49 protein-coding genes and 1 tRNA gene (2 of these 50 running past the window's edge) are annotated in these 57,671 nt (G+C 60.2%); 31 read left to right on the top strand and 19 right to left on the bottom strand.

The window, feature by feature from the left end; all coding sequences use genetic code 11:
- The 5 genes from eprS to PMI25_RS16700 form a co-directional block, all read left to right on the top strand.
- Positions 1 to 1,042, top strand: partial view of an autotransporter serine peptidase EprS gene (gene eprS, locus PMI25_RS16720; RefSeq protein ID WP_007963522.1) — the final stretch only. The gene continues 1,910 nt to the left of window position 1, outside the view; 1,042 of the gene's 2,952 nt are visible here — the last part of the coding sequence; the start codon falls outside the window, past its left edge; the stop codon is at positions 1,040 to 1,042.
- Between the two features lie 223 nt (positions 1,043 to 1,265).
- The gene (locus PMI25_RS16715) at positions 1,266 to 4,352 is read left to right on the top strand and encodes an autotransporter serine protease (RefSeq protein ID WP_024164472.1); all 3,087 of its coding nucleotides are present in this window, start codon (positions 1,266 to 1,268) and stop codon (positions 4,350 to 4,352) included.
- A gap of 56 nt (positions 4,353 to 4,408) precedes the next feature.
- Positions 4,409 to 6,097 (top strand): polyurethane esterase, encoded by a 1,689-nt coding sequence (locus PMI25_RS16710; protein ID WP_007966999.1) that lies wholly within the window; start codon positions 4,409 to 4,411, stop codon positions 6,095 to 6,097.
- Between the two features lie 197 nt (positions 6,098 to 6,294).
- A complete protein-coding gene (locus tag PMI25_RS16705) occupies positions 6,295 to 8,148 on the top strand; it encodes a polyurethane esterase (RefSeq protein ID WP_007967001.1) in 1,854 nt (617 codons plus the stop codon).
- Between the two features lie 238 nt (positions 8,149 to 8,386).
- The gene (locus PMI25_RS16700; protein WP_007967003.1) at positions 8,387 to 8,761 is read left to right on the top strand and encodes a hypothetical protein; all 375 of its coding nucleotides are present in this window, start codon (positions 8,387 to 8,389) and stop codon (positions 8,759 to 8,761) included.
- 106 nt (positions 8,762 to 8,867) lie between these two features.
- Here the strand turns inward: PMI25_RS16700 and PMI25_RS16695 are convergent, their stop codons facing one another.
- Positions 8,868 to 9,092: a YgdI/YgdR family lipoprotein gene (locus tag PMI25_RS16695; RefSeq protein WP_007967004.1), complete on the bottom strand. Its 225-nt coding sequence runs from the start codon at positions 9,090 to 9,092 to the stop codon at positions 8,868 to 8,870.
- 205 nt (positions 9,093 to 9,297) lie between these two features.
- Here PMI25_RS16695 and PMI25_RS16690 point away from each other — a divergent pair, with 205 nt between their 5' ends.
- From PMI25_RS16690 to PMI25_RS16675, 4 genes are all read left to right on the top strand, one after another.
- Positions 9,298 to 10,950, top strand: coding sequence for a VRR-NUC domain-containing protein (locus tag PMI25_RS16690; RefSeq protein ID WP_007967005.1), 1,653 nt, complete (start codon positions 9,298 to 9,300; stop codon positions 10,948 to 10,950).
- A complete protein-coding gene (locus PMI25_RS16685; RefSeq protein ID WP_007967006.1) occupies positions 10,947 to 13,238 on the top strand; it encodes an ATP-dependent DNA helicase in 2,292 nt (763 codons plus the stop codon). Before PMI25_RS16690 ends, PMI25_RS16685 begins: the two co-directional genes overlap by 4 nt.
- Before the next feature lie 76 nt (positions 13,239 to 13,314).
- Entirely contained in the window at positions 13,315 to 15,237 is a 1,923-nt protein-coding gene (locus PMI25_RS16680; RefSeq protein ID WP_007967007.1) for a hybrid sensor histidine kinase/response regulator, read from the top strand.
- A gap of 66 nt (positions 15,238 to 15,303) precedes the next feature.
- Positions 15,304 to 15,840: a hypothetical protein gene (locus PMI25_RS16675; RefSeq protein ID WP_007967008.1), complete on the top strand. Its 537-nt coding sequence runs from the start codon at positions 15,304 to 15,306 to the stop codon at positions 15,838 to 15,840.
- Between the two features lie 54 nt (positions 15,841 to 15,894).
- Here the strand turns inward: PMI25_RS16675 and PMI25_RS16670 are convergent, their stop codons facing one another.
- From PMI25_RS16670 to PMI25_RS16650, 5 genes are all read right to left on the bottom strand, one after another.
- Positions 15,895 to 16,191, bottom strand: coding sequence for a hypothetical protein (locus PMI25_RS16670; RefSeq protein ID WP_007967009.1), 297 nt, complete (start codon positions 16,189 to 16,191; stop codon positions 15,895 to 15,897).
- Positions 16,192 to 16,376: 185 nt separating this feature from the next.
- Positions 16,377 to 17,720 carry a cation:proton antiporter gene (locus tag PMI25_RS16665; RefSeq protein ID WP_007967010.1) on the bottom strand — a complete coding sequence of 448 codons (1,344 nt, stop codon included), beginning with the start codon at positions 17,718 to 17,720 and terminating at the stop codon, positions 16,377 to 16,379.
- A 36-nt stretch (positions 17,721 to 17,756) separates the two neighbouring features.
- Positions 17,757 to 18,368, bottom strand: coding sequence for a Yip1 family protein (locus PMI25_RS16660; RefSeq protein ID WP_007967011.1), 612 nt, complete (start codon positions 18,366 to 18,368; stop codon positions 17,757 to 17,759).
- A gap of 87 nt (positions 18,369 to 18,455) precedes the next feature.
- The gene (locus PMI25_RS16655) at positions 18,456 to 19,313 is read right to left on the bottom strand and encodes a glucose 1-dehydrogenase (RefSeq protein ID WP_007967012.1); all 858 of its coding nucleotides are present in this window, start codon (positions 19,311 to 19,313) and stop codon (positions 18,456 to 18,458) included.
- Positions 19,314 to 19,510: 197 nt separating this feature from the next.
- Positions 19,511 to 20,665, bottom strand: coding sequence for a MalY/PatB family protein (locus PMI25_RS16650; protein ID WP_007967013.1), 1,155 nt, complete (start codon positions 20,663 to 20,665; stop codon positions 19,511 to 19,513).
- A gap of 320 nt (positions 20,666 to 20,985) precedes the next feature.
- On the opposite strand from PMI25_RS16650, the gene fdnG reads away from it, so the two are divergent.
- From fdnG to PMI25_RS16610, 7 genes are all read left to right on the top strand, one after another.
- Complete coding sequence (gene fdnG, locus PMI25_RS16640) at positions 20,986 to 24,051, top strand: formate dehydrogenase-N subunit alpha (protein ID WP_150113642.1); 3,066 nt, start codon at positions 20,986 to 20,988, stop codon at positions 24,049 to 24,051.
- The gene (fdxH, locus tag PMI25_RS16635) at positions 24,052 to 24,987 is read left to right on the top strand and encodes a formate dehydrogenase subunit beta (RefSeq protein ID WP_007967017.1); all 936 of its coding nucleotides are present in this window, start codon (positions 24,052 to 24,054) and stop codon (positions 24,985 to 24,987) included.
- Positions 24,984 to 25,649 (top strand): formate dehydrogenase subunit gamma, encoded by a 666-nt coding sequence (locus tag PMI25_RS16630; RefSeq protein WP_007967019.1) that lies wholly within the window; start codon positions 24,984 to 24,986, stop codon positions 25,647 to 25,649. Before fdxH ends, PMI25_RS16630 begins: the two co-directional genes overlap by 4 nt.
- Positions 25,650 to 25,652: 3 nt before the next feature.
- The gene (gene fdhE, locus PMI25_RS16625) at positions 25,653 to 26,579 is read left to right on the top strand and encodes a formate dehydrogenase accessory protein FdhE (protein ID WP_007967021.1); all 927 of its coding nucleotides are present in this window, start codon (positions 25,653 to 25,655) and stop codon (positions 26,577 to 26,579) included.
- A gap of 49 nt (positions 26,580 to 26,628) precedes the next feature.
- Positions 26,629 to 28,041, top strand: a complete 1,413-nt coding sequence (gene selA, locus PMI25_RS16620; protein WP_007967023.1) for an L-seryl-tRNA(Sec) selenium transferase — start codon at positions 26,629 to 26,631, stop codon at positions 28,039 to 28,041.
- Positions 28,038 to 29,954: a selenocysteine-specific translation elongation factor gene (gene selB, locus PMI25_RS16615; RefSeq protein ID WP_007967025.1), complete on the top strand. Its 1,917-nt coding sequence runs from the start codon at positions 28,038 to 28,040 to the stop codon at positions 29,952 to 29,954. The genes selA and selB overlap by 4 nt, the downstream gene beginning before the upstream one ends.
- 7 nt (positions 29,955 to 29,961) lie before the next feature.
- A tRNA-Sec gene (locus PMI25_RS16610) sits at positions 29,962 to 30,057 on the top strand.
- Positions 30,058 to 30,192: 135 nt separating this feature from the next.
- Here PMI25_RS16610 and PMI25_RS16605 read toward each other — a convergent pair.
- Positions 30,193 to 31,575 carry an aspartate aminotransferase family protein gene (locus PMI25_RS16605; RefSeq protein ID WP_007967028.1) on the bottom strand — a complete coding sequence of 461 codons (1,383 nt, stop codon included), beginning with the start codon at positions 31,573 to 31,575 and terminating at the stop codon, positions 30,193 to 30,195.
- A gap of 159 nt (positions 31,576 to 31,734) precedes the next feature.
- Here PMI25_RS16605 and PMI25_RS16600 point away from each other — a divergent pair, with 159 nt between their 5' ends.
- Positions 31,735 to 32,343 carry a TetR/AcrR family transcriptional regulator gene (locus PMI25_RS16600; protein ID WP_007967030.1) on the top strand — a complete coding sequence of 203 codons (609 nt, stop codon included), beginning with the start codon at positions 31,735 to 31,737 and terminating at the stop codon, positions 32,341 to 32,343.
- A 6-nt stretch (positions 32,344 to 32,349) separates the two neighbouring features.
- On the opposite strand, the gene PMI25_RS16595 is transcribed toward PMI25_RS16600, so the two are convergent.
- The 3 genes from PMI25_RS16595 to PMI25_RS16585 form a co-directional block, all read right to left on the bottom strand.
- Positions 32,350 to 32,943 carry a hypothetical protein gene (locus PMI25_RS16595; RefSeq protein ID WP_007967033.1) on the bottom strand — a complete coding sequence of 198 codons (594 nt, stop codon included), beginning with the start codon at positions 32,941 to 32,943 and terminating at the stop codon, positions 32,350 to 32,352.
- A gap of 312 nt (positions 32,944 to 33,255) precedes the next feature.
- Positions 33,256 to 33,927: a DUF3313 domain-containing protein gene (locus tag PMI25_RS16590; protein WP_007967035.1), complete on the bottom strand. Its 672-nt coding sequence runs from the start codon at positions 33,925 to 33,927 to the stop codon at positions 33,256 to 33,258.
- 35 nt (positions 33,928 to 33,962) lie between these two features.
- Entirely contained in the window at positions 33,963 to 34,286 is a 324-nt protein-coding gene (locus PMI25_RS16585; protein WP_007967036.1) for a hypothetical protein, read from the bottom strand.
- A gap of 166 nt (positions 34,287 to 34,452) precedes the next feature.
- On the opposite strand from PMI25_RS16585, the gene PMI25_RS16580 reads away from it, so the two are divergent.
- From PMI25_RS16580 to PMI25_RS16555, 6 genes are all read left to right on the top strand, one after another.
- Positions 34,453 to 35,163, top strand: a complete 711-nt coding sequence (locus tag PMI25_RS16580; RefSeq protein ID WP_045122085.1) for a response regulator — start codon at positions 34,453 to 34,455, stop codon at positions 35,161 to 35,163.
- Positions 35,160 to 36,488, top strand: coding sequence for an ATP-binding protein (locus tag PMI25_RS16575; RefSeq protein WP_007967038.1), 1,329 nt, complete (start codon positions 35,160 to 35,162; stop codon positions 36,486 to 36,488). Before PMI25_RS16580 ends, PMI25_RS16575 begins: the two co-directional genes overlap by 4 nt.
- A 62-nt stretch (positions 36,489 to 36,550) precedes the next feature.
- Entirely contained in the window at positions 36,551 to 37,735 is a 1,185-nt protein-coding gene (locus PMI25_RS16570; RefSeq protein WP_007967039.1) for a DUF2252 family protein, read from the top strand.
- Positions 37,736 to 37,828: 93 nt separating this feature from the next.
- Entirely contained in the window at positions 37,829 to 39,118 is a 1,290-nt protein-coding gene (locus tag PMI25_RS16565; RefSeq protein WP_007967040.1) for an NAD(P)/FAD-dependent oxidoreductase, read from the top strand.
- Between the two features lie 13 nt (positions 39,119 to 39,131).
- Positions 39,132 to 39,689, top strand: a complete 558-nt coding sequence (locus PMI25_RS16560; protein ID WP_007967041.1) for a helix-turn-helix domain-containing protein — start codon at positions 39,132 to 39,134, stop codon at positions 39,687 to 39,689.
- A gap of 21 nt (positions 39,690 to 39,710) precedes the next feature.
- Entirely contained in the window at positions 39,711 to 41,057 is a 1,347-nt protein-coding gene (locus PMI25_RS16555) for a glutamine synthetase family protein (protein ID WP_007967042.1), read from the top strand.
- A gap of 83 nt (positions 41,058 to 41,140) precedes the next feature.
- Here PMI25_RS16555 and PMI25_RS16550 read toward each other — a convergent pair whose 3' ends face one another.
- Positions 41,141 to 41,977 carry a PhzF family phenazine biosynthesis protein gene (locus PMI25_RS16550; RefSeq protein WP_007967043.1) on the bottom strand — a complete coding sequence of 279 codons (837 nt, stop codon included), beginning with the start codon at positions 41,975 to 41,977 and terminating at the stop codon, positions 41,141 to 41,143.
- A 207-nt stretch (positions 41,978 to 42,184) separates the two neighbouring features.
- Here PMI25_RS16550 and PMI25_RS16545 point away from each other — a divergent pair, with 207 nt between their 5' ends.
- From PMI25_RS16545 to PMI25_RS16535, 3 genes are all read left to right on the top strand, one after another.
- Positions 42,185 to 43,009, top strand: coding sequence for an AraC family transcriptional regulator (locus PMI25_RS16545; protein ID WP_007967044.1), 825 nt, complete (start codon positions 42,185 to 42,187; stop codon positions 43,007 to 43,009).
- 72 nt (positions 43,010 to 43,081) lie between these two features.
- Entirely contained in the window at positions 43,082 to 43,468 is a 387-nt protein-coding gene (locus PMI25_RS16540) for a cupin domain-containing protein (protein ID WP_007967046.1), read from the top strand.
- Positions 43,469 to 43,922: 454 nt separating this feature from the next.
- Complete coding sequence (locus PMI25_RS16535) at positions 43,923 to 44,906, top strand: LLM class oxidoreductase (protein ID WP_007967047.1); 984 nt, start codon at positions 43,923 to 43,925, stop codon at positions 44,904 to 44,906.
- A gap of 89 nt (positions 44,907 to 44,995) precedes the next feature.
- Here PMI25_RS16535 and PMI25_RS16530 read toward each other — a convergent pair whose 3' ends face one another.
- The 4 genes from PMI25_RS16530 to PMI25_RS16515 all read right to left on the bottom strand — a co-directional run bounded on the left by PMI25_RS16530 (position 44,996) and on the right by PMI25_RS16515 (position 47,817).
- The gene (locus PMI25_RS16530; protein ID WP_007967049.1) at positions 44,996 to 45,298 is read right to left on the bottom strand and encodes a putative quinol monooxygenase; all 303 of its coding nucleotides are present in this window, start codon (positions 45,296 to 45,298) and stop codon (positions 44,996 to 44,998) included.
- 226 nt (positions 45,299 to 45,524) lie between these two features.
- Positions 45,525 to 46,625: a low temperature requirement protein A gene (locus PMI25_RS16525; RefSeq protein ID WP_007967052.1), complete on the bottom strand. Its 1,101-nt coding sequence runs from the start codon at positions 46,623 to 46,625 to the stop codon at positions 45,525 to 45,527.
- 98 nt (positions 46,626 to 46,723) lie between these two features.
- Positions 46,724 to 47,263: a DsbA family protein gene (locus PMI25_RS16520; protein ID WP_007967054.1), complete on the bottom strand. Its 540-nt coding sequence runs from the start codon at positions 47,261 to 47,263 to the stop codon at positions 46,724 to 46,726.
- 11 nt (positions 47,264 to 47,274) lie between these two features.
- A complete protein-coding gene (locus tag PMI25_RS16515) occupies positions 47,275 to 47,817 on the bottom strand; it encodes a redoxin domain-containing protein (protein WP_007967055.1) in 543 nt (180 codons plus the stop codon).
- Between the two features lie 962 nt (positions 47,818 to 48,779).
- Between PMI25_RS16515 and PMI25_RS16505 the strand changes: the two genes are divergently transcribed.
- Complete coding sequence (locus PMI25_RS16505) at positions 48,780 to 49,316, top strand: hypothetical protein (protein ID WP_007967058.1); 537 nt, start codon at positions 48,780 to 48,782, stop codon at positions 49,314 to 49,316.
- Here PMI25_RS16505 and PMI25_RS16500 read toward each other — a convergent pair.
- Positions 49,293 to 50,207, bottom strand: a complete 915-nt coding sequence (locus PMI25_RS16500) for a LysR family transcriptional regulator (protein ID WP_045122084.1) — start codon at positions 50,205 to 50,207, stop codon at positions 49,293 to 49,295. The genes PMI25_RS16505 and PMI25_RS16500 overlap by 24 nt on opposite strands.
- A 179-nt stretch (positions 50,208 to 50,386) precedes the next feature.
- Here PMI25_RS16500 and PMI25_RS16495 point away from each other — a divergent pair, with 179 nt between their 5' ends.
- The gene (locus tag PMI25_RS16495; RefSeq protein ID WP_007967062.1) at positions 50,387 to 51,034 is read left to right on the top strand and encodes a hydrolase; all 648 of its coding nucleotides are present in this window, start codon (positions 50,387 to 50,389) and stop codon (positions 51,032 to 51,034) included.
- Positions 51,035 to 51,374: 340 nt separating this feature from the next.
- Positions 51,375 to 53,042, top strand: coding sequence for a GMC family oxidoreductase (locus tag PMI25_RS16490; RefSeq protein ID WP_007967064.1), 1,668 nt, complete (start codon positions 51,375 to 51,377; stop codon positions 53,040 to 53,042).
- 61 nt (positions 53,043 to 53,103) lie between these two features.
- Here the strand turns inward: PMI25_RS16490 and PMI25_RS16485 are convergent, their stop codons facing one another.
- Positions 53,104 to 54,342, bottom strand: coding sequence for an MFS transporter (locus PMI25_RS16485; RefSeq protein WP_007967067.1), 1,239 nt, complete (start codon positions 54,340 to 54,342; stop codon positions 53,104 to 53,106).
- A gap of 94 nt (positions 54,343 to 54,436) precedes the next feature.
- Positions 54,437 to 54,766 (bottom strand): Dabb family protein, encoded by a 330-nt coding sequence (locus PMI25_RS16480; RefSeq protein ID WP_007967069.1) that lies wholly within the window; start codon positions 54,764 to 54,766, stop codon positions 54,437 to 54,439.
- A gap of 350 nt (positions 54,767 to 55,116) precedes the next feature.
- Between PMI25_RS16480 and PMI25_RS16475 the strand changes: the two genes are divergently transcribed.
- Complete coding sequence (locus PMI25_RS16475) at positions 55,117 to 56,010, top strand: NAD(P)-dependent oxidoreductase (protein ID WP_007967071.1); 894 nt, start codon at positions 55,117 to 55,119, stop codon at positions 56,008 to 56,010.
- 32 nt (positions 56,011 to 56,042) lie between these two features.
- On the opposite strand, the gene PMI25_RS16470 is transcribed toward PMI25_RS16475, so the two are convergent.
- Positions 56,043 to 56,912: an intradiol ring-cleavage dioxygenase gene (locus tag PMI25_RS16470; RefSeq protein WP_007967073.1), complete on the bottom strand. Its 870-nt coding sequence runs from the start codon at positions 56,910 to 56,912 to the stop codon at positions 56,043 to 56,045.
- A gap of 179 nt (positions 56,913 to 57,091) precedes the next feature.
- Between PMI25_RS16470 and PMI25_RS16465 the strand changes: the two genes are divergently transcribed.
- Positions 57,092 to 57,671, top strand: the 5' portion of a protein-coding gene (locus PMI25_RS16465) for a LysR family transcriptional regulator (protein ID WP_007967075.1). Its footprint extends 335 nt past the window's final position; the window shows 580 of its 915 coding nt (coding positions 1-580); its start codon is at positions 57,092 to 57,094; its stop codon lies beyond the right edge, outside the window.

Genomic DNA, 57,671 nt, shown 5'->3' with positions numbered 1-57,671 from the left:
TCAGCGCGCGGTGGCGTCCGCCGTCGAAGGCCTCGGCGCCGGCAATTCGGTGTACGAAAGCCTGCTGCTGTCGGCAGATGCCACCTCGGCGCAACAGGCCTTCCAGCAATTGAGCGGGGAGATCTACCCGGCGCTCGGCTCGATGCTGATCAATGACAGCCGCCAGTTGCGCGACGCCGTCGGCGAACGTCTGCACGATGCCAACGCCACCCAAAGCAATGGCTGGATCAAGGCCCTCGGCGCCTGGGGTTCGACAAACTCCGGTAACGACACCTCGCGCTACAGCACCTCGATCGGCGGCTTGCTCGCCGGTGTCGACGGCGCGCTGGACGAGCAGACCCGCATCGGTCTGGTCACCGGTTACAGCGACAGCTCGCTGAACATGGGCTCGGACACGCACTCGTCGGCCAAGGTCGACAGCTATCACCTCGGCGCTTACGCCGGTCATGACATCGGCGCCTGGCGCCTGAGCACCGGCGCGGCCTACAGCTGGCACCGCGCCGATGTGAAGCGCGATCTGCAATACGGCGACGTCAGCGCCAAACAGAAAGCCAAGGTCGATGCGGCCACCACGCAGGTTTTCGGCGAAGCGGCTTATCGATTGAACCTGCAGCCGCTGGCACTGGAGCCATTCGCCAACCTCGCTTATGTGCATCTGGACACTGACGGCTTCACCGAAAAGGGCGACGCGGCGGCGCTGAAGAGCTCCGGCGAGCAGCGTGATGCAGTCCTCAGCACCCTCGGTGTACGGGCGGTCAAGCGCTTCAATCTGTCGACTCAACAGTCACTGGACGTCAGTGGTCATCTCGGCTGGCAGCACAGCCTGAGCGACATCGACGCCGAACAGCATCTGCGTTTCGCCAGTGGCAGCACACCGTATTCGGTCGAGAGTTCGGCACTGGTGCGTGATGCGGCGCTGGTCGGCGTACAAGCCAGCCTGGCGTTGAGCAAGGACGTGCGGGTCAACCTCGATTACAACGGACAACTGGCCAACCGCGAGAAGAGCCACGGCGTGGGGCTGAGCCTGAACTGGCAGTTCTGAACAAACCCCGCAGGTCAAGTGAACACACACTTGTGGCGAGGGGATTTATCCCCGATCGACTGCGCAGCAGTCGCTCACCCGGACAACTCGGTTACTGGAAATTGCTCGGGGTCGCTTCGCGCCCCATCGGGGATAAATCCCCTCGCCACAAGCGTTATTTCCCAGGCTCGGGTGTGGGCCTGGTACACGGATTTTTCGCAACAACACTAAGGAAGGTCGCTGGATGAATAACAACAATACCCCCGCGCAAACGGGCGGTCGCTTCGCCATGAAAACCCTCAATTGCGCGGTGCTCTGCGCACTGACCACCTGGGGCAGCGCGCACGCGGCGCCGTATGTGGAAAACGGCCGCAGCGGTGATCCCGCCAGTTGGCGCAGCGCCGAGTTCCAGGCGGAATGGGGCCTGGGCGCCATTGGCGCGGATTACGCCTACGCCGCCGGTTACACCGGCAAAGGTGTGAAACTGGGGATCTTCGACCAGCCGGTGTATGCCGCGCACCCGGAGTTTTCCGGCGCCAACAAAGTCATCACCCTGGTCACCAGCGGGATCCGCGAATACACCGACCCCTACATCCCGGTCAAAGCCGGCGATGCGTTCCGCTATGACGGTTCGCCTTCGGTCGGCTCCGACGGCAAGCTCGGCGCTCACGGCACCCACGTTGGTGGCATTGCCGCCGGCAGCCGCGACGGCGGGCCGATGCACGGGGTGGCGTTCGGTGCGCAGATCATCAGCGCCGACAACGGCGACCCGGGCCCGGAAGACGGCATCGTCCGTGGCAACGACGGCGCGGTGTACAAGGCCGGTTGGGATGCGCTGATCGCCAGTGGCGCGCGGATCATCAACAACAGCTGGGGCATCGGCATCACTGACCGTTTCGACCTCGGCGGCCGCGACCCGGCGTATCCGCACTTCACCGTCAACGACGCGCAATTGCAGTTCAACGAAATCCGCACGCTGCTCGGCACCAAGCCCGGCGGTGCCTACGACGGTGCCATCGCCGCCGCCCGCAGCGGTATCGTGACGATCTTCGCCGCCGGCAACGATTACAACCTGAACAACCCGGACGCCATCGCCGGCCTCGGCTACTTCGTGCCGGACATCGCGCCGAACTGGATCACCGTCGCCGCATTGCAAAGAAACCCGGACCAGGCCAGCGCCAATCCGTACATCATGAGTACGTTCTCCTCGCGTTGCGGTTACACCGCGAGCTTCTGCGTCTCGGCGCCGGGCACGCAGATCTACAGCTCGATCATCAGCGGCACCAACGCCGACAACCTGACCACCGGCTACAAAAACTACAACGGCACCTCGATGGCGGCGCCGCACGTGGCCGGCTCGATGGCGGTGCTGATGGAGCGCTTCCCGTACATGACTGGTGATCAGGTCGCCACGGTACTGCGCACCACCGCCACCGACCTCGGCGCACCGGGCATCGACGCCTTGTATGGCTGGGGCATGATCAACCTGCGCAAGGGCATCGACGGCCCGGCGATGTTCGTCACCGAGCAGGACATCCCGGAAGAATTCCGTATCCAGGGTGCCTACGGTTCCGGGCAATTCGTCGCGGACTTGCCGGGCATCGGCGCGATCATCGACAAGGGCAAACCCACCGAGCGCGTGTGCACCGACATCACTTGCGGCCTCGACACCTGGCGCAACGACATTTCCGGTCACGGCGGCCTGACCAAACAGGGCATCGGCACACTGGTGCTGACCGGCAACAACACCTACAGCGGCCCGACCCTGGTCAATCAAGGGCGTCTGGCGATCAATGGCTCGCTGGCTTCGGCGGTCACGGTCAACGACAGCGGCATCCTCGGCGGTAACGGCCACATCGGCGCACTGACCGCGAAAAGCGGCGGTACCGTCGCGCCGGGCAACTCGATCGGCACGCTGAACGTCGCCGGTGACGTGACCTTCGAGCGCAGTTCGACCTACGCGGTGGAAGTCTCGCCGACCAGCAGCGACAAGATCGTTGCCGGTGGCAAAGCGCTGATCGATGGCGCCACGGTGAGTCTGTCACTGGAAAACAGCCCGACCTTGCTCACCACCACCGAAGTGAAAAGCCTGCAGGGTGCTCAATTCAACATTCTTCAAGCGGCCGGTGGCATTCAAGGGCAGTTTGGGCAAGTGCTGCCGAACTACGCGTTCCTCGGCGGCACCCTGGCGTACTCGGCAAACGGCGTGCAACTGGACGTCGGGCGCAATGGTGCGTCGTTCGCCAGTGTCGGTCTGACGCCGAACCAGCGTGCAGTCGGCGTGGCTGCCGAGGGCCTGGGCGCGGGCAATGCGCTGTTCGAAACCCTGCTGTTGTCGCCGAACGCGGCGTCGGCGCAACAAGCCTTCCAGCAACTGTCCGGCGAAATTCACCCGGCCATCGATACGATGCTGATCAACGACAGCCGCTACCTGCGTGAAGCGGTGGGCGAGCGTCTGCGTGAGCGTGATCTGTTCAATGCCAACGCACCGACCGACGACCGCAGCAATGCCTGGGTCAAGGTGCTGGGTTCGTGGGGCAAGAGCGATGGCGGCCATGAAAACGCCGACTCCAACAGCTCCATTGGCGGGCTGCTGGCCGGTGTCGACGGTTTGATTGCTGAAGATACCCGTCTGGGTTTCGTTACCGGTTATAGCGACAGCTCGTTGAACATGGGCGGCGGCACGCATTCGTCGGCCTCGGTCGACAGCTACCACTTGGGTGCGTACCTCGGGCATCAGATCGATGCGCTGCGTCTGACCGCCGGTGCGGCGTATAGCTGGCATCGCGTGGACGTAAAGCGTGATCTGCAGTTCGCGGGCGTCAGCGGCAAAGAGAAAACCAAGCACGATGCGGCGACCACTCAAGTGTTCACCGAAGCGGCTTACGATCTGCGTCTGCAACCGATGAATCTGGAGCCATTCGCCAATCTGTCGTACGTGCATCTGAACACCGAGAGCTTCACCGAGAAGGGTGATGCCGCGGCGCTCAAGAGCGGCGAAGACAACCGCGACGTGGTGCTGTCGACCCTTGGCGTACGCGCCAAACGCAGCTTCGCGCTGTCGGACAAACATCAGCTGGAACTGGGCGCCACCCTCGGCTGGCAGCACAACCTGAGCAGTGTCGATGCTGACAGCCACCTGGCCTTCGCCAATGGCAACAGCGCGTTCACCGTGCAGAGTGTGTCGATGGATCGTGATGCGGCAGTGGTCGGTGTACGCGCCGGGCTGGCGCTCAATCGCGATGTCCGGGTCAACCTGGACTACAACGGACTGATCGGTAACAACGAGAAAGAACACGGTGTGGGTCTGACCCTCGACTGGCAGTTCTAAAGGAGTATCGGCAGCCCTTCACGGGCTGCCGGTTTTGAAGGAAGAGAGAGCACAACATGGGATTGTTCGATTACAAAAATGCCGATGGCAAAGCGCTGTACAGCGATGCCATCGCGCTGACGCTGTATGCCTACACGCCGACCGGCCAGCCGTTGCCGGCCACCGCCTGGAAACCGCTCAGCGCAACAGCGCTGGGTTATCAGGGCAAGGTCGGCGCGCAAGGCACGTTCTTCGGCGAGAAGGACGGCTTCACCAGCGCCGAGGCCGAAGTGCTCGGCAAGTACGACGCCGGCGGCAAGCTGATCGGCCTCGGCGTGGCCTTTCGCGGTACCGGCGGGCTGGGTTACAGCGACACCTTCGGCGACATGAAAAACAACCTGCTGGCCGCCATTGGGCCATCGGATTACGCGAGTAACTACGCGAAAAATGCCTTCGACAACCTGCTCAAGTCCGTTGCCGCGTTTGCCATGGCCAACGGCATCGCCGCCAAGGACGTGCTGTTCAGCGGCCACAGCCTCGGTGGTCTCGGGGTCAACAGCGTGGCCGAGTTGAGCGGCAACAATTGGGGTGGGTTCTTCAAGGACGCCAACTACATCGCGTTCGCTTCGCCGACCCAGAGCAGCACCGGCAACAACGTGCTGAATATCGGTTACGAAAACGATCCGGTGTTCCGTGCGCTGGACGGCACCACGTTCAGCAGCGGTTCGCTGGGCAAGCACGACGGGCCGCATGAGTCGACCACCGATAACATCGTCAACTTCACCGACAACTATGCGTCCACCGCGCAGAACCTGGTGCCGTTCAGCATCGTCAATCCGCTGAACTGGTCGGCCCACAGCTCGCTCGGGTATGCCGATGGCCTGAACCGGGTGATCGACTCGAAGTTCTACAACCTGACGCACAAGGACTCGACCCTCATCGTCTCCAACCTTGAGGAATCGTCCCGGGGCAAGACCTGGGTCGAGGATCTGGGGCGCAGCGGCGAGCCGCATACTGGCAGCACTTTCATCATCGGTACTCAGAGCAATGACTGGCTCAAGGGCGGGGCGGGTAACGATTTCCTCGAAGGCCTGGGCGGTGATGACCGCTTCCGCGATGACGGTGGTTTCAACATCCTCCTCGGTGGCCAGGGTCACAACACCTTTGAGCTGCAGAAACCGCTGCAGAACTTCAGCTTCGCCAACGACGGTGACGGCACGCTGTATGTGCGCGATGCCTACGGCGGCATCAGCATGACCCGCGACATCGGCGCGCTGGTGAGCAAGGAGTCGGGGTCGTGGTGGGGCAGCAAGGAAATCACCTGGGGCGTCACGGCCAAGGGTTTGACCAATGGCAATGAACTGACTCAGTACACCCATTCGCTCAACGGCGATGCCTACGGCAATGCGCTGCACGCCAGCGCCGACGGTGACTGGCTGTTCGGTCTGGGTGGCGATGACAAGCTGATCAGCGACAAGGGCCACGTGACCTTCGTCGGCGGCGCCGGCAACGACGTGATGACGGCGGTGGGTGGCAACAACACCTTCCTGTTCAGCGGCGCGTTCGGTTTTGATGCGATCAATGGTTACCAGGGCAGCGACAAACTGGTGTTCATGGGCGTCGAAGGCGCGGGGCAGGGCTACGACTACAAGCAGCATGCTGTGCAGTCGGGGGCCGATACCGTGCTGAAGATTGGTGAATATGCCGTGACCCTGGTCGGGGTGGGAGTGGCTAACCTGTCGGACTCGTCTTTCGTGTTCGCCTAGCTCTAATGTGGGAGCGAGCTTGCTCGCGAAAGCGGTGTGCCAGCCAAGCAAATGGCAGCTGACACTCCCTCTTCGCGAGCAAGCTCGCTCCCACAGATTTGATGTGTAAGTAGTGAAAATGCTCCGGGGCGTGCCCGTGAGGGGCGCCCTGGCTGTGAGCTATCTCTGACAATTCCAACAAAAGAGAGGCAATAGCAATGGGTGTGTATGACTACAAGAACTTCGGCACAGCCGATTCCAAGGCGCTGTTCAGCGATGCCATGGCGATCACGCTGTATTCCTATCACAACCTCGATAACGGCTTTGCCGCCGGTTATCAGCACAACGGCTTCGGCCTCGGCCTGCCCGCCACGCTGGTCACCGCGCTGCTCGGCGGTACTGATTCGCAAGGGGTGATTCCCGGTATTCCGTGGAACCCCGACTCGGAAAAACTCGCCCTCGACGCCGTGAAAAAGGCTGGCTGGACACCAATCACCGCCTCGCAACTGGGCTACGACGGCAAGACCGACGCGCGCGGGACCTTCTTCGGCGAGAAGGCCGGTTACACCACCGCCCAGGTGGAAATCCTCGGCAAGTACGACGCCCAGGGCCATCTCACGGAAATCGGCGTTGCCTTTCGCGGCACCAGCGGCCCGCGGGAAAACCTGATCCTCGACTCCATCGGCGACGTGATCAACGACCTGCTGGCCGCCTTCGGTCCCAAGGACTACGCCAAAAACTACGTCGGCGAAGCGTTTGGCAATCTGCTCAATGATGTGGTGGCGTTCGCCAAGGCCAATGGCCTTACCGGCAAGGACGTGCTGGTCAGCGGCCACAGCCTCGGCGGGCTGGCGGTCAACAGCATGGCTGACCTGAGTGGCGGCAAGTGGGGCGGATTTTTCGCCGACTCCAACTACATCGCCTACGCCTCGCCGACCCAGAGCAGCACCGACAAGGTGCTCAACGTCGGTTACGAAAACGATCCGGTGTTCCGCGCCCTCGACGGCTCGACCTTCACCGGCGCCTCGGTCGGCGTGCACGACGCGCCCAAGGAATCGGCCACCGACAACATCGTCAGCTTCAACGATCACTACGCCTCGACCGCGTGGAATCTGCTGCCGTTTTCGATTCTCAATATCCCGACCTGGATCTCGCACCTGCCGACCGCTTACGGCGACGGCATGAACCGGATCATCGAGTCGAAGTTCTACGACCTGACCAGCAAGGATTCCACGATCATCGTCGCCAACCTGTCGGACCCGGCGCGGGCCAACACGTGGGTGCAGGACCTCAACCGCAACGCCGAAACCCACAAGGGCAGTACCTTCATCATCGGCAGCGACAGCAACGACCTGATCCAGGGCGGCAGCGGCAACGACTACCTCGAAGGTCGCGCCGGCAACGACACCTTCCGCGACGCTGGCGGTTATAACGTGATCCTCGGCGGCGCCGGCAACAACACCCTCGAGTTGCAGAAATCGGTGAACAGCTTCGACTTCGCCAACGACGGCGTCGGCAACTTGTACATCCGCGACGCCAACGGCGGGATCAGCATCACCCGCGATATCGGCAGCATCGTCACCAAGGAGCCGGGCTTCCTCTGGGGGCTGTTCAAGGACGATGTGACCCACAGCGTCACGGCCAGCGGTTTGAAGGTCGGCAACAACGTCACCCAGTACGAGTCCAGCGTGAAGGGCACCAGCGGCGCCGATACGCTGAAGGCGCATGCCGGTGGTGACTGGCTGTTCGGTCTGGACGGCAATGACCATTTGATTGGTGGTGCCGGCAACGACGTGTTTGTCGGTGGCGCCGGCAATGACTTGATGGAGTCCGGAGGCGGGGCGGATACGTTCCTGTTCAACGGCGCGTTCGGTCAGGATCGGGTGGTGGGTTTTACATCGAACGACAAACTGGTGTTCCTTGGCGTGCAGGGTGTGTTGCCCAATGACGACTTCCGCGCGCATGCGACGGCGGTGGGGCAGGACACGGTGCTGAAGTTTGGCGCTGACTCGGTGACGCTGGTTGGGGTGGCGCTCAATAGCCTCAGTGCCGATGGAATTGTGATCGCCTGATGCATCCGTAACCTGTGGCGAGGGAGCTTGCTCCCGCTGGGTCGCGAAGCGGCCCTGAAGACTTTGTGAGCGCTACGCGCTCAAGCGGGAGCAAGCTCCCTCGCCACAACTCGGTATCGAAAGTGACTCGACAGCCACACCCTGACTCAAAAGCTCTGCAAACAGCAGAAGCGGCCTAAAGCCAGCACGTGCACACACGTTCTACAGCTAGCCGCCATTGAGTACAGGAGATGCACACGTGAGAAGGTTCAAGGGGTATGTCGGGATTTTCGGACTGGCGCTGTTATCGGCCAATGCCTGGGCCGATCTGCCTCAAACCTCGATTCTGAGCCGTTACGGGATCAGTACCGACCAACTGCCGAAAGCGCAAAAGACCGAAGCGGTCGAGCCGGTCGAAGAGAAAAGCCTGTTTCAGATCCAGCCCGAACAGCCGTTCGTCACGTTCCGCCGCGGTGACGACAAACAGGCACAAGCCACCGGCAACCTGAGCATCGACCGCATGACCCAGCAGGATCTGGAGCGTTGCCGACGTCTGCAAGCCGAGCTGGCGCGGCGGGGTGAACAGTATTTCAGCTGTGATCACAGCATTGTGGGACTGCCGGCTTTCGAGTAATTCTCCAACGTTCCCCCTGTAGGAGCTGCCGCAGGCTGCGATCTTTTGATTTTGTTTTTAGATCAAAAGATCGCAGCCTTCGGCAGCTCCTACAGGGGTTGGGGGGTCAGTCTTCCTTGCGCACCGTTGCGACTTCGTCGGAACGGACCTTCACCTTGGTCCCGGAAATATCCTCGAACTCATAGAACCCGTCCTTGGTCTTGGTTTTCGGCATGTCCTTGGTCAAATACTGAGTGCCGTTCTGCAAGGTGACCACAGTCGGCGTCGAGCAGCCGGCCAATGCCAGCAGGGCCGCTACCGCCAGAGGAATACCCAGAGTCTTGATCTTCATACCCACCTCAAATACCTCATTCCATATCAATTGACCGACTTCGGTCTCTAACGCGGTTGGTGCCATCGAACCGGGAAAAGTTCGATGACCGCCTGAAAAAATCCCGATTGCCGCTGCCATTGATCTTTTTCCGTTTGCACCCGACAGGGCAGAGCTGGTATCTGTACGCATAACCAGTATTTGCTCGCCATGGCCCTGAATTCCCGTGACTGCCAACCCGCTCGACGATCCGTTCTATTACCTCAACAACTTCCGGCAAGTGCTTGATTGGCTTGAGCTTCGCTATGCCGATGTGATGAGCGAATCCGAGCACGGCTTTATCCGCGACTTCAAGGCCTTGCCGCACGCTTCGCAGGGTTTGCTGGTACGCATGGTAATGCGTAAGGGCGTGCATTTCCGCCTTGGCAAACTCAACTACCCGGAAATCGGCGACATCAGCGACGCCGCGCAGCCGTTGCTGAGTCACGGCTGGCTCGACGATCAGGCGCTGTTGGGCGTGGCCGAAGTGTTCGACGTGTTGCTCAAGGCTGAACTGCTGCAGGCGTTCGGCAGCTTTATCGAGCAACCCAAGGGCCGCAAGGACGACTGGCTGCCGGCGCTCGCCGAGCAATTCAGCGAGTCGCGCAGTCTCTCCGATTGGGCACCAACGCTCGGCGACCGATTGCTCAGCCTGACCATCATGGACCTGTGCGACCGCCTGCGTCTGATGTTCTTCGGCAACCTGTATCAGGACTGGTCGGAATTCGTCCTCGCCGACCTCGGGATCTTTACCTACGAAAAAGTCGAGTTCTGCGCCGACTCCCGTGGTCTGCGCAGTCGAGAGGACGTTGACGCCTGCCTGTTCCTGCATCATTGCCAACTGCGTTTCGAAGCCGGTGAACCGTTGGAGCCCATTGTCGAGCAGGTCCGCGCGTTGCAGTTCGACAACCCGTGGCTGCAGCGGCGGCGCGGCAAGGTGCTGTTCCAGATCGGCCAGTATTGCGAGCGCGTCGCCGAGTTCGCCCTGGCGTTGAGCATTTACCGCGATTGCACCTACCCCGGCGCCCGTCAGCGAATGATCCGCGTGCTGGAGCGCTGCGGCGAATACGCACTGGCGCTGGAGCTCGCGACGCTCGCCGAACAGGCGCCGGAAAGCGCCGCCGAGCAGCAGAGCCTGCAACGGATGCTGCCACGGCTGCGACGCAAACTCGGCGGGCCACCGCTCAAACGCGCAACGCCACGCCCGGTCGAGCGCCTCGATCTGCAATTGCCGCGCACTGATCCGGCGCTGTCGGTGGAGTTTTACGTGCAGGCGCATCTGCACGAAGACAGCGGCCCGGTGCATTACGTCGAGAACAGCCTGATCAACTCGCTGTTCGGCCTGTTGTGCTGGCCGGCGATTTTCGCGCCGTTGCCGGGAGCATTCTTTCATCCGTTCCAGCGCGGGCCGGTGGATCTGCTCAACGAAGACTTCCAGCAACGCCGCGCCGAACTGTTCCAGGCTTGCCTCGACCAACTCGACGACGGCCGTTACGCGGCGACCATTCGTGAATGTTTCGCCGCCAAGTGGGGCGTGCAGTCGCCGTTCGTGTTCTGGGGCGCGTTGAATGAGCAACTGCTCGAGCAGGCGCTGGCGTGCTTGCCGGCGGAACACCTCAAGCACTGGTTCAATCGCCTGCTGCTCGACATCAAGGCCAACCGCGCCGGCATGCCCGACCTGATCCAGTTCTGGCCGCAGCACAAGACCTACCGGATGATCGAGGTCAAAGGTCCCGGTGACCGCTTGCAGGACAACCAGCTGCGCTGGCTGGAGTTCTGCCATCAGCACCAGATGCCGGTCGCCGTGTGCTACGTGCAATGGGCGGAGCAGAGCGCTTGAGCTACAGCATTGCCGTCCGCGCGCTGTGCGAGTTCACCGCCAAGACCGGCGACCTCGACCTGCGTTTTACCCCTTCACCGACAGCCCTCGAAGGCATGCTCGGCCATCGCACCGTGGCCTCGCGGCGCAACGACAAATACCAGAGCGAAGTGGCGCTGGAAGGCGAGTTTCTGCAACTGAAGGTCAGGGGCAGGGCGGACGGCTACGACCCGCTGCAGAACTGTCTGGAAGAAGTCAAAACCTATCGCGGCGACCTGAGCAAACAGCCGGCCAACCATCGCCAGTTGCATTGGGCGCAGGCGAAAATCTACGGCTGGCTGATGTGCCGCAAGCTTGAGCTTGCGCAGATCAATCTGGCGCTGGTGTATTTCGACATCGTCAGCGAAAAGGAAACCTGTCTGGTCGAGTCCTTCAATGCGCCAGCCTTGCAGGCCTTTTTCGAACAACAATGCCGCTTGTTCCTGAACTGGGCCGAGCAGGAAATGGCCCATCGCGAGGCGCGCAATCTGGCCGCGCAGCAATTGAGCTTTCCCCACGCCGACTTTCGCCCCGGGCAGCGGCATCTGGCCGAATCGGTGTTCAAGGCGGTCAGCACCGGCCGTTGCCTGATGGCCCAGGCGCCCACCGGGATCGGCAAGACCCTCGGCACGCTGTTCCCCATGCTCAAGGCGTTGGCGCCGCAGCAACTGGACAAGGTGTTCTTTCTGACCGCCAAGACCCCGGGGCGCAAACTGGCGCTGGATGCCAGTCAGGTGCTGTTCGATCAATCGCAAAATTTGCCGTTACGGGTGCTGGAGATGGTCGCCCGCGACAAGGCCTGCGAACACTTGGACAAAGCCTGTCACGGTGAATCCTGCCCGTTGGCCCAGGGCTTCTATGATCGGCTGCCCGCTGCCCGGCAAGCGGCGAGCCGGATCAATCTGCTTGATCAGGCAGCGATGCGCGAAGTGGCCCGTCAGCACACGGTTTGCCCGTATTACCTGAGCCAGGAAATGGCCCGCTGGGCCGACGTGGTGGTGGCGGACTACAACTATTACTTTGATTTCAGTGCGCTGCTGTTCGGTCTGGCCCAGCTCAATCAGTGGAAGGTCGCGGTGCTGGCCGATGAAGCGCACAACCTGGTCGAACGCGGGCGCTCGATGTACAGCGCCAGTCTCGATCAGGCCGCGCTGGCCAGCGTGCGCAAGAGCGCTCCAGAAGTGCTGAAAAAATCCCTGCAACGGGTCAACCGCGAGTGGAACGCGCTGCACCAGCCGCAACTGGCGCCATATCAGGCCTACGACAAGGCCCCGGAGAAACTGCTGCAAGCCGTTTCCCTGTGCAGCGCGGCCATTGGCGATTACCTCAATGATCATCCGCAGGGACTCGACAGCACACTGCAAACCTTCTACTTCGACATGCTGCAGTTTGGCCGGGTGGCGGAGCTGTTCGACGAGCATTACCTGTTCGACATCAGCAAGCGCGACCTCGAGCGCAAGCGGCCGCTGTCGCAGCTGTGCCTGCGCAACGTGGTGCCGGCGGCGTTCATCGGCCCGCGCCTGAAAGCGGCGCGCAGCAGCGTGCTGTTCTCGGCGACGCTGAGCCCGCGGCGCTATTACGCCGATCTGCTCGGCACGCCCGCCGACACGGTATGCATAGACGTCGAATCACCCTTCAGCGCCGAACAGCTGCAAGTGCAGATCGTCAGCCGTATCTCCACGCGCTTCAATCATCGCCAGGCGTCGCTGGAACCGATCGTCGAGCTGATCGCCCGCCAGTTCTGCGAGCGCCCGGGCAATTACCTGGCGTTCTTCAGCAGCTTCGATTACCTGCAACAAGTGCTGACGCTGCTAGCCGAACGCCACCCGCAGATCAATCTGTGGCAGCAATCGCGGGGCATGGCCGAAGGGCAGCGCCAGGCCTTTCTCGATCAGTTCACCGCCGACAGCCAGGGCATCGGCTTCGCAGTGTTGGGCGGTGCGTTTGGCGAAGGCATTGACTTGCCCGGAGCACGGCTGATCGGCGCATTCATTGCGACCCTGGGGCTGGCCCAGCTCAACCCGGTCAACGAACAGTTGAAACGGCGCATGGCAGCGATTTTCGGCGCCGGCTACGATTACACCTACCTGTATCCGGGCGTGCAGAAAGTGGTGCAGGCCGCCGGGCGGGTGATCCGTACGCGGCAGGATCGCGGTGTGGTGATGCTGATCGATGACCGCTTCGCCGAACCGCGCATCCAGCAATTGTTGCCGCGCTGGTGGTCGCTCGGTACCGACTCGCCCTCAATCAACCCGTTGATCACGCCGTGAATAGAAGCGCGTTTGCACCTTCCCATGGCGCCGGATTGCCGCATACTTGCGCTAATGAAAACCAGCGGTGAACCTGATGAGTGACAAACCGAGCAAAACTGCCGCGATCGAGGAGATGCGTTTCCGTCTGCTGATCGATGCGGTGGTCGATTATGCGATTTACATGATCGATCCGGACGGCATCATCACCAGCTGGAACTCCGGCGCCAAACGCTTCAAGGGCTACGAAGAGGCGGAGATTCTCGGCGAGCATTTCTCGCGCTTCTATACCGCCGATGATCGTGCGGCGGGCCTGCCGCAACGCGCGCTCGACACAGCGCTGCGCGAAGGACGCTTCGAAGGCGAGGGCTGGCGGGTGCGCAAGGATGGCGCCCGTTTCTGGTGCCACGTGGTCATCGATCCGATCATCGATCCCGACGGCAAACTGCTCGGCTACGCCAAGATCACCCGCGACCTGACCGACCGCAAGATGGCCGAAGAAACCCTCAAGCAAAGCGAACAGCAGTTCCGCCTGCTGGTGCAGGGGGTCACCGATTATGCGATCTACATGCTCAGCCCCGAAGGTCGTGTAAGCAACTGGAATCAGGGCGCCCAGCGGATCAAGGGGTACCAGCCGGAAGAAATCATCGGCCAGCATTTTTCGATTTTCTACACCCCGGAAGACCGTGTGGCCGGCGAACCGCAACGGGCGCTGGAGATTGCCACCCGCGAGGGCCGTTTCGAGAACAAGAGCTGGCGCATGCGCAAGGATGGCACGCGGTTTCTGGCCCACGTAGTGGTCGATGCCATTCGCGGCGAAACCGGTACGCTGCTCGGGTTTGCCAAGATCACCCGCGATGTCACCGAAGCCCATGAGTCGCAAGTGGCGCTGGAAAAGACCCGTGAAGCGCTGTTCCAGGCGCAGAAGATGCAGGCCATCGGTCAGCTCAGCGGCGGCATCGCCCATGACTTCAACAATCTGCTGACGGTGATTCTGGGCAATCTGGAGATACTGCAAAAACGCATCGGTGACGACCCGAAAAACAGTCGTCTGCTGGAAAACGCCACGCAGGGCGCATTGCGTGGCGTATCGCTGACCCAACGCATGCTGGCCTTCGCTCGCCGGCAGGAACTGAAAACCGAGCCGGTCGATATCGCACAACTGGTGCAAGGTATCACCGGGCTGTTGCGCAGCTCGATCGGCCCGGGGATTCGTATCGAGACACGCTTTCCCGAGGATCTGCAACCGGTGCTGGCCGACAGCAACCAACTGGAACTGGCGCTGCTCAATCTGGCGACCAACGCCCGCGACGCCATGGTCGACGGCGGCAGCCTGTGCATTACCGCGCAGCCGGAAGTCGTGCTTGAGCAAAGCCATTCGTCAATGGCGGCCGGGCACTATGTGTGCCTGAGCGTGATTGACACCGGGGAAGGCATGGACGAAGCCACGCTGGGGTCGGCCAGGGATCCGTTTTTCACCACCAAGGGCGTGGGCAAGGGCACCGGGCTGGGCTTGTCGATGGTGCATGGCTTTATCGAGCAACTGGGTGGCCGTTTCATTCTCAAGAGCGAAAAAGGCCATGGCACCCGCGCTGAAATGTGGATACCGGTAGCGCTGGCCGGGGAGACGGCAAAAAACCTTTACCCGGCGATCAAACCGGTGTTGGTGCCACGCCTCAGTGTGTTGGTGGTGGATGACGATTCGCTGGTGATGACCAGCACCACGCTGCTGCTCGAAGACCTTGGCCATCGTGTGATCAGCGCCACCTCCGGCGCCAGGGCGCTGGCGTTGTTCGAGCAGGGTGAAGTCATCGATCTGATGATCACCGACATGGCCATGCCGCAGATGAGCGGCGCGCAACTGGCGCATGCGGTGCGTCTGCTCAAGCCGGATCTGCCGATCATTCTGGCCACCGGTTACGCCGAACGTCTGGAAGGCTTTGCCGCGCAACTGCCGCGTCTGCCCAAGCCGTTCACCCAGCTCAACCTGGTGGAAATCATCGCGCAGTCGATGAAGTGAATCCGCCTGAACTTGTCCGTGGCGAGGGCCTTCTAAAAGGTTTCCCCGCCACGGAGTGCGCGTCCCTTGCCTCGCATACTGACTGAGCCCAGCGCTGAAGAGCACCTGACTGAACACGACGCCAAGATGTTCGGCTCACCCAAGGAACGGCTGGATTTCTATCGCAAGGAAATCCAGTACGAAACCAGCATCCTCGCCAATCGCACCGATGCCTATCTGGCGGCGCAGTCGTTTCTGGTGATTGCCTTCGCTTCATGCATGGCCAACCTCAACCCCGAGTGGGGCAAGCTGTTCACGCTTGTGGTGCCGCCGTTTCTCGCACTGCTTGGGTTGCTCAGTTCGCTCAACGCCTGGCCGGGGATACGGGCGGCGTACGACATCATTGATCACTGGCACTACAAGCAGAGCGAGTTGTTGCGCAGCGAGCCGATCATGGGCATGGCTTACGACGAGTCGCCGCTGTTCAGCGAGATGGAGTCGAGCCACAAGGGCTATCGCAAGTCGTTGTTGTTTTCGGTGCGCACGCCCTGGATTTTCGCCACGTTCTGGATCCTGCTCGGGGCTTACGCGGTGTTCATTCAGGTGACCAACCCCGGGGGCTGAACGCCGCCCAAAGAGAAAGCCCGGACATCGCTGCCGGGCTTTTTCTTGTGTGCTTTATTCGACGGTTTCAAGTTGCCGACGCAATTCCTGCGAGTGATGCGGTGACATTGGAATCGGCGGGAAGTCTTCGTTGAGGACGCACAAGTGATCGATGGCTTCCTCGAACTTCGCATCGGCTTTGCGGCGCAGTGCTCGATAGTGCTCAAACTGTTCGAGGTCCAGATTGTCCGCTTCCAGCAGCTCGTAAGCCGCTCGGTTGAGGGCGTGGGCATCTTCGAACAGTTGACGATTGCGTTCCAGGGCCAAAGCCCTGCAAGCCTTGATTTGTGCAGGAGTCGAGCATTCTTTCATGACCGTGACCTTGTTATCCAAAGATTCCTATTCATGGGCTGCAAGCCGCAGGGGAACCGAACCTGCCGGACCCGCCGAGTGCTTACAGCGAGGGTTATGGTTGTGACTGCCGGTATTGGCCGAGGGATCCATTTATTTTCAGAAAAAACTTCGATGGATTTCCGGAGATATTGCCGCTGGAAAAATCAGTTTTTTCGTTTTTGCCGTTGTTCGTAGCGCGCCAGCAGCGGTTGCGTGCTGATGCCATGCAGCAAAATGCTCAATGCCACCACCGACAGGGTGATGTTGGTGCACAACGTCGCGACTGAAGGACTCAGGCCGTGGTTCAAGGCGTAAAATAGATAGAACAGGCTGCCGATCCCGCGAATGCCGAACCAGCCGATCAACAGCCGCTGACCACCGTCGAGCAAACTGCCCCATGGCATCAGCGCAACGCAGAGCGGACGCACCACGCAGAACAGCACCGCGCCAATGACCAGTGCGCGCCAGTCCCAATGCGGCACCAGCACCACGCCGAGCAGGGTCACCAGAAACACTTCCATGGCCCGTTCCACCAGACTGCCGAACGAGAGCATGTCGCCCATCATGATGCCGGCGGCGACTTGGCTGCTTTCCAGTCGTTCGGTATCGCCGTGCACCGCGTGCTGCGGTTCGATGTTCTGGTGGCCGACCACCGGTTGCACCAGATGTTCGGCGGGCGGCTGGCTGGCGCCGGTGGATTTGACTTCTTCCTGACGCAAGCCGAGGCCGGCGGCGAATACCGACAGAAAACCATAACCGCCAATCGCATCTGCGCCGACGTAAGCCAGGGCAATCAGCGACAGCGCCAGGTAATCATTCGGGCTCAGGGTGCTGTCGTCGTTACGAATGCGCAACGACAGCGTCAACCGACCGATGCCGCGCCCCATCCAGTAACCGGTGAGCAAACCGACCGGCACCGCCCAGAGCAAACCGTGCAACACCCAATCGGTCAAGGCGCCGGGTTGCGCGTCGGCCTGCAACAGCAGCAAGCCGAGAATCACGAACGGGAACGCGATGCCGTCATTGAGCCCGGCTTCACCGGAAAGACCGAAGCGCACGCTGTCGACATCCCGCGCATCATTGACCTGCACCAGCGCGGCCAGTACCGGGTCGGTGGGCGCCAGCATCGCCCCGATCAGCAGCGACGGCCCCCACGACAGTTGCAGGCCCCAGTGCAGCAATACGCTGACCCCGGCGATGGTCAAGACCATCACCGGGCCAGCCAGCCCGAACGCAATCCGCCAGCGCTTGTCGCGCAGTGGCAGGCGCAGCTTGAGCCCGCAGACAAACAGCGAAAACAGCACCGCGACTTCCGTGAGGTGTTCCATCCACACCGAGGCGTTTTCCAGGGGCAGCTTCAGCAGATCCAGACCGCTCGGACCGATGCCGATCCCCAGCAACAGGCACACGGCCGAAGTGGTGACCGGCATCCAGCGCAGGTACGACGAGGTGAGCGCCAGGGTCAGCAAGACGGCGCCAAGCACCGCGACCCAGATGACGAAGCTCATGTTCGGTCGCCCATCGACGACAGCGTCGGCACCGGGTTAAGCAACGGTAGTACGCAGGTACTCAGGCGCGAGCACGTTGAACCACAGCAGAATCATCGACACCAGAATGGTCACCATCACCAGCAGGCCGACGCCCCAGACGCAGGCCGAGTACAGCAGGCCCTGTTCCTTGCGTTCATGCATGAACGTCGGCAGACCAACGAACAACAGGAACGTCGAATACACCGAAGCGGCACCCAGTACCAGAATCGCCAGCCAGCGACTTGGATAAAGCCCGGCGATGCCGGCGACGAAAAACGGCGTCACGGTATAGGCGGCAAAGCCGATGCACTGGTTAAGCGTGGGGCGCGCGTCGAACGTACGCGACATCCAGCGGATGAACCCGCCGATGACCGCGACCCCGGCGACAATGGCCACATACAGCATGATGCTCAGTTGCAGCGCACTGGCCGTGCTCAAGCGCACGGTCTCGCCGGCTGCCAGACTCCAGCCGACATACGTGGTACCGAAGAACAGGCACACGGCGGGAATCAGCGCCAATAGCAGCAGATGCGCAAGGTAGTGACGGGGATGGGCCTCTTCTTCGCGGCGGATGTCAGTCCAGGCGAAGTTGGGCTGGGTGAAGAGTTTGATGAGAGGGGCGGACATGACGACCTCCTGATCCTGCGGACCGGTTGGGACTCTTAAAGGTATGGAGGGACGTCATGCCGCCAGGTTCAGTTTTTATCGCGCTGCTCAGAGCATCGGCTTGCCGCCGGTCACGCCATAGCGCTGACCGGTGATGTAACTGGCTTCATCAGAGGCCAGCAGCACGTAAATCGGCGCCACTTCCACTGGTTGTCCGGGGCGACCGAGCGGGGTTTCGCTGCCGAAGTTCTGCACTTCTTCATCGGGCATGGTCGAGACGATCAACGGTGTCCAGATCGGCCCGGGGGCCACGCAGTTCACGCGGATCTCTTTCGGCCCGAGTATCTGCGCCAGACCGCCGGTGAAGTTGGCGATCGCGCCTTTGGTGGTGGCATAGGCCAGCAGGGTCGGTTTGGGCATGTCCGAGTTGACCGAGCTGGTGTTGATGATCGAGGCGCCGGGGCGCATGTGTTTGATCGCTGCCTGGCACAAGCGGAAAATCGCGGTGATGTTGACGTCGAAGGTCATCACCCATTCGTCATCGGGGATTTCTTCGAAGTTTTCGTGGGTCATCTGGAACGCGGCGTTGTTCACCAGAATGTCGATGCGCCCGAAGCGTTCGACGGTCTTGTCCACCAGTTCCTGGCAATGGGCCTTTTGCGCCAGATCGCCGGACAGCAGCAGGCACTGACGGCCTGCCTGTTCGACCCAGCGTGCGGTCTCTTTGGCGTCGTCATGTTCATTCAGATAGGCCACGACCACATCGGCGCCTTCACGGGCGAAAGCAATCGCCACGGCGCGGCCAATGCCGCTGTCAGCACCGGTAATCAGCGCAATCTTGCCGGCCAGCCGCCCGGAGCCGACGTAGCTTTGTTCGCCGCAATCGGGGTACGGCTGCATTTTGCTTTGCGCACCGGGGACGGCTTGGGCTTGTGCGGGGAAGGGTGGTTTTGGATAGTCGGTCATCGTCAATCTCCGAGGTTCTCAGGGCAGGTATGGGTGGTTGACCCGGACGGTTTGCCGTGAGTTCGATCGGATTTTGGATGACCACAAAACCATTGTAGGAGTGAGCCTGCTCGCGATGGCGGTGTATCAGCCGACATTGATGTTGTATGTCAGTCAGCTATCGCGAGCAGGCTCACTCCTACAGATTGGTGGTGTTTTCAGGATTTGCGGTTGTTCAGGGCGCGCTCCATGCGGCGGATGCCTTCTTCGAGCAACGAGCGCGGGCAGCCGAAGTTCAGGCGCACGAACTGTTGGTGCTGGTCACCGAAGTCCAGACCCGGGCTCAGGCCGACTTTGGCCTGTTCAAGGAAGAACTGCTGCGGGTTGTCCATTTCCAGCGCCGTGCAATCGAGCCAGGCCAGATAGGTGCCCTGCGGCACATTGATGCGCACGCCCGGCAGGCGACTGCGCACCGCGTCCACCAACCAGTCGCGGTTGGCCTGCAGATAGGTTTTCAGTTCGGCGAGCCATGGCGCCCCTTCGCTGTAGGCGACGCGGGTGGCTTCCATGCCCAGCGGGTTGACGCTGTCGACCATGCCGCAACGGGCGTGGTTGACGCGCTCGCGCAGGGCGGCGTCCTGGATGATCATGAACGAGGTCTTGAGGCCAGCGATGTTGTAGGCCTTGCTCGCCGACATCAGGGTGATCGTGCGCCTGGCGATTTCCGGGCTGAGGGACGCGGTCGGAATGTGCACGCGGCCGTCGAAGCACAGCTCGGCGTGGATCTCGTCGGAGATGATCCAGGCGTCCTGTGCCGCGCAGATATCCGCCACGGCTTGCAGTTCTTCACGATCGAACACTTTGCCGATCGGGTTGTGCGGATTGCTCAGGAGCAGCGCACCGCCACCGTTCAGCGACTCGCGCAGGGTCTCCAGCGGGGTGGCGTAGGTGCCATCGGCCTGGGCGACGAATTCCAGCTCGACCTTGTTCAACCCCCAATGCCCCGGCGCGTGACGCAGCGGCGGGTAGTTCGGCACCTGCACCACGACGTTCTGCTGCGGTTTGACCAGCGCCTTGAGGGCCATGTTGAAACCGGATTCGACGCCCGGCAGGAAGATCAGCTCCTGCGGTTTGACCTTCCAGGCGAACTTGTCCCACAGGTCGGCGACGATGGCTTCACGCAGGTTGTCCTGCGCCACGCTGTAACCCACCAACGGATGCAGCAGGCGCTGCTGCAATGCCTCGATGACGACCGGCGGCGCGGCGAAATCCATGTCAGCGACCCACATCGGCAACACGTCGGCCGGGTAACGGCTCCACTTGGTGCTGCCGGTGTTGTGGCGGTCGAATAGCTGATCAAAATCGAAAGTCATGCGCGGTCTCGTGAAGGCGGGATGGGTCCTGGGCGCCATTCTAAGCCCAACGCGACCCATGTGGGAGCTGGCTTGCCAGCGATGGCGTCGTCACTGTCGCTATTGGTGTTGACTGATCCACCGCTTTCGCTGGCAAGCCAGCTCCCACAGGGTTTTGTGTTCGTTGGCGAATAGACCGACAAACGGCCGACGGTCGGTTTTCACACAGAGTGTGTGGTCATTGGCTACAGTGAAAAAACCGGCAGTCATTCTGCCGTAACCGTGTTTGTCCAGAAAAAGCCCGGCTCAAGTACCGGGTTCCACCTGATCAGGAGTGCACGATGGATCTCAGCCGTCGTCAATTCTTCAAGGTCGCCGGTATCGGCCTTGCAGGCTCTAGCCTGGGCGCGTTGGGCATGGCCCCGACGCTGGCCTTCGCCGAGCAGGTGCGTCACTTCAAGCTTGCCCACACTCATGAAACCCGCAACACCTGCCCGTATTGCTCGGTCGGTTGCGGCTTGATCATGTACAGCCAGGGCGATGCCGCGAAGAACGTCGCGCAAAACATCATTCACATCGAGGGCGACGCCGACCACCCGGTCAACCGCGGCACCCTGTGTCCAAAAGGCGCTGGCCTGCTGGACTTCATTCACAGCCCGGGCCGTCTGCAGTACCCGCAGATGCGCAAGCCCGGTAGCAGCGAATGGACCCGGATCAGTTGGGATGAAGCGCTGGATCGCATCGCCGACCTGATGAAGGCCGACCGCGACGCCAACTTCATCGAGAAAAACGCCACCGGGCAGACGGTGAATCGCTGGCTGACCACCGGGTTCCTCGCCGCATCGGCAGCGTCCAACGAAGCCGGTTACATCACCCAGAAGGTGATTCGCAGTCTCGGCATGCTGGGGTTCGATAACCAGGCGCGTGTCTGACACGGCCCGACGGTGGCAAGTCTTGCCCCGACGTACGGCCGTGGTGCCATGACCAACACCTGGACCGATATCGCCAACGCGAATCTGATCCTGGTAATGGGCGGCAACGCAGCAGAAGCGCATCCGTGCGGCTTCAAATGGGTGACCGAGGCCAAGGCGCACAACGCCGCGCGGCTGATCGTGGTCGACCCGCGTTTTACCCGGACCGCTTCGGTGGCCGACTATTACGCGCCGATCCGCACCGGTACCGACATCGCCTTCATGGGCGGGCTGATCAATTACCTGCTGACTCAGGACAAGATCCAGCACGAATACGTGCGCAACTACACCGACGTCTCGTTCATCGTCAAAGCCGGCTATGGCTTTGAGGATGGCATTTTCAGCGGCTATGACGCGGCCAAACGCAGCTACACCGACAAGTCCGGCTGGGGTTACGAGCTGGGCGAGGATGGCTTCGTCAAAGTCGACCCGACCCTGCAGGATCCGCAGTGCGTCTATCAATTGATGAAGCAGCATTACAGCCGCTACAACATTGAACTGGCGAGCCAGATCTGCGGGATGCCGGTCGATGCCATGCAAAAAATCTGGGATGAGATTGCCACGTGCTCCACGCCCGGCAAGACCATGACCATTCTCTATGCGCTCGGCTGGACACAGCACTCGATCGGCGCGCAGATCATCCGCAGCGCGGCGATGGTGCAACTGCTGCTGGGCAACGTCGGCATGCCGGGTGGCGGCGTGAATGCCTTGCGCGGCCACTCGAACATTCAGGGCCTGACCGACCTCGGGTTGTTGTCCAACTCGTTGCCGGGCTATCTGACCCTCGGCAGCGATGGCGAGCAGGACTACAACGCCTTCATCAAAAAACGCACACAGGTGCCGCTGCGTCCGGGGCAATTGTCCTACTGGCAGAACTACAGCAAATTCCACGTCAGCCTGATGAAGTCGTGGTACGGCGCCAACGCCACGCTGGAGAACAACTGGAATTACGACTACCTGCCGAAACTGGACATCCCCAACTACGACGTCCTGAAAATGTTCGATCTGATGAGCCAGGGCAAGGTCAACGGCTACATGTGCCAGGGCTTCAACCCGATCGCTGCGCTGCCGGACAAGAACCGGGTGATGGGCGCGCTGGCCAAGCTCAAGTGGCTGGTGGTGATGGATCCGCTGGCTACCGAGACTTCGGAATTCTGGCAAAACGTCGGGCCGTACAACGACGTGAAAAGCGCCGAGATCCAGACCGAAGTGATTCGCCTGCCGACCACTTGCTTTGCCGAGGAGGACGGCTCGCTGGTCAACAGCAGCCGCTGGCTGCAATGGCACTGGAAAGGCGCCGACGGCCCCGGCGAAGCGCAGACCGACATTCGCATCATGAGCGAACTGTTCCTGCGCCTGCGCAAGCGCTATCAGGCCGAGGGCGGCAAGTTCCCCGATCCGCTGCTGAACCTGTCGTGGCCGTACAAGATCCCCGACGAGCCATCGCCGGAGGAACTGGCCAAGGAGATCAATGGTAGCGCCATGGTCGATTTCACCGATGCCAGCGGCGTGGCGGTCAAGGCCGGCTCGCAACTGGCCGGGTTCGGCCTGCTCAAGGATGACGGCAGCACCGCGTCCGGTTGCTGGATCTTCGCCGGCAGCTGGACCGAGGCCGGCAACCAGATGGCCCGGCGTGACAATGCCGACCCGTATGGCATGCATCAGCATCAGGGCTGGGCCTGGGCGTGGCCGGCCAACCGGCGGATCCTCTACAACCGCGCTTCGGCAGACGTTGCGGGCAAACCGTGGGATCCGAAAAAACGCCTCGTATGGTGGAACGGCAAGGCCTGGGGCGGCACCGATGTGCCGGACTACAAGGCCGATGTACCGCCGGAAGCCGGGATGAACCCGTTCATCATGAACCCCGAAGGCGTGGCGCGGTTCTTCGCCGTCGACAAGATGAACGAAGGGCCATTCCCCGAGCACTACGAGCCGTTCGAAACGCCGATCGGCATCAACCCGCTGCACCCGCAAAACAAGAAAGCCACCAGCAACCCGGCGGCGCGGATCTTCGATTCGGTCTGGGAAAGCCTCGGCGAAGCCAAGGACTTCCCGTACGCCGGCACCAGTTACCGGCTGACCGAGCACTTCCACTTCTGGAGCAAGCATTGCAAGTTGAATGCAATTGCCCAGCCCGAGCAGTTCGTCGAAATCGGCGAAGTGCTGGCGAAGGAGAAGGGCATTGCTGCCGGGGATCGGGTGCGGGTCAGCTGCAAGCGCGGGTTCATCGAGGCGGTGGCGGTGGTGACCAAACGCATCCGGCCGCTGCAGGTCAACGGCCAGGTGGTGCATCAGATCGGCATCCCGCTGCACTGGGGATTCACCGGCCAGACGCGCCACGGTTATCTGACCAACACCCTGGTGCCGTTCCTCGGCGATGGCAACACACAGACCCCGGAATCCAAGTCATTCCTGGTCAACGTGGAGAAACTGTAAATGGCCAGCCAAGACATCATTGCCCGCTCGGCCACCACCACGGTGCCGCCCTCGGTGCGGAATCAGCAGGCAGTCGCCAAGCTGATCGACACCACCAAATGCATCGGCTGCAAGGCCTGCCAGGTCGCCTGCTCGGAATGGAACGAGCTGCGCGACGAGGTCGGCCACAACCACGGCACCTACGACAACCCGCAGGACCTGAGCGCAGAAACCTGGACCCTGATGCGCTTCACCGAACACGAAACCGACGCCGGCAATCTCGAGTGGCTGATCCGCAAGGACGGCTGCATGCATTGCGCCGAACCGGGGTGCCTCGCGGCATGCCCAAGTCCCGGGGCGATCATCAAGCACGCCAACGGCATCGTCGATTTTGATCAGGATCACTGCATCGGCTGCGGCTATTGCATCACCGGTTGCCCGTTCAACATTCCGCGGATTTCGCAGAAGGATCACAAGGCCTACAAATGCACCTTGTGTTCCGACCGCGTCGCGGTAGGGCTGGAGCCGGCCTGCGTAAAAACCTGCCCGACCGGGGCCATCGTCTTCGGCAGCAAGGAAGACATGAAGGAACACGCCGCCGAACGCATCGTCGACCTGAAAAGTCGTGGCTTCGACAACGCCGGGCTGTATGACCCGGAAGGCGTCGGCGGCACTCATGTGATGTACGTGCTGCACCACGCCGACACGCCGAAGATCTACGCCGGGTTGCCGGATGCACCAGCCATCAGCCCGCTGGTGGGTCTGTGGAAAGGCATCAGCAAACCGCTGGGCCTGCTGGCAATGGGGGCGGCGGTGCTGGCCGGGTTCTTCCACTATGTGCGCATCGGGCCGAATCGCGTCGAGGAAGATGAACATCCGACGCCGCCGGATACTTCGGTGCATGTCGTCGATCCGGCGGTGCACACCTTCGATCCACGCGGGGAGGACCGGCCATGAGCAACAAGACGATCCTGCGCTACACCGCCAACCAGCGCACCAATCACTGGCTGGTAGCGATTCTGTTCTTCATGGCCGGGCTGTCCGGACTGGCGTTGTTTCATCCGTCGATGTTCTGGCTGACCCACCTGTTCGGCGGCGGGCCGTGGACACGGATTCTGCACCCGTTCATGGGCGTGCTGATGTTCGTGTTGTTCCTCGGTCTGGTGTTCCGCTTCTGGCGTTCGAACTTCTTCATCGACAACGACTGGAAGTGGATGCGCCGCATCGACCGGGTGCTGGTCAACGATGAAGAAAGCGTGCCGCCGGTGGGCAAGTACAACGCCGGGCAGAAGATGCTGTTCTGGACTTTACTGCTGTGCATGCTCGGTTTGTTGTTCACCGGGCTGGTGATCTGGCGTGCGTATTTCAGTGCGTACTTCGGCATCACCGTGATCCGCTGGGCCATGCTCCTGCATGCGCTGGCCGGGTTTGTGCTTATCCTCAGCATCATCATTCACATCTACGCCGGGCTGTGGATCAAGGGTTCGGTGGACGCGATGCTGCATGGCTGGGTCAGCCGCGCCTGGGCGAAGAAACACCACGAACTCTGGTATCGCGACATTACCCGCGATGAACGCAATCCGGACGTGCCGGAGCGACCGATCACCAAAAAGGGCTGACTTTTGGCAACCATTCTTGAACCCGGGGAAATCGAAGCGGCGGCCAGTTCGCCGCCGTTTCTGCACCTGCCGCCGCACAACCTGTTCACCTTGCGCGCCCAGCGTCTGGAGCAATTGGCTCACGGGCATCCGCTGGCCGATTACCTGCGGCTGATCGGCGGATTGTGCCGGGTTCAGCAGCAGGTTTTCGACGATCCACCGCTGACGGCACCGTTTGATCAGCAAAGGATCGAAGCCTGTCAGCTACACGGCTTGCCGCCGTTCGCTGCCGACACATTGGTGCGCGAAGAGGGCTGGCAGGTTTATCTGGATGCTCTGTTGCAACGCTACGTGCCGCCCGTTCAATCCGCCGTGGTCGACGCGCTCGCCACCTTGCGTGGCGCCAGTGCCGGGCAGTTACGTGCGTGGGCGGTGGCGTTGGTCAGCGGCCAGTATTCGATGGTGCCGGCGCAGTTGGTGCCGTTTCTCGGTGCCGGGTTGCAAGCGGCGTGGAGTCACTGGCTGCTCAGCGCACCGAACCTGCAACTGAAACCCGGCGACAGCCTCAGCCAGTGCCCGGGCTGTGGTTCACCGGCGATGGCCGGGGTCATTCGTCATCGCGGCAAACACAACGGCCTGCGCTATCTGGTGTGTTCGTTATGCGCCTGCGAATGGCATGTGGTGCGGGTCAAGTGCGTGTATTGCGAGTCGAGCAAGGGGCTGGATTATCTGAGTCTTGAGGATGATCGACATGCGGCAAATCAGGCGCCGATTCGGGCGGAGGTGTGCCCGAGTTGCAACAGCTACTTGAAACTGGTGTACCTGGAAAACGATGCCGAAGGCGAAGCGCTGTCGGCGGACCTCACCAGCCTGCTGCTCGACATGCGTCTGGCGCAGGACGGTTATCAGCGCCTGGCACCGAATCTGTTGCTGGCGCCGGGAGACGAATGACCAGAGCGTCTACACTCGCCGGACAGTCTTGTTTTTTCGGGAGTGGCTGATGTCTTCGAGCGTTGCCCTGCGGTTGCCTTCCATTGATGGTTTGTTGCGTCACCCGGCCTGTGTGCCGTTGGCCGAGCGTTATGGCCGCGAATCGTTGCTGGCCAGCTTGCGCCAGTTGCTCGATGAATTGCGATCCAGCGTGTTGAACGGCCAATTGTCGGCCGTTGAAATCAGCCCCGACGTGCTCGCCGGACGGGTTGGCGAGCGCCTGGCCCTGCAACAGCGCAGCAACGTGCGCCGAGTGTTCAACCTGACCGGCACGGTGTTGCACACCAATCTTGGCCGGGCGTTGCTGCCGGACGAAGCCATCGACGCCGTGCAAATGGCCGCGCGCTATCCGCTCAATCTTGAGTTCGATCTGGCGACCGGCAAGCGCGGTGATCGCGACGACCTGATCGAAGGCCTGATCCGCGAACTGACCGGCGCCGAAGCCGTCACCGTGGTCAACAACAATGCCGCTGCGGTGTTGCTGACGCTGAACAGCCTCGGCGCGCGCAAGGAAGGCATCATTTCCCGTGGCGAGCTGATCGAGATCGGCGGCGCGTTCCGCATCCCCGACATCATGGCCCGCGCCGGCGTGCGTCTGCATGAAGTCGGCACCACCAACCGCACCCACGCCCGTGACTACGAAGCGGCGATCAGCCCGCGCAGCGGCTTGATCATGCGCGTGCACGCGAGCAACTACAGCATCGAAGGCTTTACCGCCCGGGTGCCTACCGCCGAACTGGCCGAGCTGGCCCATCGGCACGGCTTGCCGCTGCTGGAGGATCTGGGCAGCGGCAGTCTGCTGGACTTGACCCGCTGGGGTCTGCCGGCGGAACCGACGGTACGCCAGGCGCAGCTTGATGGCGCTGACATCGTCACCTTCAGCGGCGACAAATTGCTCGGCGGGCCGCAGGCCGGGTTGATTGTCGGACGCAAAGATTTGATCGCGAAGATCAAGAAGAACCCGTTGAAGCGCGCCTTGCGTGTCGACAAGTTGACCTTGGCCGCACTGGAAGCGGTGCTCGGCCTGTATCGCGATCCGGATCGCCTCGCCGAACGTCTGCCGAGTTTGCGGCTGTTGACTCGTCCGCAAGCCGACATCTTCGCCCAGGCTTGCCGTTTGCAACCGACAATGGCTGAGGTGTTGGGCGAACCCTGGCAGGTCAGCGCCGTGCAGGCCTTGGGCATGATCGGCAGCGGCAGCCAACCGGTGGCGCGCCTGCCGAGTGCAGCGCTGTGCCTGCGCCCGCAAGTGTCCAAGCGACTGCGCGGACGCTTTCTGCTCAATCTGGAGACCGCGTTGCGTGCGTTGCCGATCCCGGTGCTCGGGCGCATTGACGACGATGCGCTGTGGCTCGATCTACGCCAACTCGACGACGAGCCGGCGTGGCTGGCGCAGTTGCCGCAGTTGCAGGTCGAGTCGTGATCGTCGGCACCGCCGGGCACATCGACCACGGCAAGACCTCGCTGCTGCAAGCGCTGACCGGGCAAACCGGCGACCGCCGCCCGCAGGAGCGCGAGCGCGGCATGACCATCGACCTCGGTTATCTCTACGCGGAGCTGGAACCCGGTGCCGGGCTGACCGGGTTCATTGATGTGCCGGGCCACGAGAAATTCACCCACAACATGCTCGCCGGGGCGCAGGGCATCGATCTGGTGTTGCTGGTGGTAGCGGCGGACGACGGAGTGATGCCGCAGACCCGCGAGCATTTGGCGATTGTCCAGTTGCTGGGCATTCCCCGGGCGCTGGTGGCGATCACCAAATGCGATCGGGTTGAAGCGGGCAGGGTGGAGGAGGTGCAGCGACAGATTCTGGATTTGCTCGAACCCGGACCGTTTGCCGACGCGCCGGTATTGGCGCTTTCGAGTGTGACCGGGCAGGGCGTCGATGATCTGCGCCAGAGCTTGCTGCAGATTCAAAGCGAAGTGCATGGGCGCAGTCGCGACGGTGGTTTTCGCCTGGCCATCGATCGCGCGTTCAGTGTTGCCGGGGCCGGGATTGTGGTCACCGGGACGGCGTTGTCGGGCACGGTGTGTGTCGGTGACAAACTGACCCTCGGGCCGTCCGGCAAATCGGTGCGGGTGCGAGGCCTGCACGCGCAAAACCAGCCCGCCGAACAGGCCTTTGCCGGGCAGCGGGTGGCGCTGAATATCAGTGGTGATCGACTGGCGCTGGAACAGATCCATCGCGGCCAATGGCTGTTGGCCGAATGGCTGCACGCACCGACGCAACGGGTCGATATCGAGTTTCAGTTGTTGCCCGGTGAGCGCACGTTCGAACACTTTCACCCGGTGCACGTGCACCTCGGTACGCAAGACGTCATCGCCCGCGTGGCGTTGCTCGAAGGTCCGCGTTTGCGTCCCGGCGAACGGATGTTTGCGCAACTGCTAATCAATGCGCCGGTGCATGCGGTAAAGGGCGATCGCTTGATCCTGCGGGATCAGAGCGCGCAACGCACACTCGGTGGCGGTCAGGTACTCGACCCGTTCGCCCCGGCCCGACAACGCCGCAGCCCGGAACGGCTGGCGCAACTGCAAGCGCTGGCCGGCAGCGACAGTCTTGAACAGGCGCTGCCGCTGTTGCTTGACCACAGCGCTGGCGGCCTCGATCCGCAACGGCTGGAGCGCCAGTTCAATCGCCAGCGTGAACACTGGTCGCTACCGGCCAACGTGCGCCTGATCGACACCCGCCAGGGCCCGGTGCTGTTCAACGTGCAGCGCTGGGGGCAGCTGAAGTTCACCCTGTTGGAGCAGTTGGCCAAGTTGCATGAACTGGAACCGGACCAGATGGGACCGGATCGCGATCGCCTGCGCCGCTTCAGTGGTCTGGCGCTGGAGCGTTCGACCTTCGGCAGCCTGCTGGAAGAACTGCGCGCCGCCGGATCGATCAACGCCAGCGGGCCGTGGTTGCATCTGCCGGATCATCAGGTGCGTTTAAATGGCGAAGACGAAACCCTGTGGCAGCGCATGCAGTCGCTGTTCGAACAGGCCGGGTTTGATCCGCCGTGGGTGCGTGACGTCGCCAAAGTGTTGGGCGTGGACGATGCCGTGGTGCGCCTGCTGTTGCGCAAACTGGCGCGCCAAGGGTTGATGCATCAGGTGGTGCGCGACCTGTTTCTGAGCAACGTGCAATTGCAGCGCATGGCCGAAATCCTGTTGCAACTGGAACAGGAAAATCCGTCGATCCAGGTGACAACCTTCCGTGATGCGCTAGGCTTGGGACGCAAACGCTGTATTCAGTACCTGGAATACTTCGACCGCCTCGGCCTGACCCGACGCATCGGCGAATCCCGGGTGATCCGCCATGACAACGCGCTGGCCAGTGCCGACGCACCCTGAGTTCAAAGGAAGGCAATCGCGCCCGGTGGCGCGGCCGGGCTTCAAACCCGGTTGGGGACGGCATCCGTTCCCGGGCAGGTTCGACTCCGGCTGCCTTCCGCCAATTACTACAGCATCCTCGACGCACTGAATTCCCTGTGGGAGCGAGCCTGCTCGCGAATGCGGTACGTCATTCAACATCTATGTCAACTGATCGACCGCTTTCGCGAGCAAGCTCGCTCCCACAGTGAGTTATGGGTTAGAGGCGGCCATACTCGCGGGCTGTGCGATCCACGGCGATCCGTGTTTTGTCCACCAATTCATCTAGCTCCGCGCGCGTGGCGATCAACGCCGGGGCCATGATCATCCGGCCCAGCGTCGAGCGAATGATCAGGCCTTCTTCGAAGCCAATGGTGCGGCAGCGCCAGGCGATGTCGTTCTCGTTGGCGAAACGCTTGCGGGTGGCTTTGTCTTCGGCGAACTGCAATGCCGCCACCAGCCCCACGCCCTGAATCTCACCCACCAGCGGATGGTTGCCGAACACTTCGCGCAGGCAGTTCTGCAGGTACGGGCCGGTGTCGGTTTTCACCTGAGTGACCACGCCTTCATCGCGCAACGCCTTGAGATTGGCAATCGCCACCGCAGCCGCCACCGGGTGCCCGGAGTAGGTCAGGCCGTGAGCGAACACGCCGCCTTTTTCCACCAGCGCTTCGGCCATGCGCCGCGACAGAATCAGCCCACCCATAGGGATGTAGCCGGAGGTCAGGCCCTTGGCGATGGACAGGGTGTCCGGCTCGAAACCGAAGGCCTGATGCGCGAACCATTCGCCGGTGCGGCCGAAACCGCCGATGACTTCGTCGGCACACAGCAGCACATCATACTTGCGGCAGATGCGCTGGATTTCCGGCCAGTAGGTGGCGGGCGGGATGATCATGCCGCCGGCGCCCTGGAACGGTTCGGCGACGAACGCGGCGACCTTGTCGGCACCCAGTTCGAGGATCTTGTCTTCCAGTTGCCGCGCCGCCTGCAGGCCGAATTCTTCCGGACTGAGATCACCTTCGTGGGCGAACCAGTACGGCTCGTCGATGTGCGCCACGTCAGGGATGGTGCCGCCCATTTCGTGCATGAATTTCATGCCGCCCAGCGCCGTCGCAGCCAGGGTCGAGCCGTGGTAGCCGTTCCAGCGGCCGATCATGATTTTCTTCTCAGGCTGGCCCATCACCTGCCAGAACTTGCGCACGGTGCGGATCAGCACCTCGTTGGCTTCCGAGCCGGAGTTGGTGTAGATCGCGTGGCTGTAGTGCTGGGGCAGCAGGCTGAACAACAGCTCGGAGAGCTCGATCACCTGCGGGTGAGTGGTGTGGAAGAACATGTTGTAGTAGGGCAGTTGTTGCAGCTGCGCGGTCGCGGCAGCGGCCAGGTCCTTGCGCCCGTAACCGAGGTTGGTGCACCACAGGCCGGACATGCCGTCCAGGTAGCGATTACCGTCGTTGTCCCACAGCGCCAGCCGATCACCGCTGACCATCACCCGCGGGCCTTCCTCATTGAGGGCTTTCTGATCGACGAACGCGTGAATGTGGTGGGCGGCGTCGGCGGCCTGATAATCGCGGGTGCTGCGGGTCGGATCGAATTCGGCGGACATGGCGGTTCTCCAGAGAAACGGGGCAAGTGGGTGCGCGTTCATTCCAGCGGTGCACGGATAATATTTGTCACTTAAAAATATTTTTGTAAAGAAAATATTTGTCGGTTAAAAAATAAATCCGTAGGCTCCGTCTCATCAGCAAGTCAGGACAAAGGCACCATGAGCGGGCTCAGAGAGCGGCAAAAGGAACAGCGCAGGGAAGTCATCGCGCAGGCAGCGCTGGAGCTGTTCAAGACCAACGGTTTTGCGGCCACCACGCTGGACCAGATCGCGGTCCAGGCCGGGGTGTCTGCGCCGACGGTGGTCAATTATTTCGGCGGCAAACAGGAGATTCTGCTGGCCTTGCTCAAACAGCCGGACGAGCAGGCCATGCGCGAGGCGCGGGCCAATCTGGATGACGACAGCGATCCGCTGGAAGCGCTGTGCGAGTTCGAAAGCTTGATGACCGACTATCAACTGCAAGCGATGCCGGCTTCGTTGTGGCGTGAGTTGGCGCCGTTTCTACTGACGGGTGAGTTGGCGCTGGCGTTGAGCCCGTGGAATGCGGCGGTGATCGAAGAAACCAAGGCGCTGCTTGGGCATTTTCAGGCGCAGGGCAAGGTGCGGGCGACGGTAGATCTGGACGTGGCGGCGACGTTGTTCAACCAGTACGCGAACATGGCGTTTATCCGTCTGGCGACCGAACCTGAGCCGGACCGAGCGGCACATGCCGAACACATGCGCGGTGTGCTGGGTTTGATCTGCCATGGCATTTTGAGCAGCGAGTAGTGGTTTTCAGCTTTTCGGCAACCACGGCTGCATCAACTCCAGCATCCCGCGTCCGCCACGGCGCAACCCGGCGGCCATGGCCAGCCACGACAGCTCGGTAATGATCACCTCGCGGGCATGCAGCAAGCGCACTTCGCCCGCCGTGCCACCGGCCGTTCCGCCATCCGGCATGTACACCGTCATCCAGTCACCGACACTTTCCACCACCAGACACAGACGCCAGCCTTGTTCCTCGGCAATCAGGCCGACCTTCGAGCCGTCGGGGTTTTCCATCCCGGCAAAGCGTGTGGTGGTGTCCTTGAGCAACTGGTAACCCGGCAGATTGCTCAAGACCTTGTCTACGGTGTTTTCGATCGTTCGGGCAGCGGTAGAAGTGCGGGCCAGCAGACCGGCGAGAAAACACAGCACAATCAAACCGAACAACGTCGCCAGCGTGATCAGGGTCACGCCGGCAACGTCGTGCCCGGCAAACATCGGCAGCAGCTTTTCCACGGGGCCACGCAACAGGTGGATGGCTTTTTCCAGCAGGACGAAAACCAGCGCCAGGGGCAGAATGAACAGCAATCCGCCAATCACGGTGGTTTTGATGAACTTGAACATGGCAGCTCCTTGCTGAATTCCTTCAGTGACACAAAGCAAGGCTAGCTGAATAAAATGCCGAGGCCGACTGGCGACGAACAAGAAGCAGGGCGCATGAGCGCTGGCGCGACATCTGGCTCGATTGCACCCAGAGCATGAGTGGATTCAGCGATTGCAACTGACTGAAAAATACTCCCGACCCAACGAATGAACTGTGGCGAGGGAGCTTGCTCCCGCTGGGGCGCGAAGCGGCCCTGCTGTTGAGGGACTGCTGCGCAATCCAGCGGGAGCAAGCTCCCTCGCCACAACAGACTTGTTCATCAGTAGATATGGCTAACGACGGGTCGCCAGGTAGGACTGCCCAAGATCACTCGCCCAACCGTCCAGTACCGCTTTTACGTCATCGGCGGTCAGCACCTGCTTGTCGTTTTCCAGAGGCAGCCCGATGCCCTTGCGCACGACTTCGGCGACCACTTCGCCGGTGGAGCCGTCCTCGAATGAGACTTCGGTGGTGATTTCGCTGTCCTGATCGCGGATGCCGGTGGCGGTGCTCACGCCTGCAGCGACCAGCGTCACCGGTAGCCATTCATAAAAGCGCAGGCCCTGGGTGCTGGCGGCGACGCGGGTGATTGCTGGTCTGACCGTCAGGGTGTTCGGGCCGGGTTGCGGCACCAGGTGCATGACCTTGCCCAGTTCCAGCCTGAGCGCGGCGTCGTAGTACTCGGTGACGCCGGACAGCGTGCTCAGCGGGATCCGCTCGCTCGGCGCGGCGCTGGGGTAGAACTGGCTGGGCGCCAGATAGACCTGGGTGTAACGCCCCCGGGCCAATGCCGGGCTGACCCAACTCAACACCGTCTGCCCCGATGGCGACTGGTGCTCGCTGAGCACGCTGTAATCGTGCAGGAATCCGGTGTACTTCTGCGGTTCGACGGTTTTGCTGCTGCAGGCCGACAGGCTCAGGGACGCCGTACACAGCACCGACATCAAGCAATGGCTTCTGATCATGCGAATCCTTGTTTTGCGCTGTTGCCCCGCGTGGTTCAAGCGCGGGCAGTGATGGGGGAGGAGAGCGGCGGGGTGTTGTCCGAGCATTCGATGTGCAGACGGCCGTGGCTCATGATCCATTGGATGAGGTCGGCGGTCGGAATCGAATGCACGTACTCGACCCATTGCGAATCGCTGGGACCGTACTGCTCGAAATAGCGGCGCAGGACGATACGGCTTTGATCATCTGACAGGCCCAGGCAGAACTCCTGGAACAACAGCGGCGTATCCTGCTCGGGCGCGCTGGTGCGCTGGCTGAGAATCAACGGATAGCGGGCGTCGTGGCCCTCGGCGGTATAACGGTTGTGCAATGCGCTCATTGAAAGCCCCCCGGTTGTCGATGGCGTGCAGGGTGCCTGAGGGGTTTTGCCGCAGAATGTCCGCTTGATGTCAGGGACGACGGAATGTTGCTCGATTGAAATATATGACCCGCCCGCCAGAATAGTTTTAGATGCGTTCTTTTTTTGGCCTGAGGATCCTGTGCCCGTGAGCAGACTGCTGATCGTCGACGATGATGTGGAAATTCTGGCCCTGCTGAAAAAGTTCTTCGTCCAGCACGCCTACGAGGTCGATGTCGCCGCGGACGGCGCAGCGATGTGGGCGGCAATTGCCCAGCAGCGCCCGGACACGATCATTCTCGACCTGATGCTGCCCGGTGAAGGGGGCCTCAGCCTGTGCCAGAAAGTGCGGGCGCAGATGGGCATTCCGATCATCATGCTGACCGCCATGGGCGAATTGAGCGACCGGATTGTCGGCCTTGAACTGGGCGCCGATGACTACGTCACCAAACCGTTCGCCCCGCGTGAACTGTTGGCCCGTCTGCGCGCCGTGCAGCGTCGCGCTGGTGAGCAGGTCAGCCCGGCGAGTGAACCGGCGCGGCCGGTGATCGCCTTCGCCGGTTGGCATCTGGATATCACCTGTCGCGAGTTGCGCTCCCCGGAAAACGTGATGATTCCGCTGTCCGGCGGCGAGTTCGATCTGCTGGTGGTGTTTCTCGAACACCCGCAGCGCATTCTTACCCGCGAACAATTGATCGACCTGTCTCGCGGTCAGGGCCACGACGCCTTTGATCGCAGCATCGACGTGCAAGTCAGCCGCCTGCGGCGCAAGATCGAGCCGGACAGCAAACGCCCGGACCTGATTCGCACCGTGCGCAACGGCGGTTATATGTTCACCGCCAAGGTCAGTCGCACATGATCCGTCGATTCCTGCGCCGTGATCCGCTGAGTCGGCGGATTGCCCTGACCATCGTCGCGGCCATGCTCGCTTCGCTGGCACTCAATTTCCTGTTCGTGGAGGTTGCCGGAACCTGGGCGCGGCCACCGATTGAACGCACCGGGTTGCTGGAGCAGATCGCCGCGACCGTCAAGGTGATCGAGGCTGCGCCCGCGCCTTTACGCCCAAAACTGGCGCAAGCGGCAACCGGCCCGGCGCTGGAGGTGACGTGGCGTGCACAACGGGCCGAGTTCGGATTGCCAACGGCGGGTACGCAGCTTGTCGCCGACAAGACGTCGGGCTTGCATCAGTTGTTTGGCTATGAGCGAGACATTCGGGTGTTCAACCCCGGTGACTGGCCGAGTGGCAGCCCGCTCGGCCGCTATGCGGCGCTGATTCAATTGCCGGATGCCAGCTGGTTGCTGTTCTCTTCGCCCGAGCGCTCCTGGGGTCTGGACATTGGCACGCGCATCGCGATCATCATCGCCCTCGGCCTGATCGCTACCGTGCTGGTGGCCTGGCTGGCCACAAGGCAACTGGCCCAGCCACTGCAACGTTTCGCGAGCGCCGCCCGGCGTTTTGGCGGCGACCTGCGCGCGCCGCCGATCAAGATCGAAGGCCCGGACGAGATCCGTCAGGCGATCATCGCCTTCAACACCATGCAGGCGCAGATTCAGCACTACATCAGCGAGCGCACGCACATGCTCGCGTCGATTTCCCACGACTTGCGGGCACCGCTGACCCGCATGCGCCTGCGCAGCGAGTTCATGGAGGATCTCGATCATCAGGACAAACTGATTCGCGACATCGAAGAAATGCGCCTGATGATCAACTCCGCGCTGGCGTTTTTCCGGGAGGACACGCAGCCGGAACCCACCACCGCGTTCGACCTGTCGGAACTGCTGCAGACGATCGTCGACGACTATCGCGACCAGAACATCGCTATCGACTTCAGCGGTCCCGCGCATCTGGTCTACGAGGGCCGCCCGCTGGCGATCAAGCGGGTGATCGTCAACCTGCTGGAAAACGCCGAAAAGTACGCGCAGCAGCCGGCGATTGCCTTGAGCCGTGATGGCCTCGGCGTCTGTATCGACATCACCGATGACGGGCCGGGGATTCCCGAGGCGTCATTGCAGCAGGTGTTCGATCCGTTTTTCCGTCTCGAAACTTCACGCAATCGCGAGACCGGCGGGGTCGGGCTTGGGCTGTCGGCGGCGCGGGCCATCGTGCGTGATCAGGGCGGTGAACTGAAGTTGAGCAATCGCTGCAGCGGTGGCTTGCTGGCCCGGGTGGAGTTACCGCTGTAATACTTTGAAACATTTGCCAGCGGCCGGCGGTCAACAGGACACATTCTCTGCAAGAAGCGTCCATGAAAACCCCACGGCCCTCCGCACGTCTTGAACCCTTGTCGCAACTGCGCAATCTGAAAATGGCCCGTTCCGCGCATGCCTATGTGCGCGGCAGTACGGTGCAGTTTTATGAGTGGCTGCACAGCCAGCCCGGGCGCAGCCTGCCGAAAGGGCCGGCGGTGTGGATCTGCGGCGATTGTCACGCCGGCAATCTCGGGCCGACCGGCGATCTGAAGGGGCGCATCGACATTCACATCCGCGACCTTGATCAAACGGTGATCGGCAATCCTGCGCATGACTTGGTCCGGCTGGCACTATCGCTGGCGACTGCCGCCCGTGGCTCCGATCTGCCGGGTGTTGCCACGGCACGGATGCTCGAAGAGATGATGCGCGGCTATGAGCAGGCATTCGAAGACGATGTCGACAAAGAGCCGCCAAGACCCGCGCAAGTCAAGGCCGGCATGCGCAGCGCGGTGCAGCGCACCTGGAAGCATCTGGCGCAGGAGCGCATCGAGAACACCAAACCGACCATTCCGCTGGGCAAGCATTTCTGGTCGCTGTCACGGGAAGAACGCAGCGCGCTGAAATCGCTTTGCGCAACGCCTGACGTCCATACGCTGGTGACGTCCCTGAAAGGCCGCTCAAAGGACGACCGAGTGAAAATGCTCGATTCGGCCTACTGGGTCAAAGGCTGCAGTTCGCTGGGGCTCAAGCGTTATGCGGTGTTGCTGGGGGTGGGCGAGGGCGATGATCAGGAATATTGCCTGCTCGATATCAAAGAGGCAGTTGCTGCCGCCGCCCCCCGGGTGGCGCGAGCAGCGATGCCCCGCGACAACGGCAAACGTGTGGTCGAAGGCGCACGTTTCCTTTCGCCGGGACTGGGCAACCGGATGATTGCCACGCGAGTGCTCGACCATGGTTTCTTCATTCGTGAACTGCTGCCGCAAGACATGAAACTGGAGCTCGATCAACTGAGCCAGACCGATGCCATGCTCGCCGCCGGGTATCTGGCCCGGGTCGTGGGGCTGGCCCATGCGCGGCAGATGGACATGAGTACCCGCGCCGAATGGATGCGTGAATTGCAGACCTGTCGCTCGAAAACACTGGATGCGCCGTCGTGGCTGTGGACGAGTGTCGTGCAGTTGGTGGGCAGCCATGAGAAAGGCTATCTGGAGCATTGTCGGCGCTATGCGCTGGAGCACTGATTTGCGTGCGTGAAACAGTTGCCGGTTGCCGGTATGAAATTTGTTCTGTAGATTTTCATGAAATTATAAGAACAGAATTTCACGAGGCGGCAAATGTTTCAGCACTCCCAGCGCCATGTCGACAGCTATTACGCGCACAGTTGCGCCGATATCCTGAGTCACCGACCTGCACTCGAAGGCGCGCAGGCCTGCGATGTGGTGATCATCGGCGCGGGGTTCAGCGGTTTGCACACAGCGTTACGACTGGCGCTGGCCGGCAAGCGCGTCACCGTACTGGAAGCCAGTCGCGTGGCGTGGGCCGCGTCCGGGCGTAATGGCGGGCAGGCGATTTTGGGCTGGTCGTGCGACATGCCGCCGCTGGAGGCTGCGCTTGGATATGAGCGCGCCAGGCGTCTGTGGGACGGCATGCGTTGGGCCGCGCAGGAGCTGCGTGAATTGCCCGGGCGACATGGCTTCGATTGCGACTATCGCCCCGGCCATTTGTGGACCTCGGTGATGCCGCGTCGGGTCAGCCTGCTGACTGAATGGCAACATGAAGCCAGTCACAAGTGGGGCCACGACGGGTTGCAATTCATTCCCCGTGAAGACTTGCCGCAATGGGTCGCCAGCGAACGCTATCAAGCCGGCCTTTATGACGCCGAAGGCGCACACCTCAATCCGCTGAAACTCGCGCTCGGGCTGGCCGCCGCCATCGAACGCGCCGGCGGGCATATCTACGAACAAAGCAAAGCGCTGAGCTATCAGCGCGAAGGCGACGGTTACCGGGTCAACACCGAGCACGGTTCGGTGAAGGCCGATGTGCTGGTGCTGGCCTGCAATGCCTATCTCGATGAGCTCGACCCGCAACTCTCCAGCTGCATCCTGCCGGTCGGTACCTATCAAGTCGCCACCGCACCGCTGACGCCGGAGCAAGCCACTGCGCTGCTGCCGAGCAACGTCTGTGTGACCGACAACCAGTTTGTTCTCGATTACTTCCGTCGTACCCCCGACAACCGTCTGTTGTTCGGGGGCGGCTGCACCTATCTGGGCGGCATGCCCAAGGACATTGCGGCGGCGACTCGGCCGTTTCTCGAACGGGTGTTTCCGCAGCTGAAAGGTGTAGAGGTGGAATTCGCTTGGGGCGGGCATATCGATCTGACCATGAACCGTACGCCGGATGTCGGCGGCGAGGGCAATCGTTATTGGCTTCAGGGGTATTCGGGCCACGGCGTGCTGCCGACGCTGGCCGCCGCCCGTGCGGTGTCCGATGCGATTCTTGGCAAGGATGATGAGTTGGCGTTGTACCAGGGCCTGAGCAATGGCCGTTTCCCCGGCGGCAAATACTTCGCTGCACCGCTGGAAGCCATCGGCAAAGCCTGGTATCGGCTGCGCGACAGCATTTGATGAGATTTTGACCATGAACAAGCAAGAAGAAATCGCCGCGCTGGCGATCCTGATCCACGACCTGCGCAAGCACAAGAAATACACCCTCAAAGAGCTGGCCGACAAGATCGGCCGTTCGGTGGGTTTTCTCTCGCAAGTCGAACGTGGGCTGTCGCGCCCGACGGTGGCCGATCTCACCGCGATCAGCGAAACCCTCGGTGTGCCGACCACCTATTTCTACAGCCTGCCCAAAGCCAAACAAGTGCCGTGGGTCACCCGTCCGGACGAACGCCGCACGTTGTATTACGCCAACGGCATCACCGACATTCTGGTGTCACCGCAGATGCGTGCCTCGTTCTCGATGCTCGAAAGTCATCTGGAACCGGGCGCGAGCAGCGGCGACCGACACATGAGCGACAGCTCGGAGCAGGGCGGTTACGTGCTCGAAGGCGAACTGACCTTGTGGCTGGGCAACGACGACGAGCCGGTGACCTTAAAGGCCGGCGACAGCTTTCAATTCGACAGTCACACCCATTGCCGTTACGGCAATCTCACCGGGCAGCTCACCCGCGTGCTGTGGGTTTACACCTGATAACAACAAAGGATGAACACGATGGACGCTGTCTGCTCTGACCTGCTCGCTGAAGTGCGCGCGTTTCGCCAACGCTACCCCGAAGTGCGTTATGTCGACCTGATTTCCCTGGACATTCCGGGGCATTTTTACGGTAAGCGCTATCCGGTGGACATGCTCGAAAAAGTTGCGGCGGGCAGCGCGCTTAAGCTGCCGCAGAACTGCGTGCTGCTCGGCGTGCAGGGCGGTCTGTTCAAGATCGGTGATTACTGCTTCAACGACGGTGATCCGGACGCCGTGCGCCGCCTCGTCCCGGGCACGCTCAAGCCTGTGACCTGGGAAGCGCAGCCGCTGGGGCAGATGCTGATTACCTCCGACGGCACCGCCAAACCGATCGAATTCGAACCCCGTGAAGTGTTGGCGCAAGTGTTGAATCGACTGGCGGGCAAAGGCATTCACCCGGTCGTGGCGTTCGAGCTTGAGTTCTATCTGTTCGACAAAAAACTGCGCGACGGCCTGCCGCAATTCCCCCGCGATGAACTTACCGACGATGCCGATGATCAGCCGAACATGCACATCGAACGCCTGTCGCGCTTCGCTCCGGTACTCGATGAAATGGTGGAAGCAACGCGGGCTCAGGGCATTGACGCCACGGTGATCACCGCCGAGCTGGGACCGGGTCAGTTCGAGATCAATTTCGGCCATCTGGACGACGGCTTGCGCGCGGCGGACTGGGCGGCGCTGTTCTGTCGCAGCACCCGTGGCGTTGCGCTCAAGCACGGCTACCGCGCCAGTTTCATGGCCAAGCCCTACGTGCAACATCCGGGCAGCGGCATGCACGTGCATGTCAGCCTGTATGACGCCGCTGGCAATAACCTGCTGGCCGCCAATCACCAGCAAGCGCTGCGCCATGCGGTGGCCGGTTGCCTGGATCTGCTGCCGCACAGCATGCCGATCTTCGCCCCGAACCAGAACGCCATGCGCCGCCTGAGCGGCACGGTGAACACCGCGACCCAGGCGAGCTGGGGTTACGAGGATCGTGACGCCTGCCTGCGCATTCCTGAATCCGACACGAAAAACCTGCGCATCGAATACCGACTGGCCGGCGCCGACGCCAACCCGTATTTGGTGTTGGCGGCGATTCTGGTGGGGCTGGAACATGGTCTGGAAACCGGCAAGGAGCCGATCCCGCCCCTTAACGACGATCGCAACAGCGGTATCGATTTTCCGACGGAAATCCTCGACGCGGTGCGCGCTCTGCAGCACCAGCCGCAACTGCGTGCGGGACTGGGTGCCGAGTTCGTCGACGTGTATTGCGAGAACAAGCGTCAGGATCACCTGGCATTCATGCAGGAGATCAGTGCGCGGGAGTATCGCTGGTATTTGTGAACACGGTTCAGCACCACACTTGAGTCAGGTGCAGCGGCCGCGATGACCGGATGGAATTCAGTACCGGTGAATTCCATGGTTCATCAAAAGACCACCCGCCCCGAAACACAGTGCTGTACTGCTCCGCCAACCCATACGGTACCGTCGACGTTTTCGATGTGCAGTCGCCCGCGGCGCCCGATGGCGCTGCCCTGGCTCACGCTGTAGCGGTCGTTCAGGATGCCCGCGCCGATCAGCCACTGAGCCAGGCTTGCATTGAGGCTGCCGGTGACCGAGTCCTCGTTGCATTCTTCCCCCATGAAGGCTCTGACTTCCACGTCGGTTTCGGCCTGCGGCCCATTCCATGGCGCAATAACCCCGACATTCAACCCCTGCAGCGCCGCGTAATCGGGTTTGATCGCCAGCACTTCTTCGCGGCTCCCCAGCAACACGCCCGCCCAGCCGGGGCCGTTGTCTACCCACTGGCTGGCCCGGATCTGCCCGGCGGCGAGTCCGAGCCCTTGTTCGATCAGGTTTGACGTCATCGCATCCAGCGGCCCGCTGCGCACCAGTGGCGGCGCGCAAAACGCCAAGTGAGGGCCTTGCCTGCGTACCCGAATCAAGCCTGCCGGGCATTCCTGAATAATCTCGACTTGCCCGGGATTTCCATTTCGGGCCAGCCATACCTTGCAGCTGCCCAGGGTAGGGTGGCCAGCAAAGGGCAGCTCGCGCAGCGGAGTAAAAATCCGTACGCGGTACTGCGCTTGCGGCGTTTGGGGTTTCAACAGAAAAGTGGTCTCACTGAGTTGCGTCCACCGGGCAAACGCCTGCATCTGCTCGGTTGTCAGCTCATCGGCATCCGCCACGACGGCCAGCGCGTTACCTTCGCAAGAGTGATCAGCGAATACATCGACTTGTTCGAACGGCAAAGAGAGCGGCATTAAGTATCCTTCACAGGTAGAGGCGGTGCACATCTGCACTCGGCGGCCAAGGCTAGTCGTTGCACGGTAATAATTAAAGAATGCGTGGGTTCTGAGGATGTCCGCCGCAGGTGGGTTTCGGCCAGAAGCAGACATCCAAATCCTGCACTTGTATATTCCCGACAGGGTCTTCACCAGCACCGTGCAGAAGCGGGAGGCGACAAATTCATGGATCAGAAAAAAGGCCAACCTGGCGGCGCCGACTGGATCATCCGCAGTGTTCAATCCGAAGGGATCGAGTGTATTGAAGCGTGGTTCGGCAGCCACGGCTACGATCCCCATCGACACGACACCTACTCGATCGGCCGTACTTTAGCGGGCGTCCAGAGCTTTCACTATGCAGGCTCGCTGCGCCATGGCGTTCCCGGCAACACACTGGTGCTTCACCCCGATGAACTCCACGATGGTATGGCCGGCACCGATGCAGGCTTTCGTTATCGTATGGCCTACGTTGATCCGGCATTAATCCAGAACATCCTGGGGGGAGAACCGTTGCCCTTTATCGCGGGGGGAATTTCCAGTGATCCGCGTCTGTTCCATGCCAGTGCGGCGTTCGTACAAGCAGTGGATCATCCACTGGAAATACTGGAGCAGCAGGACGCGCTCTATGACTTGGCAATGGCATTGCGTGCCGTCGGTGGTAAGCCGCGCGGGCGCAAGCGCCTGGATTACCGCGCAGCCGAGCGCGCCAGAGCGTTTATCCTGGAACATCTGCATTCATCCATTACGCTGGAGATGCTGGAGCATGCCAGTGGACGCGAATGCTGGAGCCTGTCACGCGACTTCAGAACACTTTACGGTACCAGCCCTTACCGATTTGTCACCCTGCGCCGCCTGGATCGGTTCCGCGCATTGGTGCTTGAAGGGTTCACCCTGGTGGATGCGGCCCTCGTCGCGGGTTTCCACGATCAAAGTCATATGACGCGACACTTCACCCGTTGCTACGGAATACCGCCCATGCGCTGGCTGGAGCGATTGCGAGCTGCACGCTGACTTGCAGGATCGTACAAGAACCCTCTGCTCAATGCTCTATAGGCTGGCAACTTCAACCACAGAGGATTTGTCATGTCAGAGCTGCATCAGCAACACTCATCGTTTCCTGTAAACCTGGCTCATAAGGCTTCGCTCATCGAACAGCACTGGAGCCCCAGAGTTGTTGCGGAAATGAATGACTACCAGTTCAAGGTTGTGCGAATCGAAGGCGAATTCATCTGGCACTCACATCCCGAGACCGACGAAGCATTTCTTGTCCTGGAGGGCACCTTGCGCATCGACCTGCCGGAAGGCTGCGTCTATGTGAATCCGGGTGAACTGTATGTGGTGCCCCGTGGCGTTAAACATCGCACGGCTGCCAAAGGTGAAGTAAAACTGATGATGATCGAGCCACGAGGGATTTTGAACACCGGGCATGAAGAGGGCGAAAGAACAGCGTTGAACGACGTCTGGATATAAACCAGCGCCATCCCGGGCAAGGTCTGCGTCGAGTTGAAAATAGTGGGCTTTGGTTGGCTGCTATCGGCCAATAGCGGCCGTTCTGGAATGGCAGGAAACGACCGATAGATGTCTTCGATATGCAACTTTCGCCCGGCAGCGGCTCGATTGTAAGAATATGGCGGAGAGCTGCAAAACCGCCTACGCTTATAGAATTATTCCTCGAACACCTTGCCCATCTGGTGGTATAGAGCCGAGAGATCTGACTTCCTTTGACCGTCCACTTAACACCCACCCGGACCGACCCGCGCCTATCGCCAGCAACTGCCCCCTGAATCCGGTCCACACGACCAGCAGTACGGCGCAACGGGTAAAAGCCAGACCCAGTCCCCCACCTGTCGTTCAAAAGCGACCGATGCCGCAGCACCTCTGGAAACGGGGGCGCTGTTCACGTTCTGCCATGAGGTCAATCCGTATGTATCGGCCGAGCACGGTTCCTTACCAGCAGCATCTAGGGTTTAGCCGAACCTTCACTCAGGGGCATTTGAGCCTTGGATTATTCTTTCCCATGGAGGCGTTCGACGGGGACACTCCGAGCATGCTCAACCAGGTCACACTGGCTAAACAAGCCGAGGCGCTGGGCTTCTGCGCGCTCTGGTTTCGCGACGTGCCGCTTCGCGACCCTGGCTTCGGCGATGTCGGCCAAGTCTTCGACCCCTGGGTGTACCTGGGCTATATGGCTGCCCATACCTCGGAGATTGCGCTTGGCACCGCTTCCATTGCCATCCCTTTGCACCATCCCCTGCACACGGCCAAGGCGTCAGCCAGCGTCGATCAGTTGAGCACAGGTCGCTTGATTCTGGGGGTGGCTTCGGGAGATCGGCCGGTGGAGTTTTCGGCTTTTGGTGTCGATCCCGAAAGGCGTGGAGAAATCTTTCGAGAACACTACGAAGTGATTCGGCAAGCCCACAGCACCAGTTTTGAGCCCATCCACTGGAGCACTGGCGAAATGCACGGCGCAGACCTGATTCCGAAACCCACCACCCAATTCATTCCAATGCTGGTGACCGGCAACAGTCGCCAGTCACTGGATTGGATCGCGCGTGAGAGCAACGGATGGATCAACTATCCACGCATACCGAATATGCAGCGGCTGGTCGTGGAAGATTGGCGGCTGGAGGTCACCAGGCAATGTGGCTCTGTGTACAAGCCCTTTACTCAGTCGCTGTACATCGATCTCGATGAGAATCCGTCCACGCCACCCACACGTATCCATTTGGGGTTCAAACTTGGACGTTACCATCTACGTTTTTTGCTGGAGTCGCTTGAGGAAATCGGCGTGGACCACGTCATTCTCAATCTCAAATATGGCAAGCGCCCTGCGGCGGAGGTTATTGAGGAATTGGGTACGCACATCGTTGCGCAGTTCGGAGTGCAGCCGCGTCCGGCAGCGCATTGAGGATCGGTCACTGCTACGCCGACGGATGCTCACTTGACGAAGCCATCGTGAGCCTCCCCGAACTGAATGGAACTTCCTGTTGGATTTGCTTAACCGGGCAGCTTGGCCGCAAGGACGTCAACCTTCTCGATTGATGGCGGTTCGGCAAACAGTTCGGCAGCGTTTGCCATAAGCGCCGCCGCGACCTTGCCCGAAAGATGAGCCTGCCGGCCCGCTTCATCCGGGAATGCGTCAAAGATGCCAAAGGTGGACGGCCCCAAGCGGATTCCAAACCAGACTGTAGTGGCTGGCTCCTCCTCCACTAAAGGAAGGCCGCTCAAGAGAAAGCGCTCCACCTCATTCTCTTTCCCGGGTTTTGCTTCCAGACGAACGAACAACGCTACTTTGACCATGACGTGGCTCCTGTTGTTACGGTGCGGCTGGTGCTATCGGGTCGCAATAGCTAAAAGGGGCATCCGGCAATTAACTATGGTCGACGACACCAGGATTACAAACCCAAAGAGACCAAGGGTAGCGTCGCATGTCGCTCGGACACTGAGAATGACGTAGCGGGCAACGTGCAAGCCGCAGACCAGCCGCTTGATCACTTTTCCCGAGCTGTGGCCTGATAATAAAGACTCAACGATATCTGAAATTCAGGAGAACATAACAGATCATGGTTACTGTCAGGCCGACCAATATGTACTCGACACGCGGTAGAAATATAACTAACCCACCTAAAGAAAGCACGATCAAGGTGTTTTGCAGTATGTATTTCCTTATTCGACTCACGGCTATGAAATAGCCATATTGCTTCCCCAGGAAAAACAATGCCATGCCGATGATCGACATGATCTGGAAATCGCGCATCGCAATGTCATTCAGGATCGCATGCCTGATCAAATTTGCCAGGAGTGCCAGCCCCATAAAAAGAAAAAGGTGCGAGTAGATCAAGGCGTGCCCACTCATACTGCTGTGATTTTTGCTCAGCAGGTAAAAGCTATCAAAATAGATCCACCAGATACTGCAAATCATGATGAATCCGGTGATGGCCGCCATCACATTGTAATAACCCCATTGAATGTTAGATAAGCCTCCGGAAAGGCTAATAATTGACTCCCCCAATAAGATTAGGGTGAGCAGGCCTATGCGCTCAACCAAGTGCTCTGTGTGTGCTGGCAACGGCTTTAGTTTAGTCCAGAAAAATACAGGAAACAGAATATCAAGAACAATCCCAATATAAGCAACAAGGTAACGCAAGGGCGGGTCAAAAATAACCGATGAGAGACTAATGACTGCGCTAATTAACAGGGCGAAGCCGAGCCTAGAGGAGAGCTCGCCGCGAGAATCGAATTTACTTATGGACGAAATGTACATGATGCTGATGATGGCACGTATGCCAAAATAGCAGGCAATAATAAGCGGGTAGTTTACTTCCAGATCTTCCCCGATCCGTGCCGATAGCACAATGAGCAGGAGCATTATGAATAATGTTGCCAAACGGTGAGGATTGCTGTCTGTATCAAACCTGTTGGAGTAAATCGTGTGACTGGACCAGATCCACCACAACGGTACAAAAAGCAGCAAGAATGTCCATAATTGCTTATGTTCAAAGTGGCCTTCATGAACATGTCCGAGAGTATGCGTAACCTGGCCTATCGTCACTACGAAAGTCAGGTCGAAAAACAACTCCAACCATGTGGCGTGTCGATTTTTTTCATAATACTTCAAAGATTTCATTAGCTGCCGGCTCCGTGTACACCTCTTTAATGTAGAAGGAAGCTAACGCTGGTTTGCCCTCGGCTCTGGTGTGGGTGATGCCAGGCCGATGTCGCAATCTAGCGATTTCGTCCGCGCACTAACAGAAGCTCAATCATCTGACTCATCTCGTTGAACTCTGGGACCCCGTCATAGCGAAGCCCGTCAAAGTAAAACGCCGGAGTACCGTTCACGCCGCTGCGTACACCGCCATTGAAGTCGGATTGTATTTTGGGGATGTAAGTGTCCTCTCGCATGGCAACGTCGAGTTCCTCGCTGGAAAGGCCGTGTTTTAGAACAATGGCGCGATACAGCGGCAGGCCCAATCGATCTTGATTTTCATACAATTCGTCGTGAGCCTCCCAGAAGAACCCTCGACTCCCGGCATGCTCCGCGGTGACCGCTGCACCCAGCGCATGCGGGTGAGCGGTGGTCAGAGGAAAGTTACGGAACACGAACAGCAAATCATCGCGAAAATGCTGTTGCAGATTTTTGACCATCCAATACGCTTCACCGCAATAAGGACATTCATAGTCACCAAATTCCACCAAGGTGACCTTGGCATGCGCACTTCCCTGGCGATGGTCGTTGGCACTTACCGGGACTTTGAGAGTGGCCATGTAATCACCTGTTAATTTTTGGTTGGCGTGCTTTGTGGTGAATTCGCCAGAGCATCCAGCGCATCCAGAATGCCGTCCGCCCCAGGGTTGATTGCCATTGGTGAGATGTAGCTCCAGGCGACCACCCCCTCCTTGTCAATCACGAACAGTGCCCTCTTACAAACTCCGAGCTGGGACTCGTACGCTCCATACTGCCGTGCCACCGCCCCTTTGGGCTCGAAATCGGCCAGCAGGCTGAAGTGGAAATTTCGATCTTTGGCAAAGGCCTGATGACACCAGGCGCTGTCAACCGAGATACCCAATAGCACCGCACCGTATTCTCTGAAGGTGGGTAACAACTGGTTGTACAAGGTCAGTTGGTCACCACACACCGAAGTCCAGTCAGCGGGATAAAACGCCAATATCACGGGATTTCCCTTTAGCTCACGCAGCGACAACTGTTGATCAGGGGTTGCGTGAAGAGTGAAGTCGGGCGCGACAGTACCGGCCGGCAGCGGACCCTGAACCAGGTCGCCATTGGTTTTTTGTGCATCATCGAACTCTAAAGTATTCATTGCTTGACCCTTGATAGATGGGTGGTTGGGACGTGCTCAGTGGGATGCGACGTGCCCGGCGGGATAACTCCATCCACCATCAAGGGGTTCAAAAAAGACAACGCTGCCTCGAACTCAGCCTGAGCCTGAGTGATTTCGGCAGCGAAACATTCACGTTCCGCATCAAGGAACACAAGAAGATCCGCCGTGTAATCGCGGAATTGGATTAGGCCAGGTTGGCAGGGGAATGGTCGGATTCGCTCTGGCTCACCAATGACTATAGTCGTTGATGACGCTTGCCGTAGTAGCTGAACGAATTTTCGGTACCCTCCAGTGCCAACAACACTCACGCGCTTATCTTGCTACCATTTCAGGCGGCGTTTTAACACGATGATTTTGGCAGCTATTTCGCCACTTCAGACAAATCTACATCTACTTTCTGGACGACAACTGCTGCCCATTACGACAAGCAGAAATCGACCAGAGGCAGACAATGAACCGCCTTCAGGTCGACAGAATGAAGGTTGATATGGGAATGCTCTGGGCAAACGAGTCGTTGTCATTAGTGTCGGCATCGTGGGCGCTTCGCTGGCGTATCACCTGGCTGATAAAGGCGCGAATATCACCTTGGTTGAGGCTGAAGGTAATCAAAGATGCGGCTCGTGCAGCGATGGTGCTGTACCTAACGAATAGTCGAGATCGGTCTTCGGGAAGCTGAGCGGTAGCCTATGCGAATATTGTCACTGACCGCTTTTGGCCGGAAGCAGTAGTTCCCGGATGTCCGCTACTGGCCGGTAGCGGTCGCCTGCCGACGTCCGCTTTTGGCCGAAAGCAGCCACTCAACGATGGCGGCACGTTGCCCGACCTGCAAAAAACAAAACAGCCCGCAAAAACTTACGTCGATGGCGCGGTTATCTATCAGTCTTTAACTGACCCTGCAAAAACCGCACAATTGCCGGCTTTTTTCTCGACAGGAAGTTCCCATGCAACGGATTGTAATTCTTGGCAATGCCGGCAGCGGTAAATCTACCCTTGCCCGCGCCTTGGGCAGGCGTCTCGATCTGCCCGTGGTGCATCTGGACACTTTGTTTTGGGAACCCGGCTGGATCGAGCCAGACGCCGAGCAGTTTCGCGCACGCGTCAGAGAAGCGATATCAGCAGATGTCTGGATCTGTGAGGGCAACTATGCCCGGCGCACATTCGACCTGCGCCTGCCTCGTGCCGATCTGGTCATTTGGCTCGATACGCCGCGGTTCACCTGCTTCACTCGGGTGATCTTGCGCAGCGTATTGAATCGACCTCGTGCAGACCTTGCTGCAGGTTGTACGGAGAAGCTTGATCGGGCGTTCCTGACCTTCCTGAACTTTGTATGGAATTTCGATCGTGGTTATCGCCCTGGTATCGAGGCCGTGCGTCAGGCCATTGGCCCGCAGGTCCCGACGGTGCACTTGCGATGCAAGCGCCAGATTGGCGCATTTCTGGATAGCTTGCCCGCATCACCTGAAGTCTGCCTGATGTGACAGCGGCTGCACCGCCAGGTGTGGCGTTTCGCCGAAGAACTCGATCAGCAGTTCAGTGAGCACACGAATTTTTCGCGCAGGGTGCGGACCCGGCGGGCGGATGATGTAGGCACCGGCCGGAGGGGGAGGATGGTTTGTCATGATCGGCACCAGTGCGCCGGATGCCACGTGTTCATGGGTGAGGCAGTCGGGCAGGTAGGCGACGCCGAGGCCTGCGGTCGCGGCGGCGACCAGGGCGATGCCGTTGTCGGCCTTGAAGCGGCCTTGCGGACGAACCGTGATGATTTTGTCGCCATCCATGAATTGCCAGGCTTCGGTGCCCTGCATGAGCGCCTGATGGGCCATCAGTTCATCCGGTGTCTCGGGCGCGCCGTGCGCGTTGATGTAGGCGGGGCTCGCGACGAGCTTGCCGTAGACCGGGCCAATTCGTCTGGCGATCAGATTGGAGTCCTGCATATAGCCCACCCGGATGGCGCAATCGTACCCCTCGGCAATCAGGTCAACGAAGCGATCGCTGTAACAGGTCTGGATGTGCAGCTGCGGGTGCCGACGCGCCATTTCTGCCAGCATCGGGGCGAAGTGACTCGGGCCGAACGACAGTGGCACGGCCACGCGCAAGCGGCCGCGGAGGGCGCCGGCGGGCAGGATCGTTTCCTTGGCGATGTCGATCTCGGTGCAAACCCTGGCGGCGTAGTCCCGGAACGTCGCCCCGGCCTCGGTAAGCGCCGCCCCGCGCGTGGAGCGGGCCAGCAGTTGCACACCCAATTCGGTTTCAAGCCGAGCCAGGCGGCGGCTGACGATCGATTTCGATACGCCAAGCCGCAGGGCAGCCTGCGAAATGCCCCCGGCATCAGCCACTTCCACGAAGGTCTGCAGTTCTTCGATGTCCACGCTTGCGTTCCTCTTTTCGCGACACAGCACGTCGCGCAATGCTACTACTGCGTCGAACATGGGAACAGCACAATGGATTTTCCGGGCATGGCGTCATTCGCACGTGTCTCGGAATCCATCACCCGCACAGGCTTCGGCCTGATTCACAAACGTGCGTCACCCATGAAAAGGATTTACCAATGGCAAGCGAGACTCTCCGCAACCCCCATACCGATCAACTACTGACCCCGGAAAACTCGGCGTTGATCATCATCGATTATCAGCCTGTTCAGGTTTCTTCGATCCGCTCGATGCCGCGTGATGAACTCGTCTTCAACATCACCAGCGTCGCGAAGGCGGCGGTCAACTACAACCTTCCGATCATCCACTCGACAGTCAATGTCGCGACCGGCCGCAACAAGCCGCCGATTCAGGAGTTGCAAAAGGTGCTCGGCCATCTACCGACCTATGACCGCACATCGATCAACAGTTGGGAGGACACGCAATTCAAGCAGGCCGTCAAGGCGCTCGGGCGCAAGAAGCTGATCATGACTGCACTCTGGACCGAAGCGTGCCTGACATTCCCGGTGCTCGACGCGATCCAGGAAGGTTATGAGGTTTATGTGCCGGTCGATGCGGTCGGCGGCACATCGCTCGCCGCGCACGAGGCGGCGTTGCGCAGAATGGAACAGGCGGGGGCGAAACTCATCAGCCGGGTGCAAATATACTGCGAACTACAGCGCGACTGGGCGCGGGAAGTGACCGTGCCGGGCTTTCTGGGCGTATTCGAGAACTTCGACGGGTTCAACGCTGAAAAAGCGCTGGAAGAGGCGAACAACAAGGCTTGATTAGCGGGCAGTGGATGAAGGTGTCGCTCGCGAAAGCGGGCGATACCTTTATTTTTTTCCTGCTGCAGATGACTGCTTTTGTCCCCCATCCTGGAGGAGCAGTCACGTTTATCGCTGAAAAACTCATTTTCAGTTATGGCCGTTGTTGCTGCCTCCGCTCGAAAACTACCATGCGACGAAGTCGGAACGGCGACAGTGACCGCGTTTCTCGACGAATTCAGTCAGGCCGGCTCGCTGCTCATCGCTTTCAACTATCTCCATCGTGCAATGGGTATCCCACGCTGAAATGCCGCGGGTTGATCCCTGCAAACATCCAATAAAAAGAGAGGCTGGTTCGCATATGCGCAAGACGTATCTTGTTGTCGGGGGCGGTACTGCCGGAGCGGTGCTGGCGGCACGATTATCCGAGGGGGATCTGGCTGATGTCGTGTTATTGGAAGCCGGCCGCGATACGCCTCCCCACGCCATGCCTGACGATATCAATGATGCGTTTCCTTCGGCATCGCTCAATCCAGGCTATTTCTGGAGTAACCTTGCGGCGAGGCGAAGGGCAGGTGGTCCCGGGTATCCTTATCCGCAGGCACGGGTGTTGGGCGGAGGCTCCAGTATCAATGGCATGTGGACCCTGCGTGGCCTGCCAACGGATTTTGCCCGGTGGGTGGAGTTGGGTGCTGAGGGCTGGGGGTGGGAGCAGGTCTTGCCTTTTTTCCGCAAGGCCGAAGGTGATATCGATAGAACCGCTGTGCCAGCCGGGCCGTTTAAAATTCGACGCCCGTCGGAGGTTGAACTTCCAGGCTTCGTTCGCAAGATACGCGATGTGCTGGCGGGCAAAGGAGTCGAGGTGATCGATGACATCAACGAACAGCCGGATTGCGGTTTTTTCAACATGCCTTATGCGGCGGTTGGCGGCCAGCGTTCCTCCAGTGCCAGCTGCTATCTGACAGCTCAGGTACGTGCCCGGACCAACCTGCGAATCATTGCCGACGCGGCGGTGGAGTCGATCCAGATGTCCGGCAATCGCGCGTGCGCAGTCATCTACAAAAAAGATGGCGAGGTGCACAGTATCGCCGCACATGAAGTGATCCTGAGTGCCGGAGCGATCCATTCGCCGGCAATTCTCATGCGTTCCGGGATCGGTGCATCTGCCGCGTTGAATGCCCTCGGTATCCAGACTCGTATCAATCTTCGAGGCGTGGGACAGAATCTGCAAAACCATCCTTATTTGCAGATGGTACTGACGCTTCCCCGCCTGGCGCGGCAGAAGGCTGCGTTACGTGCCTTTGCCTGTGCCGGGGTCAGGCATTCATCTGGCTTGAAGAACACAACACAGGGTGATCTGTTTCTTGCGTTTCTTGGACGTGTCAGTGCACGGAGTTTCGGCACGGACCTGGCGATGTTCAGCGCTGCGCTGTACGCCCCGAACTCTCGCGGCAGAGTCGAGCTGGTGTCCGCGGATCCGCAGATTCCGCCCAGCGTTGAGTTTGATTTTCTCAGCGATCCATTGGATACCGAAAGGATGCTGCTGGCGGCCCGTTTCGCCGAATCGCTGTTGGCGGAGCCCGGATTCAGATCCTGCTTTCATGATGCGTTCATCATGCCGCCGGTGATGGCTGCCAATCAGTTCAATCAGCAAGGTCTGGCGGGCCTGATCATGAACATTGGGGCCAAGGCGTTGTTAAACGGCCCTTCCATTTTGTCCAGGTGGCTACTCTCAAAGAGGTTCAGGCCAGGTCGCTGGATCGCCAGTGCTAGCCGACGAAAACCGATGAGCGATGCCGAGATTCTGGGCGCCATTGCGCCGATGGGGCATCCGGCAGGTACTTGCCGAATGGGCCATGCATCTGATCCGGATGCCGTGGTCGACGCTCAGTGCCGGGTGCTGGGAGTCGAAGGGCTGAGGGTGGTCGATGCTTCGATCATGCCCGTGATCACCAGTGCGAATACCAACTTGAGCACGATCATGATTGCCGAAAAAGCGGCGAGCATGATGCTGGCCGATCGGGTCTGAATCGTCTCAGGAAAACAGCGATGATGCCGGACAGCGTCATCGCCGTTTCTGAATGAAGTGGTTACTTGAGTGAGTGGCCGCGCAGGCGGCCAATCGGCTGGCTCAAGGTCTTGGTTGCTGTTTCTGCTGAATGCATACCGACTCTGGGCAACATCAGTGCAACCAACGCTGCCAGACCGAAGAAGCCGGCGCAGACAATCAGCCCACCACTGAACCCGATAGCCCCCGAAATCCCCGCCAGAGCGAATGGCGCCAGGGCCGATACGCCGCGTCCGACGTTGAAGCAGAAGCCGGCTCCGGTAGAACGAACCCGGGTCGGAAACAGTTCGGCAAGATAGGATCCGAACAGTCCGAAAAATGCCGTGAACAAACCGAACAGCGGACCGAGCCAGAGCAGCACTTGGTGATCATTGGTCAGGGCATAGATCGGCATGATTGCGGCGACACCCAGCAAGGTGATCACGATAGTGCGGTGTCGGCCAATACGGTCAGCCAGCAGGCCGAAGCCGTTGTAGCCGATGAACATGCCTGCGTTCAGTATCGTTACAAAGTAGGCAACCGATGTAGAGGGCAGGTTTCGCTCAACGGCGAGGTAGGTAGGAAGCCAGGCCATCGCGCCCCAGTAGCCTGTCAGGGCAAACGCCGACATCAGCGTGCCGAGAATGGTCGTACGGCGCAAAGAGGGCTCGAATACATCCCGGACGACCACAGGGGCAGCGCCATGTGCGGCCTTTTGCGTAGTCCATTTGGCAGACTCGCGAAAGAGGATGGCAATCGTCAGTACCGGCAGCAGCACGGCGGCGCCGGCAATCAGAAACATCATTCGCCAATCTGGCAGAAAGTGGCCGGAGACCAGCGCTGCCACGGCCCCGCCTGCCGGGAATGCACTGATCACGAAGGCCGCGGCGCGTCCGCGGCTTTGGACTGACCAGGTTTCCACGATGTAGGCAGATACAACGCTCCACACCGACCCCAGGCCAATGCCGGCCAAAAACCTCAGGATTAAAAAGCAGGTGAAATTGGGCACGATTGCGATCGCTGCAGTGAATACACCGAAGGTGATCAAGGCAGTCAGCAGCGCCGTTTTACGTCCATGGTTATCCGCTACATAGCCGCCAGTTACACTGCTCACGCCGATGCCGATCAAGGTGGCGGTGACAAGCAGACCACCTTGAGTGGCAGAAAGCCCCAAGTCGCTGCGAATGGAGGGGAGTGCCAACGACAGGAGGACGATTTCCACGGCGTCAAACAAGTACGCAAGGAAACATCCTCCCAGTACGATCCAGCGATTCTGATTCATTTTTTTTGTACCTCTATTGTTATTGTTATACGACGGTGTGCTTGCAACGCGGGTCGGGGAGGGTAGATGCCTCTGGGGGAGTCGCTACGCGAACTTACAGCCCCGGTGGTTGAGCCGTGGAGCAGTAATCCACCTGATAGCGGGCAATTCGAAGATCTCCCAGCTCCTGTTTGACGCGCAGGTGTTCCGGGTGCACGGCGTAGTTTTCAAGTGCTTCCCTGGAAACAAACTCCGAATACAGCACCACATCACACGCATACTCGATGCGGCTGAAATCCACGCCGATTTCGAGGTGTGTCATGCCAGGAATACGGCCGAGCAGGCTGTCGAAGGATGCTTTGATCTGCCGGGCGGCCTGGTGCCGTTCAGCATCGTTCCGGCCTTTGAGATTCCACATCACAATGTGCTTTACGTTGTCGCTCATCTTGCCGGCCTCGTTGTTCAGTAGTGAAAGGTAGCGTTTACAACGGGGTTACCCAGCTGTCGGTGCTGACGCTAAAGCTTCGACGCCACGGGATAAATGCCGTGGGTGAAATTCAATATTTCGCGAATGGAAAAGCGCACGAGGCGTTCAGCCAGCGAGCGTCTATCCCGAACTATTGCGACTGGTGGAAAACACATTTCCGGGGGCGTCGTAGGTGGGCAAAGGCAGTTTTGCTAGGTTGCCTGTGACGTAAATCCACCAATGGAGAGCGGTATAAAAATGAAAAGCACAAAAATGAACGCATCGGTCTTTCGCAACTTCTGCCTTTACGCAGGAGGCGTGAGCTTCGTATGAACGCACCTGTCATCGGCTGGATCGGTCTGGGAAAAATGGGCACTCCCATGTGCGAGCACCTACTGGACGCAGGCTATTGCCTGCTGATTTTCGACATGAACAAACAAGCGGTAGAGGCCTGTGCCGCCAGAGGCGCTCAGCCTTGTGAAAGTATTGCCGAGCTGGGACAGAGGGCTGATATCGTGATCTCGATGCTTCCTGACGACAGCGCCTTGATCAACGTCAGTGCTCAGGTCTTGAGCCATATGGCTGCCGGGAAAATCTTTGCGGATATGAGCACGGTCTCTCCCGAAGCCTCCGCAACCATCGCTGCCTCTGCCACCGCAGGTGGCATCGATTACGTCTGCGCGCCTGTTTCGGGCAGCACCGAGTTGGCGCGCAAGGCAATGCTCACCGTGTTCGCCTCAGGCGCAAAGCCGGCGTGTACAGCGCTGGAACCCATCTTCGCCACATTTGCTGCGACCTGTTACCAGGTCGGTTCGGCGCACCAGGCCCGCTACCTCAAACTGGCGATCAACCATATGGTCGGTTCAACAGCGGCACTGATGGGCGAAGCACTGGCCTTGGGTCGCAAGGGTGATGTCGACTGGGACGTTTTGCTGGAGGTCATGGCATCAAGTGTCATTGCTTCGCCCTTGGTGAAGTACAAGATAGATACCCTCAAGGCGCGCAATTTCGCGCCTGCGTTTACTGCAGCGCAAATGCTCAAGGACATGGGGCTGGTCACATCGGCAGGCAAACACTCAGGCGTTTCGATGCCGCTGGCGGATCGGGTCTACACCTACTTCCAGGACTATGCGCGACATAGTCCGCAGAACGACTTCTTTGGTGTGCTCGAGGATGTCGAAGCACAATCGGACCTCCAGCCTCTAGAGCGAACCACGCGCTGAAATGGACGCCCCGGCCATGGCCGGGGCTGCTGTCAGTCGGGCTCGCTTGGCTTGAGCACAAAATCGAAGTCCAGCGTACAAAATGGCTCATCACACTGCGTGCCGTCGGGGGCAATGCCTGCCTCATGTTTGACCCATTCGGCGATCAGCGATGTGCGAACACCGAAAACGGTATCGGAGTCCAGGTATTCGCCACCTTCCTTGAACACATGGGTGACCAGGCGTTCATAGCCCTCGGCCGACACCATGAAGTGCAGGTGCGCGGGTCTCCAGGGATGGCGCTCCAATGCGGCCAGCAAATTGCCAACGGGGCCATCATGGGGGATCGGGTAGGCCTCCGGAACGATGGTTCTGAAGTGAAAGTGCCCTTGGGCATCCGCCCTGAGAATGCCTCGCCCTTCATATGCATCAAGGCCCGGTTTCTGAACATCGTAGTAACCCTGGTCATCGGCTTGCCAAACCTCCAGTACCGCGTGAGGCACCACCTCGCCGCTCAAGCCTCGGACGGTTCCCCGTACGAACCACGGTGTCCCCGGCAGATTTTTCGACAGGTCTGCACCTGATTCAATGAATGGCGCGTCCGCGACGTGAAAGGGGCCAAACACGGTCGCCTCGGTGCACCCATCCGGCTTGCGATGATTCTGGGCAATGACCAGCGTGGACAAACCCAGTATGTCGGAAAGCAAAATGAATTCCTGGCGCACGGGGCTGCAGATCTGGCCCACGCTGGTCAGAAATTCAATGCCTTTTTCCCATTCCTGTTCGGTGAGCTGAACCTCTCTGGCGAACGCGTGGAGATGCTGGACCAGGCCCGTGATGATCTGATGCAGGCGTCTGTCCCGCGTGCCTACGTTTCGCGCGAGTACTTCCTGCGTGATCGTTGTTTCATCGAGATTACGCATTGGAACTCCTGTTGTTCTTGTCAGTGAGTGGCAATTCGGTCGTTGGCAAGACGCACCGGGTTCAGTGCTTCTGTTCAGACTTGAGCTAAGTTATAGTTTCAAAAAATGAGGTAAAACCCATTAATTGGAATTGTGTATTCCAATATTGGAACAATAAAAACAAGTCAAGGCGGGTCAATATGGATCGAATGACAGAGCTGGAGTTGTTCGTAACTACAGCCGAGCTGGGCACGCTGTCCAAAGCCGCTGAGCAGCTGAATATCTCGAATGCCTCTGCAAGCCGCCATTTGGGCGCGCTCGAGAGTCGTCTCAATGTCAAACTGATCGAGCGCAACACCCGGCGTTTGTCCCTCACATCTGCCGGCAGTGAGTTCTATAAACGCTGCAAGGCACTACTGGCCGAACTCAATGAGGCTGAAGCCTCACTCACGTCTTCCCAGGCCGAACCTGCCGGTACGCTCACGGTTACCGCCTCGGTCTCCTTTGCCATGCTCCACATCTCGCCGTTACTACCCAAGTTCTGCAAGCGCTACCCACAGCTCAAGGTCAAGGTGGTCGGTGCCAACCGCTACTACGAAATCATGGATACGGATATCGACCTGGCCATACGAACCCGAGAGTTCGAGCCAGACTCCAATATCACTATCCGGCGTCTCGCAGAGACCCGACGTATCCTCGCCGCCTCACCGGATTATCTGCATCAGCGTGGAAGTCCGAAACAGGTGCAAGACCTGGCAGACCACGACATGCTGCTTTACA

Origin of the sequence: Pseudomonas sp. GM30 (genome assembly GCF_000282275.2) — a bacterium.
In the GTDB taxonomy this organism is placed as follows: domain Bacteria; phylum Pseudomonadota; class Gammaproteobacteria; order Pseudomonadales; family Pseudomonadaceae; genus Aquipseudomonas.
The sequence above is the reverse complement of the archived record's forward strand: the minus strand, read 5'-3'. Positions and strand labels throughout refer to the sequence as shown.

Excerpts from the sequence above, each read along its gene's own strand:
- PMI25_RS16695 (WP_007967004.1), bottom strand. The coding sequence starts at position 9,092 with ATGAAGATCAAGACTCTGGGTATTCCTCTGGCGGTAGCGGCCCTGCTG.
- PMI25_RS16660 (WP_007967011.1), bottom strand. The coding sequence starts at position 18,368 with ATGTCCGCCCCTCTCATCAAACTCTTCACCCAGCCCAACTTCGCCTGG.
- PMI25_RS16555 (WP_007967042.1), top strand. The coding sequence starts at position 39,711 with ATGGACGCTGTCTGCTCTGACCTGCTCGCTGAAGTGCGCGCGTTTCGC.
- PMI25_RS16605 (WP_007967028.1), bottom strand. The coding sequence starts at position 31,575 with ATGTCCGCCGAATTCGATCCGACCCGCAGCACCCGCGATTATCAGGCC.
- PMI25_RS16485 (WP_007967067.1), bottom strand. The coding sequence starts at position 54,342 with ATGAATCAGAATCGCTGGATCGTACTGGGAGGATGTTTCCTTGCGTAC.
- PMI25_RS16535 (WP_007967047.1), top strand. The coding sequence starts at position 43,923 with ATGTATCGGCCGAGCACGGTTCCTTACCAGCAGCATCTAGGGTTTAGC.
- PMI25_RS16705 (WP_007967001.1), top strand. The coding sequence starts at position 6,295 with ATGGGTGTGTATGACTACAAGAACTTCGGCACAGCCGATTCCAAGGCG.
- PMI25_RS16710 (WP_007966999.1), top strand. The coding sequence starts at position 4,409 with ATGGGATTGTTCGATTACAAAAATGCCGATGGCAAAGCGCTGTACAGC.
- PMI25_RS16550 (WP_007967043.1), bottom strand. The coding sequence starts at position 41,977 with ATGCCGCTCTCTTTGCCGTTCGAACAAGTCGATGTATTCGCTGATCAC.
- PMI25_RS16600 (WP_007967030.1), top strand. The coding sequence starts at position 31,735 with ATGAGCGGGCTCAGAGAGCGGCAAAAGGAACAGCGCAGGGAAGTCATC.
- PMI25_RS16495 (WP_007967062.1), top strand. The coding sequence starts at position 50,387 with ATGGCAAGCGAGACTCTCCGCAACCCCCATACCGATCAACTACTGACC.
- PMI25_RS16680 (WP_007967007.1), top strand. The coding sequence starts at position 13,315 with ATGAGTGACAAACCGAGCAAAACTGCCGCGATCGAGGAGATGCGTTTC.
- PMI25_RS16585 (WP_007967036.1), bottom strand. The coding sequence starts at position 34,286 with ATGAGCGCATTGCACAACCGTTATACCGCCGAGGGCCACGACGCCCGC.
- PMI25_RS16505 (WP_007967058.1), top strand. The coding sequence starts at position 48,780 with ATGCAACGGATTGTAATTCTTGGCAATGCCGGCAGCGGTAAATCTACC.
- PMI25_RS16570 (WP_007967039.1), top strand. The coding sequence starts at position 36,551 with ATGAAAACCCCACGGCCCTCCGCACGTCTTGAACCCTTGTCGCAACTG.
- PMI25_RS16470 (WP_007967073.1), bottom strand. The coding sequence starts at position 56,912 with ATGCGTAATCTCGATGAAACAACGATCACGCAGGAAGTACTCGCGCGA.
- PMI25_RS16665 (WP_007967010.1), bottom strand. The coding sequence starts at position 17,720 with ATGAGCTTCGTCATCTGGGTCGCGGTGCTTGGCGCCGTCTTGCTGACC.
- PMI25_RS16490 (WP_007967064.1), top strand. The coding sequence starts at position 51,375 with ATGCGCAAGACGTATCTTGTTGTCGGGGGCGGTACTGCCGGAGCGGTG.
- PMI25_RS16630 (WP_007967019.1), top strand. The coding sequence starts at position 24,984 with ATGAGCAACAAGACGATCCTGCGCTACACCGCCAACCAGCGCACCAAT.
- PMI25_RS16560 (WP_007967041.1), top strand. The coding sequence starts at position 39,132 with ATGAACAAGCAAGAAGAAATCGCCGCGCTGGCGATCCTGATCCACGAC.
- PMI25_RS16530 (WP_007967049.1), bottom strand. The coding sequence starts at position 45,298 with ATGGTCAAAGTAGCGTTGTTCGTTCGTCTGGAAGCAAAACCCGGGAAA.
- PMI25_RS16715 (WP_024164472.1), top strand. The coding sequence starts at position 1,266 with ATGAATAACAACAATACCCCCGCGCAAACGGGCGGTCGCTTCGCCATG.
- PMI25_RS16545 (WP_007967044.1), top strand. The coding sequence starts at position 42,185 with ATGGATCAGAAAAAAGGCCAACCTGGCGGCGCCGACTGGATCATCCGC.
- PMI25_RS16565 (WP_007967040.1), top strand. The coding sequence starts at position 37,829 with ATGTTTCAGCACTCCCAGCGCCATGTCGACAGCTATTACGCGCACAGT.
- PMI25_RS16655 (WP_007967012.1), bottom strand. The coding sequence starts at position 19,313 with ATGACCGACTATCCAAAACCACCCTTCCCCGCACAAGCCCAAGCCGTC.
- PMI25_RS16590 (WP_007967035.1), bottom strand. The coding sequence starts at position 33,927 with ATGATCAGAAGCCATTGCTTGATGTCGGTGCTGTGTACGGCGTCCCTG.
- PMI25_RS16595 (WP_007967033.1), bottom strand. The coding sequence starts at position 32,943 with ATGTTCAAGTTCATCAAAACCACCGTGATTGGCGGATTGCTGTTCATT.
- PMI25_RS16515 (WP_007967055.1), bottom strand. The coding sequence starts at position 47,817 with ATGAATACTTTAGAGTTCGATGATGCACAAAAAACCAATGGCGACCTG.
- PMI25_RS16475 (WP_007967071.1), top strand. The coding sequence starts at position 55,117 with ATGAACGCACCTGTCATCGGCTGGATCGGTCTGGGAAAAATGGGCACT.
- fdxH (WP_007967017.1), top strand. The coding sequence starts at position 24,052 with ATGGCCAGCCAAGACATCATTGCCCGCTCGGCCACCACCACGGTGCCG.
- PMI25_RS16575 (WP_007967038.1), top strand. The coding sequence starts at position 35,160 with ATGATCCGTCGATTCCTGCGCCGTGATCCGCTGAGTCGGCGGATTGCC.
- PMI25_RS16670 (WP_007967009.1), bottom strand. The coding sequence starts at position 16,191 with ATGAAAGAATGCTCGACTCCTGCACAAATCAAGGCTTGCAGGGCTTTG.
- PMI25_RS16480 (WP_007967069.1), bottom strand. The coding sequence starts at position 54,766 with ATGAGCGACAACGTAAAGCACATTGTGATGTGGAATCTCAAAGGCCGG.
- PMI25_RS16525 (WP_007967052.1), bottom strand. The coding sequence starts at position 46,625 with ATGAAATCTTTGAAGTATTATGAAAAAAATCGACACGCCACATGGTTG.
- PMI25_RS16650 (WP_007967013.1), bottom strand. The coding sequence starts at position 20,665 with ATGACTTTCGATTTTGATCAGCTATTCGACCGCCACAACACCGGCAGC.
- PMI25_RS16520 (WP_007967054.1), bottom strand. The coding sequence starts at position 47,263 with ATGGCCACTCTCAAAGTCCCGGTAAGTGCCAACGACCATCGCCAGGGA.
- PMI25_RS16540 (WP_007967046.1), top strand. The coding sequence starts at position 43,082 with ATGTCAGAGCTGCATCAGCAACACTCATCGTTTCCTGTAAACCTGGCT.
- selA (WP_007967023.1), top strand. The coding sequence starts at position 26,629 with ATGTCTTCGAGCGTTGCCCTGCGGTTGCCTTCCATTGATGGTTTGTTG.